The sequence below is a fragment of the Geodermatophilus sp. SYSU D00867 genome (genome assembly GCF_054050315.1).
On record NZ_JBJGZC010000011.1, the window covers coordinates 109,708 to 164,694 of the forward strand.

General features: G+C 76.2%; 58 protein-coding genes, 2 tRNA genes and 1 pseudogene (2 of these 61 cut by a window edge). 34 read left to right on the top strand and 27 right to left on the bottom strand.

Annotated features, from left to right (window positions below; genetic code table 11):
- The 3 genes from ACI8AK_RS12485 to ACI8AK_RS12495 form a co-directional block, all read left to right on the top strand.
- Positions 1-419: the 3' portion of a polysaccharide deacetylase family protein gene (locus ACI8AK_RS12485; protein ID WP_456902815.1), read on the top strand. It extends 364 nt beyond the left edge of the window; only the last 419 of its 783 coding nucleotides appear in the window; its start codon lies off the left edge, out of view; its stop codon occupies positions 417-419.
- A gap of 108 nt (positions 420-527) precedes the next feature.
- Complete coding sequence (locus tag ACI8AK_RS12490) at positions 528-1,301, top strand: SDR family NAD(P)-dependent oxidoreductase (RefSeq protein ID WP_456956456.1); 774 nt, start codon at positions 528-530, stop codon at positions 1,299-1,301.
- Positions 1,298-1,552, top strand: coding sequence for a hypothetical protein (locus ACI8AK_RS12495; RefSeq protein ID WP_387985684.1), 255 nt, complete (start codon positions 1,298-1,300; stop codon positions 1,550-1,552). Before ACI8AK_RS12490 ends, ACI8AK_RS12495 begins: the two co-directional genes overlap by 4 nt.
- 33 nt (positions 1,553-1,585) lie before the next feature.
- Here ACI8AK_RS12495 and ACI8AK_RS12500 read toward each other — a convergent pair whose 3' ends face one another.
- From ACI8AK_RS12500 to ACI8AK_RS12510, 3 genes are all read right to left on the bottom strand, one after another.
- A complete protein-coding gene (locus ACI8AK_RS12500; RefSeq protein ID WP_456956458.1) occupies positions 1,586-3,967 on the bottom strand; it encodes a SpoIIE family protein phosphatase in 2,382 nt (793 codons plus the stop codon).
- Positions 3,964-4,566 (bottom strand): biliverdin-producing heme oxygenase, encoded by a 603-nt coding sequence (locus ACI8AK_RS12505; RefSeq protein WP_456956460.1) that lies wholly within the window; start codon positions 4,564-4,566, stop codon positions 3,964-3,966. The genes ACI8AK_RS12500 and ACI8AK_RS12505 overlap by 4 nt, the downstream gene beginning before the upstream one ends.
- A gap of 101 nt (positions 4,567-4,667) precedes the next feature.
- Complete coding sequence (locus tag ACI8AK_RS12510; protein WP_387985677.1) at positions 4,668-5,234, bottom strand: TetR/AcrR family transcriptional regulator; 567 nt, start codon at positions 5,232-5,234, stop codon at positions 4,668-4,670.
- A 75-nt stretch (positions 5,235-5,309) separates the two neighbouring features.
- Here ACI8AK_RS12510 and ACI8AK_RS12515 point away from each other — a divergent pair, with 75 nt between their 5' ends.
- Positions 5,310-5,885, top strand: coding sequence for a hypothetical protein (locus ACI8AK_RS12515; RefSeq protein WP_456956462.1), 576 nt, complete (start codon positions 5,310-5,312; stop codon positions 5,883-5,885).
- Here ACI8AK_RS12515 and ACI8AK_RS12520 read toward each other — a convergent pair.
- Positions 5,783-6,886 (bottom strand): PucR family transcriptional regulator, encoded by a 1,104-nt coding sequence (locus ACI8AK_RS12520; RefSeq protein ID WP_456956464.1) that lies wholly within the window; start codon positions 6,884-6,886, stop codon positions 5,783-5,785. The genes ACI8AK_RS12515 and ACI8AK_RS12520 overlap by 103 nt on opposite strands.
- Before the next feature lie 127 nt (positions 6,887-7,013).
- Between ACI8AK_RS12520 and ACI8AK_RS12525 the strand changes: the two genes are divergently transcribed.
- The 3 genes from ACI8AK_RS12525 (at position 7,014) to ACI8AK_RS12535 (ending at position 12,164) form a co-directional block, all read left to right on the top strand.
- Positions 7,014-7,943, top strand: a complete 930-nt coding sequence (locus ACI8AK_RS12525) for a proline dehydrogenase family protein (protein WP_387985670.1) — start codon at positions 7,014-7,016, stop codon at positions 7,941-7,943.
- A 19-nt stretch (positions 7,944-7,962) separates the two neighbouring features.
- Positions 7,963-9,588 (top strand): L-glutamate gamma-semialdehyde dehydrogenase, encoded by a 1,626-nt coding sequence (pruA, locus tag ACI8AK_RS12530; protein WP_456956466.1) that lies wholly within the window; start codon positions 7,963-7,965, stop codon positions 9,586-9,588.
- 200 nt (positions 9,589-9,788) lie between these two features.
- The gene (locus ACI8AK_RS12535; protein WP_456956468.1) at positions 9,789-12,164 is read left to right on the top strand and encodes an ATP-binding cassette domain-containing protein; all 2,376 of its coding nucleotides are present in this window, start codon (positions 9,789-9,791) and stop codon (positions 12,162-12,164) included.
- Positions 12,165-12,185: 21 nt separating this feature from the next.
- Here ACI8AK_RS12535 and ACI8AK_RS12540 read toward each other — a convergent pair whose 3' ends face one another.
- Together ACI8AK_RS12540 and ACI8AK_RS12545 are read right to left on the bottom strand one after the other, a co-directional pair.
- A complete protein-coding gene (locus ACI8AK_RS12540) occupies positions 12,186-12,704 on the bottom strand; it encodes a DUF488 domain-containing protein (RefSeq protein WP_387985663.1) in 519 nt (172 codons plus the stop codon).
- A 74-nt stretch (positions 12,705-12,778) separates the two neighbouring features.
- Positions 12,779-13,267 carry a hypothetical protein gene (locus tag ACI8AK_RS12545; RefSeq protein WP_456902805.1) on the bottom strand — a complete coding sequence of 163 codons (489 nt, stop codon included), beginning with the start codon at positions 13,265-13,267 and terminating at the stop codon, positions 12,779-12,781.
- Between the two features lie 169 nt (positions 13,268-13,436).
- On the opposite strand from ACI8AK_RS12545, the gene ACI8AK_RS12550 reads away from it, so the two are divergent.
- The 3 genes from ACI8AK_RS12550 (at position 13,437) to ACI8AK_RS12560 (ending at position 17,259) form a co-directional block, all read left to right on the top strand.
- Entirely contained in the window at positions 13,437-15,392 is a 1,956-nt protein-coding gene (locus tag ACI8AK_RS12550) for a histidine kinase (RefSeq protein WP_456956469.1), read from the top strand.
- Positions 15,389-16,024 (top strand): response regulator, encoded by a 636-nt coding sequence (locus tag ACI8AK_RS12555; protein ID WP_387985656.1) that lies wholly within the window; start codon positions 15,389-15,391, stop codon positions 16,022-16,024. The genes ACI8AK_RS12550 and ACI8AK_RS12555 overlap by 4 nt, the downstream gene beginning before the upstream one ends.
- An 83-nt stretch (positions 16,025-16,107) precedes the next feature.
- Positions 16,108-17,259 (top strand): MFS transporter, encoded by a 1,152-nt coding sequence (locus ACI8AK_RS12560; RefSeq protein ID WP_387985655.1) that lies wholly within the window; start codon positions 16,108-16,110, stop codon positions 17,257-17,259.
- Positions 17,260-17,263: 4 nt separating this feature from the next.
- Here the strand turns inward: ACI8AK_RS12560 and ACI8AK_RS12565 are convergent, their stop codons facing one another.
- Entirely contained in the window at positions 17,264-17,695 is a 432-nt protein-coding gene (locus ACI8AK_RS12565; protein ID WP_456903645.1) for an Lrp/AsnC family transcriptional regulator, read from the bottom strand.
- 103 nt (positions 17,696-17,798) lie between these two features.
- Here ACI8AK_RS12565 and ACI8AK_RS12570 point away from each other — a divergent pair, with 103 nt between their 5' ends.
- Both ACI8AK_RS12570 and ctlX read left to right on the top strand, forming a co-directional pair.
- A complete protein-coding gene (locus ACI8AK_RS12570) occupies positions 17,799-18,836 on the top strand; it encodes an ornithine cyclodeaminase (protein WP_456903646.1) in 1,038 nt (345 codons plus the stop codon).
- Positions 18,833-19,786, top strand: coding sequence for a citrulline utilization hydrolase CtlX (ctlX, locus tag ACI8AK_RS12575; protein ID WP_456956471.1), 954 nt, complete (start codon positions 18,833-18,835; stop codon positions 19,784-19,786). The genes ACI8AK_RS12570 and ctlX overlap by 4 nt, the downstream gene beginning before the upstream one ends.
- Positions 19,787-19,795: 9 nt before the next feature.
- On the opposite strand, the gene ACI8AK_RS12580 is transcribed toward ctlX, so the two are convergent.
- The 5 genes from ACI8AK_RS12580 to ACI8AK_RS12600 form a co-directional block, all read right to left on the bottom strand.
- Positions 19,796-20,140 (bottom strand): hypothetical protein, encoded by a 345-nt coding sequence (locus ACI8AK_RS12580; protein WP_456956473.1) that lies wholly within the window; start codon positions 20,138-20,140, stop codon positions 19,796-19,798.
- Between the two features lie 64 nt (positions 20,141-20,204).
- Positions 20,205-21,026, bottom strand: a complete 822-nt coding sequence (locus tag ACI8AK_RS12585; RefSeq protein ID WP_387985646.1) for an ABC transporter permease subunit — start codon at positions 21,024-21,026, stop codon at positions 20,205-20,207.
- Positions 21,023-21,943 (bottom strand): ABC transporter ATP-binding protein, encoded by a 921-nt coding sequence (locus ACI8AK_RS12590; protein WP_387985644.1) that lies wholly within the window; start codon positions 21,941-21,943, stop codon positions 21,023-21,025. Before ACI8AK_RS12590 ends, ACI8AK_RS12585 begins: the two co-directional genes overlap by 4 nt.
- A gap of 137 nt (positions 21,944-22,080) precedes the next feature.
- A complete protein-coding gene (locus ACI8AK_RS12595) occupies positions 22,081-23,157 on the bottom strand; it encodes an FAD-dependent oxidoreductase (RefSeq protein ID WP_387985642.1) in 1,077 nt (358 codons plus the stop codon).
- 27 nt (positions 23,158-23,184) lie between these two features.
- The gene (locus tag ACI8AK_RS12600) at positions 23,185-23,523 is read right to left on the bottom strand and encodes a hypothetical protein (protein ID WP_456956475.1); all 339 of its coding nucleotides are present in this window, start codon (positions 23,521-23,523) and stop codon (positions 23,185-23,187) included.
- Positions 23,524-23,638: 115 nt separating this feature from the next.
- Between ACI8AK_RS12600 and ACI8AK_RS12605 the strand changes: the two genes are divergently transcribed.
- Genes ACI8AK_RS12605 through ACI8AK_RS12620 form a run of 4 tightly spaced genes read left to right on the top strand, consistent with a single transcriptional unit; the run spans position 23,639 to position 25,925 of the window.
- Complete coding sequence (locus ACI8AK_RS12605; protein ID WP_456948714.1) at positions 23,639-24,778, top strand: zinc-dependent alcohol dehydrogenase; 1,140 nt, start codon at positions 23,639-23,641, stop codon at positions 24,776-24,778.
- 9 nt (positions 24,779-24,787) lie between these two features.
- Positions 24,788-25,369 (top strand): hypothetical protein, encoded by a 582-nt coding sequence (locus ACI8AK_RS12610; RefSeq protein ID WP_456948594.1) that lies wholly within the window; start codon positions 24,788-24,790, stop codon positions 25,367-25,369.
- 33 nt (positions 25,370-25,402) lie between these two features.
- Positions 25,403-25,594 carry a DNA-binding protein gene (locus ACI8AK_RS12615; RefSeq protein WP_456948593.1) on the top strand — a complete coding sequence of 64 codons (192 nt, stop codon included), beginning with the start codon at positions 25,403-25,405 and terminating at the stop codon, positions 25,592-25,594.
- A gap of 19 nt (positions 25,595-25,613) precedes the next feature.
- Positions 25,614-25,925 (top strand): antibiotic biosynthesis monooxygenase family protein, encoded by a 312-nt coding sequence (locus ACI8AK_RS12620; protein WP_456948592.1) that lies wholly within the window; start codon positions 25,614-25,616, stop codon positions 25,923-25,925.
- A gap of 50 nt (positions 25,926-25,975) precedes the next feature.
- Here ACI8AK_RS12620 and ACI8AK_RS12625 read toward each other — a convergent pair.
- Positions 25,976-26,048 (bottom strand) — tRNA-Lys (locus ACI8AK_RS12625).
- Between the two features lie 173 nt (positions 26,049-26,221).
- On the opposite strand from ACI8AK_RS12625, the gene ACI8AK_RS12630 reads away from it, so the two are divergent.
- From ACI8AK_RS12630 to ACI8AK_RS12645, 4 genes are all read left to right on the top strand, one after another.
- A complete protein-coding gene (locus tag ACI8AK_RS12630; RefSeq protein ID WP_456956477.1) occupies positions 26,222-27,418 on the top strand; it encodes an Ig-like domain-containing protein in 1,197 nt (398 codons plus the stop codon).
- A gap of 61 nt (positions 27,419-27,479) precedes the next feature.
- Positions 27,480-27,899 carry a hypothetical protein gene (locus ACI8AK_RS12635; protein WP_456956479.1) on the top strand — a complete coding sequence of 140 codons (420 nt, stop codon included), beginning with the start codon at positions 27,480-27,482 and terminating at the stop codon, positions 27,897-27,899.
- An 87-nt stretch (positions 27,900-27,986) separates the two neighbouring features.
- Positions 27,987-29,084, top strand: coding sequence for a WD40/YVTN/BNR-like repeat-containing protein (locus ACI8AK_RS12640; protein WP_456948589.1), 1,098 nt, complete (start codon positions 27,987-27,989; stop codon positions 29,082-29,084).
- The gene (locus tag ACI8AK_RS12645) at positions 29,081-29,362 is read left to right on the top strand and encodes a MoaD/ThiS family protein (protein WP_456948588.1); all 282 of its coding nucleotides are present in this window, start codon (positions 29,081-29,083) and stop codon (positions 29,360-29,362) included. Before ACI8AK_RS12640 ends, ACI8AK_RS12645 begins: the two co-directional genes overlap by 4 nt.
- Before the next feature lie 7 nt (positions 29,363-29,369).
- Here ACI8AK_RS12645 and ACI8AK_RS12650 read toward each other — a convergent pair whose 3' ends face one another.
- Both ACI8AK_RS12650 and ACI8AK_RS12655 read right to left on the bottom strand, forming a co-directional pair.
- The gene (locus tag ACI8AK_RS12650; RefSeq protein ID WP_456948587.1) at positions 29,370-29,615 is read right to left on the bottom strand and encodes a hypothetical protein; all 246 of its coding nucleotides are present in this window, start codon (positions 29,613-29,615) and stop codon (positions 29,370-29,372) included.
- 84 nt (positions 29,616-29,699) lie between these two features.
- Positions 29,700-29,978, bottom strand: coding sequence for a hypothetical protein (locus ACI8AK_RS12655; protein WP_456948586.1), 279 nt, complete (start codon positions 29,976-29,978; stop codon positions 29,700-29,702).
- A gap of 78 nt (positions 29,979-30,056) precedes the next feature.
- Between ACI8AK_RS12655 and ACI8AK_RS12660 the strand changes: the two genes are divergently transcribed.
- Both ACI8AK_RS12660 and ACI8AK_RS12665 read left to right on the top strand, forming a co-directional pair.
- The gene (locus ACI8AK_RS12660; protein ID WP_456948585.1) at positions 30,057-31,340 is read left to right on the top strand and encodes an MFS transporter; all 1,284 of its coding nucleotides are present in this window, start codon (positions 30,057-30,059) and stop codon (positions 31,338-31,340) included.
- A gap of 95 nt (positions 31,341-31,435) precedes the next feature.
- Positions 31,436-31,780, top strand: a complete 345-nt coding sequence (locus ACI8AK_RS12665; RefSeq protein WP_456948584.1) for an ANTAR domain-containing protein — start codon at positions 31,436-31,438, stop codon at positions 31,778-31,780.
- Positions 31,781-31,795: 15 nt separating this feature from the next.
- Here ACI8AK_RS12665 and ACI8AK_RS12670 read toward each other — a convergent pair whose 3' ends face one another.
- From ACI8AK_RS12670 to ACI8AK_RS12680, 3 genes are all read right to left on the bottom strand, one after another.
- A complete protein-coding gene (locus ACI8AK_RS12670; protein ID WP_456948583.1) occupies positions 31,796-32,176 on the bottom strand; it encodes a hypothetical protein in 381 nt (126 codons plus the stop codon).
- A 245-nt stretch (positions 32,177-32,421) separates the two neighbouring features.
- Positions 32,422-33,504 carry a tartrate dehydrogenase gene (locus ACI8AK_RS12675; RefSeq protein ID WP_456948582.1) on the bottom strand — a complete coding sequence of 361 codons (1,083 nt, stop codon included), beginning with the start codon at positions 33,502-33,504 and terminating at the stop codon, positions 32,422-32,424.
- 101 nt (positions 33,505-33,605) lie between these two features.
- Positions 33,606-34,556 carry a LysR family transcriptional regulator gene (locus ACI8AK_RS12680; protein WP_456948581.1) on the bottom strand — a complete coding sequence of 317 codons (951 nt, stop codon included), beginning with the start codon at positions 34,554-34,556 and terminating at the stop codon, positions 33,606-33,608.
- A gap of 138 nt (positions 34,557-34,694) precedes the next feature.
- On the opposite strand from ACI8AK_RS12680, the gene dctA reads away from it, so the two are divergent.
- From dctA to ACI8AK_RS12705, 5 genes are read left to right on the top strand one after another with little or no spacing between them, the layout of a single operon-like run.
- Positions 34,695-36,116: a C4-dicarboxylate transporter DctA gene (dctA, locus tag ACI8AK_RS12685; protein ID WP_456956481.1), complete on the top strand. Its 1,422-nt coding sequence runs from the start codon at positions 34,695-34,697 to the stop codon at positions 36,114-36,116.
- Position 36,117: 1 nt separating this feature from the next.
- Positions 36,118-37,302: a glycerate kinase gene (locus tag ACI8AK_RS12690; RefSeq protein ID WP_456956483.1), complete on the top strand. Its 1,185-nt coding sequence runs from the start codon at positions 36,118-36,120 to the stop codon at positions 37,300-37,302.
- A gap of 47 nt (positions 37,303-37,349) precedes the next feature.
- A complete protein-coding gene (locus ACI8AK_RS12695; protein ID WP_456956485.1) occupies positions 37,350-37,520 on the top strand; it encodes a hypothetical protein in 171 nt (56 codons plus the stop codon).
- Positions 37,517-38,269 (top strand): glycosyltransferase, encoded by a 753-nt coding sequence (locus ACI8AK_RS12700; RefSeq protein WP_456956487.1) that lies wholly within the window; start codon positions 37,517-37,519, stop codon positions 38,267-38,269. The genes ACI8AK_RS12695 and ACI8AK_RS12700 overlap by 4 nt, the downstream gene beginning before the upstream one ends.
- Before the next feature lie 6 nt (positions 38,270-38,275).
- Positions 38,276-38,554 (top strand): glycosyltransferase, encoded by a 279-nt coding sequence (locus tag ACI8AK_RS12705; protein ID WP_456948576.1) that lies wholly within the window; start codon positions 38,276-38,278, stop codon positions 38,552-38,554.
- Positions 38,555-38,603: 49 nt separating this feature from the next.
- Here the strand turns inward: ACI8AK_RS12705 and ACI8AK_RS12710 are convergent, their stop codons facing one another.
- A complete protein-coding gene (locus ACI8AK_RS12710) occupies positions 38,604-39,566 on the bottom strand; it encodes a hypothetical protein (RefSeq protein WP_456956489.1) in 963 nt (320 codons plus the stop codon).
- An 81-nt stretch (positions 39,567-39,647) separates the two neighbouring features.
- On the opposite strand from ACI8AK_RS12710, the gene ACI8AK_RS12715 reads away from it, so the two are divergent.
- Entirely contained in the window at positions 39,648-40,373 is a 726-nt protein-coding gene (locus tag ACI8AK_RS12715) for an ATP-binding protein (RefSeq protein ID WP_456948574.1), read from the top strand.
- A gap of 783 nt (positions 40,374-41,156) precedes the next feature.
- Here the strand turns inward: ACI8AK_RS12715 and ACI8AK_RS12720 are convergent.
- Positions 41,157-43,802, bottom strand: a complete 2,646-nt coding sequence (locus ACI8AK_RS12720) for a SpoIIE family protein phosphatase (RefSeq protein WP_456956491.1) — start codon at positions 43,800-43,802, stop codon at positions 41,157-41,159.
- Between the two features lie 180 nt (positions 43,803-43,982).
- On the opposite strand from ACI8AK_RS12720, the gene ACI8AK_RS12725 reads away from it, so the two are divergent.
- The gene (locus tag ACI8AK_RS12725; protein ID WP_456956492.1) at positions 43,983-44,261 is read left to right on the top strand and encodes a hypothetical protein; all 279 of its coding nucleotides are present in this window, start codon (positions 43,983-43,985) and stop codon (positions 44,259-44,261) included.
- 411 nt (positions 44,262-44,672) lie between these two features.
- Here ACI8AK_RS12725 and ACI8AK_RS12730 read toward each other — a convergent pair whose 3' ends face one another.
- Both ACI8AK_RS12730 and ACI8AK_RS12735 read right to left on the bottom strand, forming a co-directional pair.
- Positions 44,673-45,641 carry a helix-turn-helix transcriptional regulator gene (locus ACI8AK_RS12730; RefSeq protein WP_456956494.1) on the bottom strand — a complete coding sequence of 323 codons (969 nt, stop codon included), beginning with the start codon at positions 45,639-45,641 and terminating at the stop codon, positions 44,673-44,675.
- Between the two features lie 64 nt (positions 45,642-45,705).
- Entirely contained in the window at positions 45,706-46,668 is a 963-nt protein-coding gene (locus tag ACI8AK_RS12735; protein ID WP_456956496.1) for an AraC family transcriptional regulator, read from the bottom strand.
- A 328-nt stretch (positions 46,669-46,996) separates the two neighbouring features.
- Here ACI8AK_RS12735 and ACI8AK_RS12740 point away from each other — a divergent pair, with 328 nt between their 5' ends.
- Complete coding sequence (locus ACI8AK_RS12740) at positions 46,997-47,635, top strand: LuxR C-terminal-related transcriptional regulator (RefSeq protein ID WP_456948569.1); 639 nt, start codon at positions 46,997-46,999, stop codon at positions 47,633-47,635.
- 81 nt (positions 47,636-47,716) lie between these two features.
- On the opposite strand, the pseudogene ACI8AK_RS12745 reads toward ACI8AK_RS12740, so the two are convergent.
- Positions 47,717-48,154 (bottom strand): annotated as a pseudogene (locus ACI8AK_RS12745) (LuxR C-terminal-related transcriptional regulator); the annotation flags it as partial.
- A gap of 55 nt (positions 48,155-48,209) precedes the next feature.
- On the opposite strand from ACI8AK_RS12745, the gene ACI8AK_RS12750 reads away from it, so the two are divergent.
- Positions 48,210-48,524, top strand: a complete 315-nt coding sequence (locus ACI8AK_RS12750) for a hypothetical protein (RefSeq protein ID WP_456948568.1) — start codon at positions 48,210-48,212, stop codon at positions 48,522-48,524.
- A 774-nt stretch (positions 48,525-49,298) separates the two neighbouring features.
- Here ACI8AK_RS12750 and ACI8AK_RS12755 read toward each other — a convergent pair.
- Positions 49,299-49,496: a hypothetical protein gene (locus tag ACI8AK_RS12755; RefSeq protein ID WP_456956498.1), complete on the bottom strand. Its 198-nt coding sequence runs from the start codon at positions 49,494-49,496 to the stop codon at positions 49,299-49,301.
- 22 nt (positions 49,497-49,518) lie between these two features.
- Here ACI8AK_RS12755 and ACI8AK_RS12760 point away from each other — a divergent pair, with 22 nt between their 5' ends.
- Positions 49,519-50,100, top strand: coding sequence for a hypothetical protein (locus ACI8AK_RS12760; RefSeq protein ID WP_456956500.1), 582 nt, complete (start codon positions 49,519-49,521; stop codon positions 50,098-50,100).
- A 377-nt stretch (positions 50,101-50,477) separates the two neighbouring features.
- On the opposite strand, the gene ACI8AK_RS12765 is transcribed toward ACI8AK_RS12760, so the two are convergent.
- The 3 genes from ACI8AK_RS12765 to orn all read right to left on the bottom strand — a co-directional run bounded on the left by ACI8AK_RS12765 (position 50,478) and on the right by orn (position 52,717).
- Positions 50,478-51,698, bottom strand: a complete 1,221-nt coding sequence (locus ACI8AK_RS12765; protein ID WP_456956501.1) for a hypothetical protein — start codon at positions 51,696-51,698, stop codon at positions 50,478-50,480.
- Between the two features lie 193 nt (positions 51,699-51,891).
- Positions 51,892-51,967, bottom strand: a tRNA-His gene (locus ACI8AK_RS12770).
- Positions 51,968-52,024: 57 nt separating this feature from the next.
- Entirely contained in the window at positions 52,025-52,717 is a 693-nt protein-coding gene (gene orn / locus ACI8AK_RS12775) for an oligoribonuclease (RefSeq protein ID WP_387985600.1), read from the bottom strand.
- 151 nt (positions 52,718-52,868) lie between these two features.
- On the opposite strand from orn, the gene ACI8AK_RS12780 reads away from it, so the two are divergent.
- Positions 52,869-54,080: a hypothetical protein gene (locus tag ACI8AK_RS12780; protein WP_456956503.1), complete on the top strand. Its 1,212-nt coding sequence runs from the start codon at positions 52,869-52,871 to the stop codon at positions 54,078-54,080.
- A 133-nt stretch (positions 54,081-54,213) separates the two neighbouring features.
- Positions 54,214-54,987, top strand: partial view of a hypothetical protein gene (locus tag ACI8AK_RS12785; protein WP_456956505.1) — the 5' portion only. It continues 1,113 nt past the right edge of the window; 774 of the gene's 1,887 nt are visible here — the first part of the coding sequence; it begins with the start codon at positions 54,214-54,216; its stop codon lies beyond the right edge, outside the window.

The following is a 54,987-nucleotide window of genomic DNA, read 5'->3' on the forward strand; positions in this document are numbered from 1 at the left end:
GCGAGGTCGCGTTCGGCAACCACACCTGGTCGCACCCGGACCTCACCACCGTCTCCGACGCCGAGGTGGCCGAGGAGCTGCGGCGCAACCAGGAGTTCATGCGCCGCACCCTCGGCGTCACCGACACCCCGTTCTGGCGGCCGCCGTTCGGGTCGCACGACGAGCGCGTCGACGCGATCGCCGCCGACCTCGGCCACCCGACCACGGTGATGTGGAACGGCACCTTCGACGACGCCCGCGCGATCGGCGCCGAGGAGCTGATGGCCGCCGCGGAGCAGTGGTTCGCCGCCCGGGCGATCATCGTCGGCCACGCCAACCAGCCGGCCGTCACCACCGTGCTCGACCGCCTGCTGGAACTGATCGAGACCCGGCAGCTGCAGACGGTGACCCTCGCCGACGTCTGGTCCTCCCCGGCCTGACCGCCCCGACCTGCGGGCCGCGCGGACCTCGGCGAGAGTGGCGGGGACGCATCGTGATCACGGGTCCGCTGGTCGCGTACCGGTGCGGGCCGGAGGACGGAGGAACGGGTGGCAGGGGAGCTGAAGGGCCGCGTGGCGCTGGTCACCGGCGGGGCCAGCGGGCTGGGCCGGGCGACGTGCGTGTCGCTGGCCGAGGCCGGCGCGCACGTCGTCGTCGCCGACATCGACGCCGACGGCAGCGAGCGCACCCGCGAGCTGGTGACCGACGCCGGCGGCAGCGCCGAGGTCGTCCCGCTGGACGTGACCGACGACGCGAGCCGCCGCGAGGTCGTGGCCCGGCTCTTCGAGCAGCACGGCGACGCCTTCGACGTCCTGGTCAACGTGGCCGGCATCGACCGGCCGGGCTACATCACCGACATCGACCTCGACGACTACCGCCGGGTCATGGCGGTCAACTGCGAGGGTCCGATCTTCCTGACCAGCGAGTTCGTGAAGCGGGTGCAGCACCTGCCCGAGGGCCGCACCGCCGACGTCGTGCACGTCGTGTCGCTGTCGGCGATCACCTCGGGCAGCGGCGCGATCGCTTACAACGGCTCGAAGGCCGGCTTCCTCAACGCCACCCGCTGCATCCAGCGCGAGCTGCGGGAGAAGGCCGTGAGGCAGGAGGACGGCAGCGAGCGGCCCTTCCCGGCGCGGGTCATGAGCGTCATCCCGGCGGCGATGGACACGCCGATGATGGAGCAGTGGGGCATCCCCGAGCACCTGATGATGCCGCCGTCGGCGGTGGCCGACACCGTCCGCACGCTGCTCCTGCTGCACCCGTCGGCGTTCGTGCCGGAGATGCAGGTCGTGCCGCGCCTCGAGCCGAACTTCCCGCGATGACCGACCCCGACCTCCCCGACAGCGGCATGGCCTCCGGCTCGGACGCCGGCGAGCCGGGGGAGCACCTCGGCAGCGGCGACCTGCGCCCCGACGAGGAGCGCCTGCTCGCCGAGCTGACCCGGGGCGTCGACGCCCCGCCCGACTCCACCGAGGCCGAGGTGCGCGCCGCCGAGGACGAGGCGCCGCTGCCCGACGACGGCGGCGCCCAGGACGACGGCCTGGAGGCCGACTTCTCGGACCCCCAGCCGTGAACGCGGCCCCTCCCGGATCCCGGGAGGGGCCGCTCACGCCTCCGGGGACAGGCGGACGGCGACCAGGGCGACGTCGTCCTCGGCGCCGTCGGGGACCATCCGCGCCAGCACCTCGTCGCAGACCTGCTCCACCGGCCGGTCGCGCAGCTCCGCGAGCGCCCGGGCGAGTCGCGTGACGCCGTCGTCGAGGCCCTCGGTCCGGCGCTCCACCAGGCCGTCGGTGAACAGCAGCACCGTGGAGCCGCGGGCGAGGACCACCTCGGCGTCGGCGCGGACCGCCTCCGGGCGCACCCCGAGCAGCAGGCCCGGCCGGCCGCCGTCCAGCGGCGCGCTAGTGCCGTCGGGGGCGGCGACCAGCGGGGGCAGGTGGCCGGCGCTGGCCCACCGCAGGCGGGTGACCCCGGCAGCGCGGTCGTCGCCGGTCTGCTCGAGCCGGCCGACCAGCACGGTGGCCATGGCGCCGAGCTGCAGGCCCTGGATCGCCGCGTCGAGCCGGGCGAGCACCGCCGCGGGGCTGTCCCCGCTGTCGTAGGCGATGCCGCGCAGCAACCCCCGCAGCTGGGCCATGCAGGCGGCGGCCTGGACGTCGTGGCCGACGACGTCGCCGATGACCAGCATCGTCGAGCCGTCGGGCTGGACGAAGACGTCGTACCAGTCGCCGCCGACCTGGGCCTCCCGGGTGGCCGGCACGTAGCGCACCGCCATCTGCAGGTGGTCGGGCTGCGGCGGCTCGGACAGCAGGCTGCGCTGCAGCGTCTCGGCGGCGCGGACGATGCTGCGCGAGCGGGCGTAGAGCGCCTCGAGCAGGTGGCTGCGCAGCTGCAGCACCTCGGCGCGCTCCTGCGGCGTCCACGGGTGCGAGCGCTCGCGGACGGTCTCCCGCCAGCGGTCGAAGCTCTTGCGCGGGCTGAGCCGGACGTCGTCGCCCTCCCGCTCGGCGATCGCCTTGTTGTGCGGGTCGCCGCCCCAGTCGACGTGCCGCACGGCCTCGCGCCGGTGCCACAGCACGTACTGGCCCTCGGGGAGCGGCAGCACGAGCACGCCGCAGGCGACCTCGACCGGGACGCCGAGCCCGGGCGCCTCGCGCTGCAGGGCGTCGGTGGCCACCACGTCCTCGCCGCTCGCGGCCGCCCAGGCCACCACCCGCTCGAGGACGTCGGCCGGCAGCTCCGCGCCCTTGGTGCCGCTGCTGCCCTGGAGGCAGACCGCGACGCCGTCGGCGGGCAGGACGTCGAGCAGGCTGGTGGTGCCGAGCAGCGTGTCGGCCAGCGGGCGGTCCTCGTCGAGGGTGGCCGCGGTCAGCCAGGCCAGGGTGGAGCGGACCTGCAGCGCCCGGTGCACCTCGTCCTCGGCAGTGCGGTCGACCAGCCGCAGCGACAGCGTCGAGCCGAGGAACTCGGCCGCGGCGCGGGTGGCGTAGGGCGGCTGGTGCGGGCCGGAGTAGTGGTGGCAGGCGATGAGGCCCCAGAGCCGGTCGTCCTGCAGCAGCGAGATCGACATAGAGGCGCGCACGCCCATGTTCTGCAGGTACTCGACGTGGATCGGCGAGACGCTGCGCAGCGTCGACAGGGTGAGGTCCAGCGGCCGGCCGGTGGCCGGGTGCGCGGCCGGCTGGATGCGGCTGGGGACGTAGTCGACGTCGCTGATCAGCCGGATCCAGTTCTTCTCGTACAGCGCCCGGGCCTGCGCCGGGATGTCCGAGGCCGGGTAGTGCAGGCCGAGGAAGGAGTTGAGGTCCGCGGCCTTCGCCTCGGCCACGACCTCGCCGTTGTGGTCGGCGTCGTAGCGGTAGACCATCACCCGGTCGAAGCCGGTGAGGGCGCGGATCGCCCGCGCGGTGATGTCGTAGAGCTCCTGCAGCGTGGAGGCCCGGTTGAGCTCGGCGACGGTCCCGCGCACCGCCTGGTAGGTGTTCGGGAAGGAGAACGGCCGCGGCCCGCGCGCGGGCTCGAGCTCCACGACGAGGTTGGTCAGCGGCGGGTCGCCGTCCTCGGGCTGCCCGTGCTCGTCCCGGGCGCCGTCCAGCACCGCCCGGTGCAGGATCGCGTCCACCGGCACGGGGTCGCCGTCGACGTCGAGGGTGACCTCCACCGGGTTGCGCTCGCGCAGGTCGCCGAACGCGCTGGCCGAGCGGACGACGGCCTCGGTCTGCGCGACCCCGAGGACGTCGGCGAGCGGGCGGCCGAGCGCGTCGGACCAGACGACGCCGGTCAGCCCGGCGAGGTTCTCCGACGCCTGGACGACGACCAGGTCGGGCTCGCTGACCGCCAGCAGCACGCCCCGCGGCTGGATGCTGCCCGGGACGTGGATCGGCTCGCGGGCGCAGTTGTCCAGGTCGACCGGCTCACCCGGCGACAGCCACGCGACGTCTGCCCCGGCGGTGTCCGCCCCGGAGGTGGCGTCGACGTCGGTCACGCGGTGGCCCCCTGCGCCGCCGGGGCGCACCAGTGGGCGAGGACGGCGAAGGTCTGCCGGGCCGCGGCGACCACCCGCCCGGCGTCCCCGGCGCCCGCGACGTGCGCCCGGGTGACCCGGCGGAACCCGGCCCACATCGCGCCGGTGTCCTCGCCGTAGGGGCTGAAGCAGCGCAGCCGGGGCAGTCCCGGCAGGCCCGCCAGGTGGCGGTCGATGAAGGTGCCGCCGAGGGTCGAGCCCTCCATCACGTACAGCCGGCCCAGCGCCTCGTCGGTGTCCGGAACGGCGGGCAGGTCGGGCCGGCCGGCGTCGGGGGAGCCGCCCAGCCCGGCCAGGTCGGCGGCGTAGAGACCGGTGCGGCGGCGGCGCTCCCAGTCGAGGGCGGCGGCGTCGGCGGGGTGGCGGGCGGCCCAGTCGTCCAGCCCGGCCTCGGCCGCGGCCCAGAAGGCGTGCAGCCGCGCCAGGACGGTGACCAGGCGGCCGCGGTCCAGTGCGGGGTCCATCAGGTCAAGCGTGGCCTCGACCCGTCCGTGCTCCAGGGCGGTGGCCGTGCGCAGGTCCCGGAGGACGTCGCCGGCGCCGCCCGCGTCTCGAGGCAACGCCTCTCCTCCCGCAGCCATCAGCCCTTCGAGCGTAGGTCACGCCCCGGACAGCGTCGCGGGGGAGAAGGTGCAGTGCGCAACAGTCCTCCTCCGGCGGGTCAGGAGGTCCGCGGCGGGCGGTCCAGCAGCAGGTCGGCGGCGCGGGCGAGGACCTGCGCCCGGGTGCGCCCGCCGTGTCCGGTGACGAGGAAGTGCTCGCCGATCGCCAGGCAGAAGGCGATCAGGGCGCGCGCCTCCACCTCGTCGGGGTCGGCGCAGAACGTGCCGATCAGCTCGCGCAGCAGCCCCATGCGCCGCTCGTCGACCCGGCGCAGGCGCGCGGCGACCGCCTCGTCCCGGCGGGCCCAGTCGCGGACGGCGAGGTCGATCGGGAGCAGGCGGTCGCTGGAGAAGGTGAGGACGCCGGCCCGCGCGATGCGCGTCCGCGGGTCACCGCCCTCCCGCTCGACGCGCTCGAGCACCTCGTCGGTGCTCTCCCGCTCCCAGGTGTCGAGCATCGCCTCGAGCAGGGCCTCCCGGTCGGCGAAGTGCCCGTAGAAGCCGCCCTTGGTGACGCCGAGGTCCTTGGCCAGCGCCTCCACGCGGACGGCGTCGGGACCGCCCGCGGCCAGCGCCCGCAGGCCCTGCTCGACCCACCGCTCCCGCGGCGTCCGCACGACCGCCACGCCCACCTCCTGTACGCCACCGTACACATCCGCTACCGTCGGCTGTACGGCACCGTATACGAGAGGGGACCCGCCATGACCCGGCTCGACGGCACGGGGGTGGTCCGCGGGATCACCGCGTCCGCGCGGGAGGCCTGCCCACTGCCCCGGATCGACTACGCCGACCGCTGCACCCTGGTCACCGACGCGACGGCGACGCCGGAGCGGTGGGCCCGGGCGATGTTCGGCGACGTCCCGAGCCCGGCGGAGCGGTTCGTCTGGCGGGGGCTGCTCGCCTTCCGGCTCGACCCGCGGCGCTCCCCGGACACCGTGGGGGGCTGGCGGGTCGGCGGGCGCGGCGAGGACTGGATCCGGCTGGAGACCGCCTCCCGGTCGCTGCGCGCGGCCATGGTCGTGCAGACCGCCGGGCGCCGGGTCACCTGGACGACGTGCCTGTCCTACGAGCGGTCGTGGGGCCGGCTGCTGTGGCCGCCGCTGTCGGCCGTGCACCGCCGGCTGGTGCCGCGGGTGCTCGCCGCCGCCGGGCAGCGGCTCCGGGAGACGGGCGGTCAGGACAGCCGGGCGCGGCGCAGCGAGGCGTGCACCAGCAGCCGGGTGTCGCCGTCGGCCAGGTCCAGGCCGGTCAGCGCGGTGATCCGGCCCAGCCGGTAGTACAGCGTCTGCCGGTGGATCGACAGCGCCGCCGACGTCCGGACCACGCTGCCGCCCGTGTCGAGGTAGGCCTCGGCCGTGGCGGCCAGCACCGGGTCGGCGAGCAGCGGCGCGACGGCCGGGTCCGGCGCGGGCAGCGCCGCGGCGACCCGCCAGCCGCCGAGCTCCGACCAGCGGGCCACCGGCGCGAGCCCCGGCGCCACGGCCGCGACCCGGGCCGCGGTGCGGGCCTGCGCCCAGCACGCGGGCAGGCCGGCGGGACCCGCGGCGGGGTCGGACACCCCCGCGGCCGCGCCGCCGGGCAGCCGGGCGAGGGCCGCGGACGCGGTGGTCGCGGCCGGGCGCAGGTCGCCGGGGCGGGCCAGCCGGACGAGGACGGCGACCTCGCGGCGGTCCTCGCCCGGCACCGCCGCGGCCGGCGGGAGCCGCCACCCCTCGGGGAGCGCGCCCCGCAGCGCCACCAGGGCCAGCGGCGTGTCCTCGCCGAGCCGGGCGGTCAGGGTGCGCGTCGCCCGCTCGCGCGCCGGCGGGGTGCCGGTGAGCGCCGCGGCCAGGGCCTCGCCGAGGTCGCCGTCGTCGTCCCCGCCGGCCAGCAGCCGTCCCGCGCGGGCGGCGAGGGCGACCGCCGCGGCCAGGGCCGGGTCGGCGTCGTCGTCGGGGTCGGTGCGGCCGCCGTCGAGCAGCCAGAGGTAGCCGAGGGTGCGGCCGCCGTGCCGGACCGGCAGCAGCAGGCGGGTGAGGATCCCCGCGTCCGGGTCGGCGGGGGTGCGCACCGGCCGCTGCGCGGTGGCGATGCCGAGGTCCTCGAACCAGCGGCGGGTGTCGGGGGTGGAGCCGCGGCCGAGGATGGAGCGGGTGCGGACGGCGTCCATCGCGGTGTCGCCGCCGTCGAGGGGGTGCGCGGCGAAGGCCAGCAGCGTGAAGTCGACGTCCTCGAGCGTGGCCGGGGCGCGCAGCAGCCGGGCGACCTCGTCCACCACGTCCTGCAGGTCGTCGCGCACCGTACGACTGTATGAAACCGGACGTCCGGAGTCCGTACGTCCGTCCCTGGTGGACCCGATCGGGCGCTCCTAGCGTTCGGGCCAGGCGTGCACTCCCGCGGGAGCGCACCGACGACGGAGGTGGCCGGTGCTGTCCACGAAGACCCTGCTGCTGGGGGCCTCCCGCCGCCCGGCGCTGCGCCGCGCGCTCGTGGGCACCCCGGTGACCCGGCGCGTGGTCGAGCGGTTCGTGGCCGGCGAGACGCTGCCCGACGCGCTGGTCGTCGTCGGCCGGCTCACCGGCGAGGGCATCGAGGTGACCCTCGACCACCTCGGCGAGCACGTCACCGACCCCGCCGAGGCGCGCGCCTCCCGCGACGCCTACCTCGCCCTGCTCGAGGCGCTGGCGCCGCTGGACCTCGGCCCGCGCGCGGAGGTGTCGGTGAAGCTGTCCGCCTTCGGCCAGGCGCTGCCGGGCGGGGAGGACCTCTCGCTGGAGCTGGTCCGGCCGGTGGTCGAGTGCGCGGCGCGGATCGGCACCACGGTCACCCTCGACATGGAGGACTCCTCGACCGTCGACGCCACCCTCGCCGTCCTCGCCGAGCTCCGCCGCGACCACCCGCAGACCGGCGCCGTGCTGCAGGCCGCGTTGCACCGCACCGAGGACGACGTGCAGGCGCTGGCCACCCCGGGCTCCCGGGTGCGGCTGGTCAAGGGCGCCTACGACGAGCCGCCGTCGGTCGCCCACCAGGGCCGCCGCGACGTCGACGCCGCCTACGCCCGCTGCCTCGGCGTGCTCATGCGCGGTCCCGGCTACCCGATGGTCGGCAGCCACGACCCGGCGATGATCGCGCTGGCCCAGCGGCTGGCCGGCGAGCACGGGCGCGCCGCCGACTCGTGGGAGGTGCAGATGCTGCACGGCATCCGGGTCGACGAGCAGCGCCGGCTGGCCGCCTCCGGCACCCGCGTGCGCGCCTACGTGCCCTACGGCCGCGACTGGTACGGCTACTTCGTCCGCCGGCTGGCCGAGCGCCCGGCGAACCTGCGCTTCTTCCTCCGCGCCCTCGTCTCCCGCTGACACACCCTGGAGGTCCCCCGTGGACGGCACCACCCGCGTCCCCCCGCCGCGCAACGAGCCGGTGCTCACCTACGCGCCCGGCTCGTCCGAGCGCGCCGAGCTCGAGACCCGCCTGGCCGAGCTGGCGGCCGAGCCGCTGGAGCTGACGGCCACCATCGGCGACAAGCAGCGCATGGCCGGCGGTGAGCGCTTCGACGTCGTCCAGCCGCACCGGCACGCCGCGGTCCTCGGCACCTCGGCGCACGCCACGCACGCCGACGCCGAGGAGGCCGTGGCCACCGCCAAGGCCGCCGCCCCGGCCTGGCGCGACCTGTCGCTGGACGACCGCGCCGCGGTGTTCCTCAAGGCCGCCGAGCTGCTGGCCGGCCCGTGGCGGCAGACGCTCAACGCCGCCACGATGCTGGGCCAGTCGAAGACCGCCCACCAGGCCGAGATCGACAGCGCCTGCGAGATGATCGACTTCTGGCGCTGGAACGTGCACTTCGCGCGCGAGGTCGTGTCCGCGCAGCCGGTGTCCTCACCGGGCGTGTGGAACCGCAGCGACCACCGGCCGCTGGAGGGCTTCGTCTACGCGGTGACGCCGTTCAACTTCACCGCGATCGCCGGCAACCTGCCCACCGCGCCGGCGCTCATGGGCAACACCGTCGTCTGGAAGCCCGCGCCCACCCAGCAGTTCGCCGCGCACTTCCTCATGCGGCTGCTGGAGGAGGCCGGCCTCCCCCCGGGCGTGATCAGCATGCTGCCCGGCGACGGCATCCCGGTGTCGGAGGTCGTGCTCGCCGACCGCGACCTCGCCGGCATCCACTTCACCGGCTCGACGCCGGTCTTCCAGCACCTGTGGCGCACGGTGGGGGACAACATCTCCGGCTACCGCGGTTACCCGCGGATCGTCGGCGAGACCGGCGGCAAGGACTTCGTCGTCGCCCACCCCTCGGCCGACCTCGACGTGCTGCGCACCGCGCTGGTCCGCGGCGCCTTCGAGTACCAGGGGCAGAAGTGCTCGGCCGCCTCGCGCGCCTACGTGCCGCGCTCGGTCTGGCGGCGGCTGCGCGACGACCTGGTGGCGACGACGGAGTCCCTGACGATGGGCGACGTCACCGACCTGTCGAACTTCATGGGCGCGGTCATCGACCGAAAGTCGTTCTCGAAGCTGTCCGGCGTCATCGACCGGGTCGACGACGACCCCGCGCTGTCGATCGTCGCCGGCGGGCAGGCCGACGACAGCGAGGGCTTCTTCGTCCGCCCGACGGTCATCGAGGGCACCGACCCCGAGCACGAGGTCTTCACCACGGAGTACTTCGGCCCGATCCTCGCCGTCCACGTCTACGACGACGCCGACTACGACACCGTGCTCACGCAGCTCGAGTCGGTGGCCCCGTACGCGCTCACCGGCGCGGTGATCGCCCAGGACCGGGCGGCCATCGCGCACGCGCAGCGGGTCCTGCGCTTCGCGGCCGGCAACTTCTACGTCAACGACAAGCCCACCGGCGCCGTCGTCGGGCAGCAGCCCTTCGGCGGCGGGCGCGCGAGCGGTACCAACGACAAGGCCGGCGCCGCGCAGAACCTGCAGCGCTGGACCTCGACCCGGTCGATCAAGGAGACGTTCGTCCCGCCGACCGACCACCGCTACCCGCACATGGGGTAGCCGCCCGCCTCCGGCCCGGGACGCCGGGGAGCGGAGCGCGGGCGCAGCGTGACGACGGGCACGCCGGGGACCCGGCCGCCCGGGTCCCCGGCGCCCGGCGACCGCGAGGCGGTTGACGGGCGCCGGGCGGACCGGGACGGTGCCGTCGTCCCGGTCCGCACCGACGGCCCCGGCTGCACGGGGGCAGGAGGGGCTCCGTCATGGCCGGTCGCCGTCTCGACCAGCCGCCCCCGCCCGGGCGGCCCGGCGCCCGGACGGTCGCGGCCCGGCCGCGGGACGGCACGGTCGTGCAGCTGTCCGCCTCCGGCCGCGTGTGGACCTTCGACGGCTCCCGCGCGGTGGTGGTGGGCCGGGACCCCCGCAGCGACGTGCACCTGCCGGACGAGCGGGTCAGCCGCGCCCACCTGGCCGTGCGGCACGAGGCGCGCGGCTGGGTGCTGCAGGACCTCGGCAGCCGCAACGGCACCTCCCTCGACGGGACGGCCGTGCCGCCCGGCACGGTGGGCGGGTCACCCGGCCCGGCGGTGCCGCTGGAGCCCGGCCGGGAGCACCGGGTGCAGGTGGGCGGGCACGGCGGGCCGGAGCTGCTGGTCCGGTCCGTGTCCGGGGGGCAGCGCCCGGGGGCGGACGCCGGCCCGGCCGCGGAGCGGGTGGTCGTCATCGGCCGCGACCCCGCCTGCGACGTCGTCGTCGCCGACGACCCGATGGTGTCCCGCCGCCACGCCGCCATCGAGCTCGGCGCACCTGGCACCGCCGTCGTGCGGGACCTGGGCAGCTCGAACGGGACCTACCTGAACGGCACGCGCCTGGCCGGGACGGCGGTCCTCACCGCCGGGGACACCATCGGCATGGGCGGCACGATGGTCACCTGGGACGGCCGGGAGGCCGTCCTCCCCGGCCGCCGCGCGGCGACCCTCAGCGCCCGGCACCTGGGCGTGTCCACCCGCGGCGGCAAGCGCCTGCTCGACGACGTCTCGCTCACCGTCCGGGCGGGCCAGCTCGTGGCGGTGATCGGCCCCTCCGGCGCCGGCAAGTCCACCCTCCTCGGCGCCCTCACCGGCCTGCGCCCCGCCGGCACGGGCCGGGTCACCTGGGACGGGCGGGACCTGTACGAGGGCTACGGCCACCTGCGCCACCTCATCGGGCTCGTGCCCCAGGACGACGTGCTGCACCGCCAGCTCACCGTGCGGCGGGCGCTCGGCTTCGCCGCCCGCCTGCGGCTGCCCCGCGACACCACCGCCGCCGAGCGCGACGAGCGGGTGCGCCGGGTCCTCGCCGAGGTCGGGCTGTCCGAGCAGGCCGACCAGCGGATCGACTCCCTCTCCGGCGGCCAGCGCAAGCGCACCTCCATCGCCCTCGAGCTGCTCACCGCGCCGCAGCTGCTCTTCCTCGACGAGCCCACCTCCGGCCTGGACCCGGGGCTGGACCGGCAGGTCATGGAGGGCCTGCGGGCGCTGGCCGACGGCGGCCGGGTGGTCCTCGTCGTCACCCACAGCGTGCTCGCCCTCGACCAGTGCGACCTGGTCCTGCTGCTCGCCACCGGCGGCCGGGTCGCCTTCTTCGGCCCGCCCGGGCAGCTGCTGTCGTTCTTCGGGGTACCCGACCACGCGGCGGTCTTCCGGGCGCTGGACGACCCCGCCTGGGTCGCCCGGTTCGCCGCGTCCCCGGTCCGCCGGGCCTACGTCGGGGCGACGTCGGTGGAGGCGCGGCCCCCGCCGCCGGCCGGTGAGGCCCCGGCGCCGCCGCGGCCGGCGCCGGTCCGCCAGCTGGTCACCCTGGTCCGGCGCAACCTCGCCGTCGTGGCCGCCGACCGGCTGTTCCTGGCCCTGCTGGTCGGGATGCCGGTGGTGCTCGCGGTCATGGCGCACGCCTTCCCCGGCGAGGCCGGCCTGTCGCTGCGCGCGGCCGACGGGGACCCCGCCGAGGCGCAGCAGCGGATCATCGTGCTGGTGGTGGGCGCGGCCCTGATGGGCGCCGCGCTCGCGGTCCGGGAGTTCGTCGCCGAGCGCCCGATCTACCGCCGCGAGCACGCCGTGGGCCTGTCGCCGACCGCCTACCTCACCAGCAAGGTCCTCGTCGTGGGCGGGGCCGTCGCGGTCCAGTCGGTGGCCTTCACACTGCTGGCGCTGATCGGGCTGCCCGGCCCCGACGACCCGCGGCTGCTGCCCTGGGGGCAGGCGGAGGTCGCCGTCGCGGCGGCCGCGGTGGGCGTGACGATGTGCATCGCCGCGCTGGCCGTCTCCGCGCTGGCCCGGTCCACCGACCAGACCATGCCCGCCCTGGTCGCGCTGGTGATGGGGCAGCTGGTGCTGTGCGGCGGGCTGTTCCCGCTGGCCGACCGCGCGGGCCTCGAGCAGTTCTCCTGGGCGCTGCCGGCCCGCGCCGGCTACGCGGCGATGGCCGCGACGGTGCAGCTGCAGCCCCTGTCCGGCCCCCAGCCGGACCCGCTGTTCACCCCCACCACCTCCCGCTGGGCGCTGGACCTGGGGCTGCTCGCCGCACAGGCGGCGGTCTTCCTGGCCCTGACCGCCTGGGCGCTGGCGCGGTCGGTGGCGCGCCACGGTGCCCCGCGCTGACCGGTCCGCACCGCGCCGCGGTCACGGCCAGTGCACGAGGCCGTCGTCGCCGAGGACGGCACCCCCGGACGGGCGGTGCGGGGCGAGCCGCCCGTCGGGCATCAGGTGCGTGACCGGCACGCCGCGGGCCAGGACGGCGACATCGGCGACCAGCCGCCGGTGGCAGCGCCACCACACGCCCTCGCTGCACATCACCGCGACCGTGGCGTGCGCCGCCTCGGCCAGCACGCCGTCGAGGGCGGCCGCGAACCCCGCGGTCCGGGTGTGCGCGGCGTAGGCGGCGAACTGGGCGACGGTCCACCAGCCGTCGGCCACCGGCTCGCCCGGGGGCAGCCGGCGCCGTCCGCCGAGCCGCTCCTCCCACCGGTAGCCGACGCCGGCGGCCGGCAGCCACTCCTCGAGCGCCTCCCGCCGGACGTCGGGGTTGCCGCGGCTGCCGGGGAAGCGGCGGACGTCGACCACGAGCTCCACCCCGGCACCGGACAGCCGGGCGGCGAGGGCGGTCCGGTCGTCGGCCCCGTGGCCCACGGTGAGCAGCACGGGCACCCCCTACCCGCGCGGCGCGCGCCGCCGGGACCGCCTGCGGCTGCGGACGGTCCCGGGACGGGTGCGGGTCAGCCGGTGAACGCCAGCCAGACGGCGGCGGCGACGGTCAGGACGGCCAGGGTCAGGCCCGCGGCGGCTGCGGCGGGGAGCCGCCCGAGGCGGCGGCGGGCGTCCAGCGCGAGGCCCGTGGCGGCTCCGGCGAGGACGGCCGGCACCCCGGTCCAGAAGACCAGGACCGAGACGGCGCCGAGCGCGGCGAGCACGAGGGCGACCCGGGCGGTGCGTGCAGGCGGGGCGGTCCGGGCGCGCACGGCCACGAACCCCGCGACGAGCGCCGCCACCGCGACGAAGGCGACCAGCAGCACCAGGCCGCCCCAGCCGCCGTTGCCGTGGAAGTCCGTCCCCCACGCGTCGGACCCGGACCTCCACGGCGTCTCCACGAACTGGCCCACGAGCGTGCAGCCCAGGCCCACACCGGCGCCGGCGGTGGTCCAGCCGTCGGGGAGCGGCGTGGGCCGGCGCGCGGCGACGGGCGGGCGGGCGGGACTGGCGGTCATGACGGTCCTCCTCCATCGGGCCGGCCCTCGCGGCCGGACGGGACGACCGTGGCCGCCCACGGCGACCCGCCGGACGGGGCACGCGACCCGGCCGACCCGGGAGGACCTCCCGGCCCGGCCGGGACGCCGGAGGCCCCACCCGGGACGCCGCCGGAGCCACACTGACGCCGTGCGCGGGCGCGCTCTCCCCACCACCGTCGCCGTCGCGGCGGTCCTGCTCTGCGCCGCCGCCGGTGCACTGGCCGCGTGGGTCGCCCCGCGACTGCCCGAACCCGAGCCGACCGCGATCGGCGCCCTGTACGCCGTGGCCAGTGCCGCCACCGGGGCCCTGCTCGTGCGCCTGCGGCCGCGCAACGTCATCGGCTGGCTGCTCGTGCTGTGCGGGCTGCTGCAGGCGGTCAGCGTCGGCACGGGCGCCTACGGCGGCTACGGGGTGGACGTGGCCGACCCGCCCTGGCCGGGGGCGCGGTGGGTGGCGCAGGCCGGGTCGATGACGTGGTTGCCGTCCCTGGTGCTGCCCGCCACCGTCCTCGTGGCGTTCTACCCCTCGGGCCGGCTGCCGGCCCGGCGGTGGCGGTGGCCGGTGCTGGCCACCGCCGCGGGGCTGTGCGTCGTCACGGTCGGGGCGAGTCTCTCGCAGGACACCTACAACGACATCGCCTCGGGCCCGGCACCCCTCCAGCTGCCGCGGACCTGGTGGACGACGGCCCTGCTGGTCGCGGCGGTCGTCGCACTCGGCGCCGGGGTCCTCACCATTTGGGTGGCGACGGTGGTGCGGATGGTCCGCGCCCGTCCTCCGGAGCGGCAGGAGCTGGCCTGGCTGGTCTGCGTCGTCCTGCCGCTGATGGTGGTGGTGTTCGTGGTACCGGCACCCGGGTGGGTGGTGGTGCCCGTCGCCCTCATGGTCCCGGGCGCGATCCTCGTCGGGGTCGTGCGCTACCGGCTGCTGGGCATCGTCGTCAGCCGGGCGCTGGTGTACGGGGCGCTGACGGCCGTCGTCGTCGGGCTGTACCTGGCCGTGGCGGCGGTCGCCGCGGCCGGCCTCGGCCGCACGCTGTCGCCCGTGACCGGCGCCGTGCTCGCCGCGCTGCTCGCGGTCGCCCTCGGTCCGGCCCGTTCCCGGTTGCAGGCGGCGGCCGACCGGTTCGTGTACGGACGGCGCCGCGACCCGGTGACGGCGGTGACCGAGCTCGGCGACCGCGTGGCCCGGGCCGACGAGGCCGGCCTGCTGCCCGCCGTCCTCGGGACGGTCGCCACGGCGCTGCGCGCCCCGGACGCCCGGGTCCTGCAGCCGGGGGAGCCGGGGCCCGGCGACGGGGTGGTCGCCGTCCCCCTGCGGGTCGGCGGCCGGGACGTCGGCACCCTGTGCGTGGCCGAGCGCGCCCCCGGGGAGCCGTTCACCGCCGGGGACCGGAGGCTGCTCGCGGCCCTGGCGCCGCAGGTGGCCGCCGTCGTCCGGGCGCTGGAGCTGACCCGCTCGCTGGAGCGCGAGCGCGACCGGGTGCTCACCGCGACGCACGCGGAGCGGGACCGCATCCGCCGCGACCTGCACGACGGGCTCGGGCCCTCGCTGGCCGGCGTCGGCCTCGGGGTCCAGGCGGTGCAGGCCATGCTCGGGGAGCGGGCCGACCCGGCCACCCGTGCGCTGCTGGCGCGGATGCGGGAGGAGGTCGACGGCGCGGTCGGCGAGGTGCGCCGGATCCTCGACGGGCTGCGGCCCGCCCCGCTGGACGACGTCGGCTTCGTGGCCGCGGTCCAGCGGCACGCCGAGGCGCTGGCCCCGTCGGTGCCGGTGCGGGTGACCGCCGAGCCGCTGCCGCCCCTCCCGCCCGACGTCGAGACGGCGGCCTACCGGATCGCTCAGGAGGCGCTGACCAACGTGGCCCGGCACTCCGGCGCCCGCCGCGCCGAGGTGGGGCTGCGCGCCCGCGACGGCCGGCTCGAGGTGGCGGTGGTCGACGACGGCGCGGGCTTCCCGGCGGAGGACGGCGACGCCCGGCCCGCGGGCGTCGGGCTGTCCTCGATGCGGACGCGCGCCCGGGCGGTGGGCGGGGAGCTCACCGTGACCAGCGGTCCCGGCGGCACGCGCGTCGTCGCCGGCCTGCCCCTGGGGGCGGAGCGGTGACCGTCCGCGTGGTGCTGGCCGACGACCACCCGATGTACCGGTACGGGCTCCGCTCGGTGCTCGACGCCGCGCCGGAGGTCGAGGTGGTGGGCGAGGCCGCCGACGGCGCCGAGCTGCTCGCCCTCGTCGCGCGGACCGCGCCGGACGTCGTCCTCACCGACCTGGCGATGCCGCGGCTGCCGGGCATCGCCGCGATCGACGAGCTGACCCGCCGCCGGCCGGGCCTCGGGGTCCTCGTCCTGACCATGCACGAGGACGACGCCTCCCTCTTCGGCGCGCTGCGCGCCGGTGCCCGCGGCTACCTGCTCAAGGGCGCCGACGCCGGGGAGATCGTGCGTGCCGTGCTCGCCGTCGCCGACGGGGACGCCGTCTACGGGGGAGCGGTGGCCCGCCGGGTCGCGGACGCCCTGACCGGGACGGCTCCCCGCGCGCCGGCCTTCCCGGAGCTCACCGGCCGGGAGCGGGAGGTGCTCGAGCTGCTGGCCGCCGGGCTCCCCACCGGCCAGATCGCCCGCCGGCTGGCGCTGTCGGACAAGACGGTGCGCAACCACGTCTCCGCGGTGCTCACCAAGCTCCAGGTCCCAGACCGCGCCGCCGCCGTCGCCCGCGCGCGGGACGCCGGGCTGGGCTGAGCCGGTTCCACCCGCCGCCGGGCCGCCCCGGCCCCCCGGTCATGCTGGACGGCCGGGCGACGACGCCCGCGGAGGGGAGCGGTGTGAGCAGGGGGACGACGGACCGGGTGTCGCTGTGGCGGCTGCCGGCGATGCGGGCGCTGGTGGGGGCGACGACGCTCGGCTTCGCCAGCTACTGCCTGACCCTCGCCTCGCTGCCGGCGTACGCGGTGGCGGGCGGGGCGTCGGCCGACACCGCCGGCGTGGTGACCGCGGTCTTCCTGGCGGTGACCATCGCGGTGCAGTCGGTCGTCCCGGCGCTGACCGCGCGGTTCGGCCTGGGCCCGGTCCTCGCCGCCGGCCTCCTCGCGCTGGGTGCGCCCTCGCCGCTGTACGCCCTCGGCGACGGCGTCCCCTGGCTGTCGGCGGTGTCGGCGGTGCGTGGCGCGGGCTTCGCGGTGCTCACCGTGCTCGGCGCGGTGCTCGCCGCGCAGGCCGCCCCGCCCGAGCGCCGCGGCGAGTCCATCGGTCTCTACGGGCTGGCGATCGCGGTGCCCAACCTGGTGGCGGTGCCGGCCGGGGTGGCGCTGGTGCTCGACGGCCACCCCGGCTGGCTGGCGTGGCTGGCCGCCTCGCCGGTGCTCGCGCTGCCGCTGGTGCCCGGGCTGGCCCGCTCGGTGCACTGGGAGGGCGGCGCCGGCACGTCCTCGCGCGCCGCCGCCCGCGCCGCGCTGGCGCCGTCGGCGGTGCTGCTGCTGGTCACCCTCGCCGGCGGCGGCGTGGTCACCTTCCTGCCCATCGAGCGCCCCGACGGCGTCCTCGCGACGGCCGCACTCCTCGTGTTCGGCGTCACCGGCGCGCTCACCCGCTGGCGCGCCGGCCTGCTGGCCGACCGGGTCGGCACCGGCCGGCTGCTGCCCGCCGCCCTGGTCGCGGGCGCACTCGGGCTGGCCGCCGTCGCGCTGGGCCTGGTCACCGGCGACGCCGTCGTGCTGGCCGGGGCGGCGCTCTTCGGCGCCGGCTACGGCGCGGTGCAGAACCTGACGCTCGTCACCGCCTTCGCCCGCGCGGGGGAGGGCGGCTCGACCGCGGCCAGCGCGCTGTGGAACGCCTCCTTCGACGCGGGGACGGCGATCGGCGCGCTGGTCCTCGGGCTGGTCGCGGCCGGCGTCGGGCTGCCATGGACCTACGTGCTGGTCGCCGGCGTCCTGCTGGCCGGGCTGCCGGTGGCCCGGACGGCGACCCGCGCGGCCTGAGCGCTCAGCGCAGCACCGAGGTCAGCAGCAGGCTCGTCTGGCTGTTGATCACCCCGGGCACCGACCGGATGCGGTTGAGCAGCCGGTCGAACTCCACGAGGTCGGCGGTGCGGTGCTCGGCGACGAGGTCCCACGCGCCGTTGGTCGAGTGCATCGACTCGATCTCCGGGAAGCCGCGCAGCCGCCGGATGACGTCGTCGGTGGAGCGGCCCTCCACCTCGACCAGCGACACCGCCCGGACCCCGCCCGCGGCGGCCTCGTCGCGCACCCGGACGGTGAACCCGACGATGACGTCCTCGGCCACGAGCCGGTCGAGGTGGCTGGTCACCGTCGCCCGGGTGACCCCGAGCCGGCGGGCCAGCCCGGCCACCGGCGCGCGGCCGTCCTCCCGCAGCGCCGCGAGCAGGCGGCGGTCGAGGTCGCTCAGATCGGCCATGCGCAGAACGTACAGCTGATCTCGGTGAAGTGATCGGTGTCTGGTCACAACGCGCGCCGTTCGCTCATTGTGTGTGCAGATCGCCCAGCAATACCGTTCCGTCATGACCGCGTTCGTCGACGTGCGCAACATGGTCCGCTGGACGGCCGAGACCGGGCCCGAGCGGATCATCGCCGGGATGTCCCGCTACGTGGAGGACGACTTCCGCCGGTGGGAGTCCTTCGACAAGATCGCCCGCGTCGGCAGCCACACGCCCTGGGGCGTGATCGAGCTGATGCCGACCAGCGACGGCGAGACCTACGCCTTCAAGTACGTCAACGGGCACCCGAGCAACCCGGCGCGCGGCTTCCAGACGGTGAGCGCCTTCGGGGCGCTGGCCGACGTCTCCAACGGCTACCCGGTCTTCCTCGCCGAGATGACCCTGCTGACCGCGCTGCGGACGGCAGCGACGTCGGCGATGGTCGCCCGCCTCCTCGCCCGGCCGGACTCCCGGCGCCTGGCGCTCATCGGCGCCGGCAGCCAGGCGGAGTTCCAGGCGCTGGGCATGCGCGGGGCGCTGGGCGTCAACGACGTCGTGGTCTGGGACACCGACCCGGCCGCGATGGCCAAGCTGGTCCGCAACCTGGAGCCGCTGGGCTTCGACGTGACGGTGGCGTCCTCCGGCCGGGAGGCCGTGCGCGGCGCGGACGTCGTCACCACCTGCACGGCCGACAAGGCCCGGGCCACCGTGCTGCAGGCCGACTGGATCGAGCCGGGGATGCACCTCAACGCCATCGGCGGCGACTGCCCCGGCAAGACCGAGCTGGACCCCACGATCCTGCTGCGGGAGGACGTCGAGGTCTTCGTCGAGTTCCCGCCCCAGACCCGCATCGAGGGCGAGATCCAGGCGATGCCGGCCGACTTCCCGGTCACCGAGCTGTGGCAGGTGCTCACCGGCCGGGCGGCCGGGCGCACCTCGGCGGCCCAGGTGACGCTGTTCGACTCCGTCGGGTTCGCGGTCGAGGACCTCTCGGCGCTGCGCTACGTCCGCGACGCGGTCGCCGGCACGCCGTGGGTCGACGACATCGACCTGGTCGCCGAGCCGGACGACCCCAAGGACCTGTTCGGGATGGTCGCGGCGTTCACGCCGATCCCCTCGTGACGGCCGGGGCCGCCGCCCAGGCCCCCTCGGCCGTCGTCCTCGTCCGCCCGCACGCCTTCTCGCCCAACCCGCTGACGCTCGGGGACAACGCCTTCCAGGTGCGCGTCGTCCGCGAGGACCCGGGCGTGCTGGCGCGGCGCGCGTACGACGAGGTCACCGCGCTGGCCGGGGCGCTCACCGCCGCGGGCGTCACGGTGCACCTGTTCGACGACCCCGGGCCCGGCCGGCCCGACAGCGTCTTCCCGAACAACTGGCTGTCCACCCACGCCGACGGCCGCGTCGCGCTGTTCCCGATGTACGCGGCCAACCGGCGCGGGGAGCGGCGCGGCGACGTCGTCGAGTTCCTCGAGGCGGCCTACCGGGTGCACGAGGTCGTCGACCTCTCGGGCCTGGAGCACGACGGCCGCTACCTCGAGGGCACCGGCGCGATGGTGCTCGACCACGTGGCGCGCACGGCCTACGTCGCGCGGTCGCTGCGGGTCGACCCCTGGGCGCTGGACCGCTTCTGCCGCGGCTTCGGGTACGAGCCGGTGGTCTTCGACGCCGTCGACGCGGCCGGCCGGGCCGTCCACCACACCAACGTGGTGATGAGCGTGGCCGGCGAGTACGCGCTGGTCGGGCTGGAGCTGCTGCCGTCGGCGGCCGAGCGGGCGGGGCTCGTCGCCCGGCTGGAGGCGACCGGGCGCACCGTCGTCCCGCTCACCGCGTGGCAGGTCGGGGAGTTCGCCGGCAACGCCATCGAGGTGCAGGGCGCCGACGGCCCGGTGCTCGCGCTGTCCGCACGGGCCGCGGCGAGCCTGGACGCCGGCCAGCGCCGGGTGATCGAGGCGTCGGCCCGGCTGCTGCCGGTCGCCGTCCCGACGGTCGAGCTCGCCGGCGGCTCGGTGCGCTGCACGATCGCCGGGGTGCACCTCGAGCCGCGCACCGCGGCCGTCCCGGCCGCGGTCTGACCCCCCTGCTCAGGAGACGCGGTCGGCCGCGGCCTGCAGCGAGCGGATGAGCAGCAGCTCCTCGCCGGAGCGGCGCAGCCACTGCCGCAGCGCGGCCGGGTCCGTGCGGGCGGCGTCCCGGACCGCCCCGAGCCGCAGCTGCCGGGTGTTGGCCTGCGCCCGCTGCGCCGGCGGCAGTGCGCGCCCCTCGGCCCGGGCCTGCGCGGTGAGCGCCGCGCCGACGTAGACGAGGTCGCGCACCTCGTCGACTCCGGCGAGCAGCGCGTCGGCCCCGGCGTCGTCGCCGGCCTCGAGGCGGGTCAGCAGCAGGTCGGCGCGCTCGCGGCCCAGGGCGGCGGGATCGGGGGAGGTCACCCCTCCACGGTGCCAGCCCGCCCCCTCCGTGCGGACGGAGGGGGCGGGCCGGGGCCCGGGCGGCCTAGGCGTCGCGGCGGGTGAAGGCGACCGCGGCGACGGCGAGGACGACGGCGACCTCGGCGGCGAAGACGGCGAACCCGACCCACGGCTCGAGCAGCAGCGGGTTGAACGATTCCGGCATCGCGATCCGCGAGCCCGCGTTGCCCGGCATGAGCTTGGTCAGCCACTCGCCCAGGGCGCCGGGCAGCAGCATCACCAGGTTGCCGACGAGGAACACCAGCGCGAGCACCACCGACACCGCGGCGGCGGTGGAGCGCACCAGCAGCCCGACGGCCATCGCGAACAGCCCGAGACCGGCCATGTAGAGGCCGCTGCCGAGCAGCGAGCGCAGCACCCCGTCGTCGCCGAGGGACAGGCCGATGCCCTCCGCGGACAGGAACGCGTTGCCGCCGAGCCAGCCGAGGACGGCGGTGACCACGCCGGCGACGAACAGCACCGCGGCGAGCACCAGCGCCTTGGCGGTGAGCACGGTCCCGCGGCGCGGGGTGGCGGCGAGGGTCGCCCGGATCATCCCGGTGCCGTACTCGGCGGTGACCGTGAGCGCGCCGAGGACGACGGCGGTGACCTGGGCGAACAGCAGCCCCCAGGTGATGAACGCGCCGACCGGCTCGCCGGTCTCCCCGGCGGCCAGGTCGGGAGCGACGAGCGCGCACACCAGCGTGGTGAGCCCGGCGCCGAGGCCGACCATCGCGGCCACCGACCAGCCGGTGGAGCGCACCGACCACAGCTTGATCCACTCGGCGTGCAGGGCGCGGGGCAGCCCGGCGGTCGCGGCCGGGGCGGGGGAGGACGCGCGGGGCGCGGCCAGGGTGGAGGCGGTCACCGGGTCACCTCGGCGGGGCGGGCGGCGGCGTACTCGACGCTGCCGGCGGTCAGGGTCATGAAGGCGTCCTCGAGGGAGGACCGGACGAGGCCGAGCTCGTGCAGCACCAGGCCGGCGCCGGCGGCGAGCTCGCCGGTGGCGGCGGCGTCGACGCCCTGGACGCGCAGCTCGTCGCCGTCGCGGGTGACGTCGGCGCCCGAGCGCCGCAGCAGCTCGGCGAGGTCGGCCGGCCGGGGCGTGCGGACGCGCACGTAGGAGGCGGCGTGCTCGGCGATGAAGTCCGCCGTCGGGCAGTCGGCGAGCACCCGGCCGCGGCCGATGACGACCAGGTGGTCGGCGGTCAGCGCCATCTCGGCCATGAGGTGGCTGGACACCAGCACCGTGCGGCCCTCGGCGGCGAGGTCGCGGGCCAGGGTCCGCACCCAGCGGATGCCCTCGGGGTCCAGCCCGTTGACCGGCTCGTCGAGGACGACGACCGGCGGGTCCCCGAGCAGCGCGGCCGCGATGCCCAGCCGCTGCCCCATGCCGAGGGAGAACCGGCCCACCCGCTGCCCGGCCACCGCCTCCAGCCCGACCAGGCCGAGGACCTCGTCGACGCGGGCGGCGGGGATGCCGTTGGACGCGGCCATCCAGCGCAGGTGCGCCCAGGCGGTGCGGCCCGGGTGCAGGGCGCGGGCCTCCAGCAGCGCGCCGACCGCGCGCAGCGGGGCGGGGCAGTCGAGGTAGCGGATGCCGTCGACGGTGACCGTGCCCTCGGTGGGCCGGTCCAGGCCGATGACCATCCGCATCGTCGTCGACTTGCCGGCGCCGTTGGGGCCGAGGAAGCCGGTCACCCGGCCCGGCCGGACGGTGAAGGAGACGCGGTCGACGGCGACCCGGTCGCCGTAGCGCTTGGTGAGTCCGCTGGCGACGATCACGGGGTCACCGCCGGGGTGGGGGAGGGCTGCGAGGTCATGCCGGGAAGGCTCTCGGCAGCGGGGTGCCCGGCACATCGGGGAGGACCCCCGGCCCGACCCTGGACCGTCCCCCACCCGGTGCTGGGGGACGCCCCCGGTCAGGCGGTGCGAGGCAGGTCGGCGGCGAGCAGCCGGCGCAGGGTCACCGCCGCCGTCCGGCCGGCCCGGTTGGCGCCGATCGTGCTCGCGCTGGGCCCGTAGCCGACCAGCTGGAGGCGCGGCTCGTCGACGGCGGAGGTGCCGTCGAGCCGGATGACGCCGTCGCGGGTGCGCAGCCGCAGCGGGGCCAGGTGGCCGACCGCGGCGCGGAAGCCGGTGGCCCACAGGATCACGTCGGCGGCGACGGACCGGCCGTCGTCCCAGGCGACGCCGCCGGGGGTGATCCGGTCGAACACCGGCAGCCGGGTGAGGACGCCGTCGTCCAGGGCGCGGCGCACCCACGGGGTGACCACCAGCCCGGTCGCGCCGACGACGCTGCCGGGCATCCGGCCGGCGCGGACGGCGGCCTCGACGCGGGCCACCGCCTCCCGGCCCTGCTCCTCGCCGAAGGGACCCTCGCGCCAGACCGGCGGGCGGCGGGTCACCCAGGTCGTGCGGGCGACCGGCGCGATCTCCCCGAGCAGCTGGACCGCCGAGGCGCCGCCCCCGACGACCACGACCGACAGCCCGGCGAACTCCTCCGCACCGCGGTAGCCGACGGTGTGCAGCTGCCGGCCGCGGAAGGTCTCCTGGCCCGGGTAGTGCGGCACGAACGGCCGCGTCCAGGTGCCGGTGGCGTTCACCAGGCCCCGCGCCCGCCACGTCCCGCGGTCGGACTCGACGACGAAGCGGCCGTCGTCGCCGCGGCGGACGGCCGACACCCGCACCGGCCGCCGGACCGGCAGGGCGAAGCGCCGCTCGAAGCCGGCGAAGTAGGCCGGCACCGCCTCGGCGGCGGGCAGGTCCTCCGACGCCGGCGCGAACGGCAGGCCCGGCAGCTCGTGCACCCGGTGCGTCGTCGCGAGGGTCAGCGAGGGCCAGCGGTGCTGCCAGGCCCCGCCGGGCGCGGCGTCGGCGTCGAGGACGACGAAGCCGCTGCCGGGCGCGAAGCCCTGGCGGGCCAGGTGGTACGCGGCGCTCAGGCCGGCCTGGCCCGCGCCGATCACCACGACGTCGACGTCCCGCGGGCTGCTCACGCCCGCGGAACGCTCCCCGACCCGCCGCTATGCCGGGGTGAGCCGGCGGAGGTCCGCGCCCGCCAGCGGCACCGACGCCGGGTCGTACCCGAACCGGACGACGACCGCCCCCGGCCGGGCCTCGACCAGCCACGCGGTGCGCGGCTCGCCGGTCTCGGGCGTGTAGGTCCAGCGGTCGGCGAGCAGCGCCAGCCCGCGCTCGCGCAGGAAGGCGACCGCCTGCTCGCGGGTGGGGAACCGCCGCAGCGGCATGCCGGGGACGGCGTGCGCCGTCCACCCGTCCCGGCCGTCGTCGGCGGTCAGGTGGCCGACGAGCTCGCCGTCCTCCGGACGGTGCACCGGCTCGAGCCCGGGGGTGGTCGTCATGCCCTCCATGCTGGGGACCGGATCAACCGGTTTCCGGGCGGCGGGCGCCGGGCACGGCTGCGGCAGCGCCGGTGTGCAGGGCCCGGCACGAGGAGAGGGGCGCTGCGTGCGCGCGATGGTCTACCGCGGGCCGTACAAGGTCCGCGTCGAGGACAAGGACGTCCCGTCGATCGAGCACCCGAACGACGCGATCGTCCGGGTCACCCTGGCGGCGATCTGCGGCTCGGACCTGCACCTCTACCACGGCCTGATGCCGGACACCCGGATCGGCCACACGTTCGGCCACGAGTTCATCGGCGTCGTCGAGCAGGTCGGCCCCTCCGTGCGGAACCTGCAGGTGGGCGACCGGGTGATGGTGCCGTTCAACGTCTTCTGCGGGTCGTGCTGGTTCTGCGCCCGCGGCCTGTACTCCAACTGCCACAACGTCAACCCGAACGCCACCGCCGTCGGCGGCATCTACGGCTACTCGCACACCACCGGCGGCTACGACGGCGGCCAGTCGCAGTACGTCCGCGTCCCGTTCGCCGACGTCGGGCCGGTGCGGATCCCCGAGTGGATGCACGACGAGGACGCCGTCGTGATGACCGACGCCGCGGCCACCGGCTACTTCGGTGCCCAGCTGGGCGAGATCGCCGAGGGGGACACCGTGGTCGTGCTCGGCGCGGGGCCGGTCGGGCTGGTCGCCGCGCAGTCGGCCTGGCTGATGGGCGCCGGCCGGGTGATCGTGGTCGACCACCTGCAGGAGCGGCTGGAGAAGGCGCGGACCATGGCCCACGCCGAGACGCTGGACTACGACGAGCACGACGACGTCGTGGTCGAGATGAAGAAGCAGACCGACTACCTGGGAGCCGACGTCGTCATCGAGGCGGTCGGCGCGGAGGCCGACGGCAACTTCCTGCAGCACGTCACGGGGACCAAGCTCAAGCTGCAGGGCGGGTCACCGGTCGCGCTCAACTGGGCGATCGACGGCGTGCGCAAGGGCGGCACGGTGTCGGTCGTCGGCGCCTACGGACCGATCCCCAACGCGGTGAAGTTCGGCGACGCGCTCAACAAGGGGCTCACGCTGCGGATGAACCAGACGCCGGTGAAGCGGCAGTGGCCGCGGATGTTCGAGCACGTCCGCAACGGCCACCTGACCCCGCGCGAGGTGGTCACGCACCGCTTCCCGCTGGAGCACATCGCGGAGGCGTACCACGTGTTCTCCAGCAAGCTCGACGGCTGCATCAAGCCGGTGATCCTGCCCGACGCGGCCTGAGGGGCGACCATGACCGAGTCCGACATCCCGAGCGCGTACGTCCGCGACAAGCGCACCCCGACGCCGAGCCGCGAGGAGCTGCGGGCCCGCATCCCCGGGTGGGGCGCCGACCTCGACCCGGCCGACCGGCCGTCCCACCCGAAGCTGCAGTACCCGGCCGACACCGGCGCCCACTGGGACTTCCCCGAGCGCCAGCCGGGCAGCGAGGGCCGGGAGCACTCGATCGAGCACGCCTTCGTGACGCCGGTGTTCGGCACCGCGCAGCCGCTGCGCGGCCTGCCCGGGGCGATCCGCCGGTTCGCCTACGCCCGTTTCAGCGAGGGCCGGCTCGCGCACTGGTTGCTGCTGGTCGTCGGCGACCGCGTGGACGCCTGGGAGCACCACCTGCGGTCGTTCGCCTCCGGCCGGCCCGACGTGCCCGCCACCGGCCTGCGGACCGAGTTCACCCGCGGCGGCCTGCGCTCGCGCCGCGGGCGCTCGGACGTCCGGCACCAGCTGCTCGACCCGGTGGTCGTCGCCGGGCCGTGGCTCGCCGGCGCCGGGGCCACGGTGCTCGGCGTCCGCCGGGTGGTGCGCGCCGTCCGCGGCTGACCCGGCCCGCCCGGGGCCGCTACGGTCCCGGGCGTGACGCCGCTCGACGAGCTGCCCCGGATCGGTGCCCCGGCGACCGGGGCCCTGCGGCTGGCCGGCTACACGCGACTCGACCAGCTGGCCGGCGTGCCGCGGGCGAGCCTGGCCGCGCTGCACGGCGTGGGCCCGAAGGCACTGCGCATCCTGGACGGGGCGCTGGCCGAGCACGGGCTGCGGCTGGGCTGAGCCGGAGGTCCGGACCGGCGTGTTCGTGCGGATCTGGGAGTACGAGGTCGCCCCCGCGGCCGTGCAGCGGTTCGTCGCGGCCTACGGGGCGGACGGGGACTGGGCGCGGCTGTTCCGCCGGCGCGACGGGTACGCCGGCACGGAGCTGTTCCGCGGCGCGGAGGGTGGGAGCCGCTTCCTCACCGTCGACCGCTGGCGGGACCGGGGCGCCTGGACCGCCTTCCTCGACCGGGAGCGGGAGGCGTACCGGGCCCTCGACGCGGAGCTCGCCCCGCTGACGACGCGCCAGCGGCCGCTGCTCGAGGGGACGGTCCCCGACGACGGCCCGTGAGACGACGGGAGCGGCCCCTCCCGCCGGGGAGGAGCCGCTCCCGTGTGCTGTGCGCCATCAGGGACTCGAACCCCGAACCCGCTGATTAAGAGTCAGCTGCTCTGCCAATTGAGCTAATGGCGCGTGTCTCCCGGCTGCCCGGGTCACGAGGGAGAACGATACCAGCGGTCGACGGCGTCCCGCTCGGGGGCCCCGGGTGGCGGACGCCACGGTTCCGTGATCCAGCGTGGACACTGGAGCGGGTACGCCCGTGCCCACGTGCACGGGCGACCACGCCGAGACGAGGGGGCAACACGGTGCGACGGACGGCTGCGCTGGTCACGGCGGGGGCGCTGGTCCTGCTCAGCGGGTGCCAGGGCGGCGACGACGGGGCGTCGGCGTCGGCGTCGTCGTCGGCGTCGTCCCCGGCCCCGACGTCCGCCGACGCGGCCCCCGCGCAGCTGCAGCTCGCCCCGGCCGACGGCGCGGTCGACGTCGCCCCGGCCGACCCGGTGGAGATCTCCGTCACCGACGGCGACCTCGCCGACGTCACCGTCACCGACCGCGCCGGCGCGGACGTGCCCGGCCAGGTGGCCGACGGCGAGACCGAGGGCACCGAGGTCTGGACGCCGGACCAGGACCTCACCTACGGCAGCACCTACACGCTCACCGCCACCGCGACCAACGCCGACGGCGAGCGGGCCGAGGCGAGGAGCACCTTCACCACCGTGGACCCGGAGACGGTCACCACCCCCTCGATCGGCCCGCTGGACGGCCAGACGGTGGGCGTCGGCATGCCGATCCGCGTGTACTTCGAGCAGCCGGTCGCCGACAAGGCCGCCGCCGAGAGCCACCTGCTGGTCACCAGCTCGAACCCCACCGACGGCGTCTGGAGCTGGCTCAGCGACACCGAGGTGCACTTCCGCCCGTCGCAGTACTGGCCGGCGCAGACCGACGTGACGCTCGAGGCCGACCTCTACGGCGTCGACCTCGGCGACGGCATCTGGGGCGAGAAGGACCGCACGGTCTCCTTCCGCATCGGCGACCGGCACGTGTCCGTCGCCGACGCCGCGACCCACCGCATGCAGGTCTACGACGGCGACCGGCTGGTGCAGGACTGGCCGATGAGCGCCGGCAGCCCGGACAACCCGAGCTACAACGGCCCGCACGTGGTCACCGAGCTCAACGCCGACCGGGTCATGGACTCCAGCACCTACGGCGTGCCGGTCGACAGCCCCGAGGGTTACCGCACGCCGGTGAAGTGGGCCGTGCGGCTGTCCGACAGCGGCGAGTTCGTGCACGGTGCCCCGTGGTCGGTGGCGCAGCAGGGCCGGGAGAACGTCTCCCACGGCTGCATCAACCTCTCGGACGAGAACGCCCGCTGGTTCTACGAGTTCTCCCAGCCCGGGGACGTCGTCGAGATCGTCAACTCCGACGCCGGCCCGCTCACCTCGCCGATCGCGGACTGGACCATCCCGTGGGACCAGTGGCAGGCGGGTTCCGCGCTGAAGTGATCTCCGTTTCCCGGGCCGCTCACCAGGGCACTCCCGAGTCGATCTCGGGAGGGAGAGCGTCGTGGACACCTGGTTGATCGTGCTCATCGCCGTCGTGGCCGTCGTCGTGCTGGCGCTGATCGGGCTCGCCCTGGCCAAGCGCAGCCGGGTGGCCGGTGCACGCCGCCGCGAGCAGCAGCGCGCCCAGGCGCGCGAGCACCTCGAGGAGGCCCGGCTGCGCGGCGTGCAGGCGGAGAAGGAGCAGGCGCTGGCCGAGGAGCAGGCCGCCCGCGCCCGCCGGGAGCGCGCCGAGGTCGAGGAGCGCACCCGCCTGGCCGAGCAGGAGGCCCGGCAGCGGGCCGCGGCGGCCCAGGAGCACGCCTCGGCGGCGGACAAGCTGCGGGCGGAGGCCGAACGGCTGGCCCCGGGCCTGTCCGACCGGCACGCCGACGGGCACCCCGGCCGGACCGCCGAGGGCTCGGAGGGCTCCACGCGCCTCTGAGCGGGCCTCCCGCTCAGTTCCGGCGCCGGCCGCGGTCTGCAGTGCCGGGAGGGACCCGCGGGGTCCCGCCGACGCAGCGGAGGCACCGTGACCGACCTGCTCGCCATCGGCACGCGCAAGGGGCTGTGGCTGGCCCGCAGCGACGACGGGCGCCGCACCTGGGCCGTGGACGGGCCGCACCTGCTCGCGCAGGAGGTGGCGGCGGTCGGCATCGACACCCGGGGCAGTGACACCCACGGCGGGGCGCCGCGGGTGCTGGCCGGGGTCCAGTACGGCCACTGGGGCCCGACCGTCACCTGGTCCGACGACCTGGGCCGCACCTGGGCCGAGACCGAGCAGGGCGCGATCCGCTTCCCGGCCGACACCGGGGCCGCGCTGGCCCGCGTCTGGCAGATCCGCCCGGACACCGCGGACCGTCCCGGCGTCGTGTGGGCCGGGTGCGAGCCGCACTCGCTGTGGCGCAGCGACGACGGCGGCCGCACCTTCGCGCTGGTCCGCGGTCTGTGGGACCACCCGCACCGGCCGACCTGGGAGCCGGGCGCCGGCGGGGGCGCGGTGCACACCGTCCTGCCGCACCCCACGACCGACCGGGTGCTGGTGGCGATGAGCACCGGCGGCGTCTACGCCAGCGACGACGGCGGGGCGACCTGGGCGCCGCGCAACGCCGGCATCACCGCGCCGTTCCTGCCCGACCCGCCGCCGGAGTACGGGCAGTGCGTGCACAAGGTCGCCGCCGACGCGGGCGACCCCGACCGCTTCTACGCGCAGAACCACTTCGGCGTCTTCCGCACCGACGACGGCGGCGCGTCCTGGACCTCGATCGCCGCCGGGCTGCCGGTCGACTTCGGCTTCCCGGTGGCCGCCTCGCCGCGCACCCCGGGCACCGCGTGGGTGGTGCCGCTGGTGGCCGACGCCGAGCGGGTGCCGCCCGGCGGGCGGCTGCGGGTGCACCGGACCCGCGACGCCGGGGCCACGTGGACCGAGCTGGGCGCGGGGCTGCCCGACGGGTCCTGGACCGCCGTGCTGCGCGACGCCGTCTGCGTCGACGAGGGCGACCCGACCGGCGTCTACGTGGGCACCCGGGACGGCTGCGTCTACGCCAGCGCCGACGAGGGCGACACCTTCACCACGGTCGCCGAGCACCTGCCCGACGTCCTGTGCGTCCGCGCGGCGGTGCTGCCGTGACGGTCGAGGTGGTGCTGCCGGGCGTGCTGGCCGACCTGGCCGGCGGCGTCCGGCGGCTGCGGGTGGACCCGGGCGACGCGACGCTGGCCGGCCTGCTCGACGCGCTGGCGGTCACCCACCCGGTGCTGGAGCGGAGGATCCGCGACGAGGCAGGGGAGGTGCGCCGCTTCGTCAACGTCTACGTCGACGGCGACGACGTCCGCTTCTCGGCGGGCCTGGCGACGCCGGTGACCGCCGGGTCGGTGGTGCAGGTGCTGCCCTCGGTGGCGGGCGGCTGAGGACCCCTCAGAGGCGGGCCAGCTCCGCGCACTCCCGGCAGAGCTGGTGCTCCGCGTACTCCTCCGGCGGCCACTCCGTCTGCTCGTCCACCGCCACGTACGCGCCGCACAGCGACTTGCGGCTGCGGCCGGTGACCCGGCCGATCGTCGCGTGCGCCGGACCGATCTGCCGGGGCTGCAGGCCCTCGGGGCTGTCGACCGAGCCGACCATCACGACCGAGTGCGCGGTCCCGTAGGAGAAGGCAGTGGTCATGCCGCCAGGGTCCGAGGCGGCGCGGCGGTGGGCCAGCACCGCCCGGTGCGTGTCCGGATCGGAGCGGCGCACCCGCCCCTGCCGTCACAGGCGGCACAGCGGGGTCAGGCGCCGGGGGCCCCGTCCGGGGTCGCTGATCCGCGCGGCGGCCGCGTCGATCCACGGCAGGCCGGTGTCCGGGCCCTCCGTCGTCGCGACGGCCCGCACCGCGGCCGTCGTGACCTCCAGCGGCTGCCCGGGCACGCGGTCGGAGGCCAGCTCGTACGGGAGCAGGGCCTTGAGCCGGCTCTCCAGGGACATGCCGTCCAGCTGCTCCCGCCAGTCCCCCACGGGGGAGCGGTGCCTGGGGGAGGGCCGGTCCATGCGTGTCTCCGGAACTCCGACGCCGTGGTCCCCGCGGGCGGCCGGGAGGCGGTCCGGGTCGCGGGGGACCATGGCCCGGTGACCGCCTCCCCGCGGGCGCTGGCGCCGCTGCGCTCGGCGGCCTACCGCCGGCTGGCGCTCTCCCTGGCCCTGTCGCTCGTGGCCAACGGCGCCTGGGCGGTGACCGCCGTCTGGCAGGTGGTGGCCCTCGGCGGCGGGCCGGCGGAGCTGTCGCTGGTGACCGGCGCCTCCGCGGTCGGGACGCTGGCGACGGCGCTGCCCGGCGGGGTGCTCGCCGACCGGGTGCCGCAGCGCCACCTGCTGGTCGCGGTCACCCTGCTGGCGGCGGTGCCGGTGGGCCTCGCCGGGGCGCTGTCGGTGGCCGGCGCGCTGCCGCTGCCGCTGCTCGCCGTCGCCGGGCTGCTCGGCGGAGCCGGGCTCGGCCTGCACTACCCGGCCTACTCCGCACTGGTCCCCGCGCTGCTGCCGGAGGACCAGCTGCTGGCCGCCAACGGCCTCGAGGGTGCGATGCGGCCGCTGCTGTACCAGGTCACCGGGCCCGCGCTGGCCGCGCTGCTGGTGGCGGCGGCCTCTCCGGGCGCGGCACTGCTGGCCACGGCGGCCACCTCGCTCGCGGCCACCGTCTGCGTCCTCGGGCTGCCGCTGCTGCCCGCGCACCGCGCCGCGGACGGGCCGGCGCACCCGGCGCGGGCGCTGGTCGCCGACCTGCGCGAGGGCCTGGCCTTCCTCGTGCGCACCCGCTGGCTGCTGGCCACGCTGCTGTTCGGTTCGCTGATGCTGCTGGTTACCACCGGGCCGCTGCAGGTCCTGACGCCGTTCGCCGTGCGCGAGCACGCCGGCGGCGGTCCCGTCGAGCACTCCCTGGTGCTCGCCGGCTCCGGCGTCGGCGGCGCGCTGAGCTCGCTCGTCGTCGCCTCGCGGCCCCTGCCGCGCCGCTACCTCACGACGACGACGCTGCTGTGGGCCGCCGGCTGCCTGCCGCTGGTCGCCTTCGGCACCGCGACGTCGGTGCCGGTCATGGTCGGCGCCGCCGTCCTCGTCGGCGCCGGGGTGCACGGCGGGATGACCATCTGGGGCACCCTGCTGCAGCGCCGCGTCCCGCCGGCACTGCTCGGCCGCGTGTCCAGCCTCGACTTCGTCGTCTCGGGCGCGCTGGTGCCGGTGTCGGTGGCCCTGGCCGGGCCGGTGGGCGAGGGCGCCGGTCTGCGGGCGGCGTTCCTCGTGGCGGGCCTGGCGCCGCCGGTGCTGGCCGCGATCACCCTCCTGGTCGCCCGGCTGCCCGCCGACGAGCGCGCCCACCCCTTGGACCGGCCGGTACCGGAACCGGACGCCGGCCTGTGAGGGGCGCGGCATCGGCTACGGTCAGGGGAGCACCAGGTGTCCAACCTCGGGCACCCGGTACCTCGGCCCCCCGGCCCACGCCACGGAGACCACCTGTGGTCGACCACCTCCCCGCGGAGCGCCCGCGCGCCGGCGCCGACGGCCGGTCGCGTCCCTCGCGCGGCGACACCTCGGCGGCCGTCGCCGCCGCCCTGCAGCGGGCCGCCGACCAGGTCGCCCGCATGGAGAAGAACCTGCTCGTCGCCGACGAGCAGATGGCCCACCTGCACACCGCCCTGGAGTCGAACCGGCGCATCGGCATGGCGATCGGCATCCTCATGGCGCTGCGCAAGGTCGACGAGGAGGCCGCGTTCGGCCTGCTCAGGACCGCCAGCAGCCACCGCAACGTCAAGCTGCGCCAGGTGGCCGAGGAGGTCATCCGCACGGGGACGGTGGACTGACCGCCCCGCGCGCACTCAGCGGTCCTGGGCCCGGTCGACCGCGGCCTGCTCCCGGTCCGCCCGGGCGACGACCCGGTCGCGGGCCGCCGCGTCCCGGTCGGCGGCGGCCGCCGACCGGTCACGGGCCGCGGCCTTGCGGTCGGCCTCCTGGGCGTCGCGGTCGGCGCGGGCGGCGTCCCGGTCGGCCGCCCTGTCCCCGCCGGCGGTCGCGTGCCGGTGCCCGGCGGCCGTCATGCGCTCGACGGCGCGCGCGTCGCGGTCCTCGGCGTCGCGGTCACGCTCGCGGGCGTCGGCGTCCCGCTCGGCGGCCGCGTCGTCGCGGTCCCAGCCGCCGGTGACGGGGTCGCGCGCGCCGGGGTGGCGGCGTCCCGTCCCGGGGGGAGTGGTGTCCGGCACGCGTCCCTCCTCGGCTCGACGGGGCGCTGGGACCCATCCTGGCCCGTCCGCGGCACCTCCGCACCCCCCAGAACGGCGGAGGCCCCGGCCTGGGAACCCGGGCGGAGCCGCTGCGCGCAGGGTGGGTCACGGGGCCGGAACCCGCGGGTGGGGCCGGTGTGCGGGCCCGGTGACCCGGCAGGTGCGGAGCACGTGGAGCAGCCCCGGACCCGCGCGCGGGCCGGGGGCTGCTCCGGGTGGGACGGTCAGAGGGACAGGTGGTCGATGACGGCCGCGGTGACGTCCTCCGTGCCGGCGGTCCCGCCGACGTCGCGGGTGCGGATGCCCTTGCCCGAGGTGACCTCGATGGCGTGCTGGACGGCCTTGGCCTCGTCGTGCAGGCCGAGGTGCTCGAGCATCAGCGCCGCGCTGCCGATGGCGCCGACGGGGTTGCAGATCCCCTGGCCGGCGATGTCGGGCGCGGAGCCGTGGACCGGCTCGAACATCGAGGGGAAGCGCCGCTCCGGGTTGAGGTTGGCGCTGGCCGCCAGGCCGAGGCTGCCGGCGAGGGCGCTGCCGAGGTCGGAGAGGATGTCGGCGTTGAGGTTGGACGCGACGACGACGGAGAGGTCCTCGGGGCGCAGGACGAACTTGGCGGCCATCGCGTCGACCAGCACGCTCTCGGTCTCCACGTCCGGGTACTCGGTGGCGACGCGCTTGAACACGTCGTCCCAGAGCACCATGCCGTACTGCTGGGCGTTGCTCTTGGTGACGCTGGAGACCTTCTTGCGGGGCCGGGTGCGGGCCAGGTCGAAGGCGAACCGGATGATCCGCTCGCAGCCCACCTCGGTGAACACCGCGGACTGGACGGCGACCTCCCCGCGGTCGTCGCGGCCGGCGAAGTTGCGGCCGCCGAAGCCGGCGTACTCGCCCTCGGAGTTCTCCCGGACGACGACCCAGCTCAGGTCGGTCGTGTCGGCCTTGCGGAGCGGGCTCTGGATGCCGGGGAGGAACTCGACGGGGCGGACGTTGGCCCACTGGTCGAAGTTCTGACAGATCCTGAGGCGCAGGCCCCACAGGCTGACGTGGTCGGGGACGGTCGGCCAGCCGACGGCGCCGAAGTAGATGGCGTCGAAGTCCTCGAGCTGGTCGAGGCCGTCCTCGTCCATCATCCGGCCGTGCCGGGCGTAGTAGTCCGCGCCCCAGGGGAACTCCTGCCAGTTGAAGGTGAAGCGGCCGTTCGAGGCCCCGGCGAGGGCGTCGAGGACGGCGCGGCCGGCCGCGACGACCTCGACACCGACTCCGTCGGCGGGGATGGCGGCGATGCGGAACGTGCGCTGGGCGGTCATGACGGTCTCCGTGGGGACGACTGCTGCGGTCGCTCCCGAGTGAACGGGGTCACGTCGCTGCCCGTCCAAGACGCGTTGTCGATCCTTCGGATAGCCCGGGCCTATCGATCCGCGGGGCCCATGCCCGCCTCCGCGTCGGACACGTACTGCTCGACGCACGTGACGAAGGCCTGGGCGGCCGGCGTGAGGGTGCCCGTCCGGGAGACGAGCGCGATCCGCAGCAGGACGGCGGGCTCGATCCGCCGGACCAGTGCGCCCGACCGCTGCGCCAGCGGCGTCCAGGACGACGGCAGGACCGCGTGTCCCACACCGGCGAGCACCAGAGGCATGATCGAGGTCCGGTGCTCGACCTCGACGACGATGCGCGCATCGACGCCGCCGGCCAGGACGTCGTCCACCAGCCCCCGCACGAGGCTGCCGTGCCTGCTGACGATCAGTCGCGTCCCGGCGAGGGCCGCACGGTCCACCGTGCGCACGGCCGGTTCCCCCATCGGCCCGCGGTCCCCGTGCTCCGGCGGCGCACCGTCCTCCGGCGGGGAGACCAGGACCAGGGGCTGGTCCTCGATCAGCAGGACACGCAGGCCACCGGGGTGCGGAGGCGAGGCCGCGCCGAGCAGCCCGAGCTCGGCCCGGCCGGTCCTGACCGCCTGGACCACCTCCTCGGGGGTGAACGCCGCGTCGGCCGTGACCGTCATCGCCGGATGGGCGGCGGTGAAGTCGCGGATCAGGGTCGACAACGGCTCCATGCCGGGACTAGGCATCGCGACGAGCTCGACCCGGCCGCGCTGCAACCCACGGACGGACTGCGCCGCGGCCCGGGCGGCCTCCAGGTCACGGACCACCTGGCGAGCCGGTTCGACCAGCTGGGCTCCGGCGTCGCTGAGCACGATGCCGCGGCCCACCCGGTGGAACAGCGGCACGCCGAGCTCCCGCTCGAGCGTCCCGATCGCCTGGGACAGCGAGGGCTGCGCGATGTACAGCTGCTCCGCGGCGCGGCCGAAGTTCATGGTCTCGACGACGGCGAGGAAGTAGGTCAGCTGCCGGACGTCCACCGCGTCACCTCCTGCGGACCGATAGGCCGAACCTACCGGTGCGGTAGCGAACGCGTCTTGGACCGGTGTGGCCGGAGTCACCCACCGTGGCGGCTACCCCGTCCACCCCTCCGGCAGTGAAGGACCGAGGTGTCCCCAATGGACCTGTCCCACGCGCACACGCCACCGGCCGAGAAGAAGCGCTGGTACCGGCAGCTGTACTTCTACGTCCTCGTCGCCATCGTGCTCGGCGTCGTCGTCGGCGCCGCCTGGCCCGGCGTCGGGGTCGCGATGGAGCCCATCGGCACCGCGTTCGTGGGGCTGATGAAGATGCTGATCGGCCCCATCGTCTTCCTCACCATCGTCGGCGGCATCGCCAGCGTCGCGGACCTGAAGAAGGTCGGCCTGACCGGGATCAAGGCGCTGACCTACTTCCAGATCGGCACCATCCTGGCGATGGTCGCCGGACTGGTCGCCATCAACTTCTTCCGCCTGGGTGACGGCGTGAACGCCGACGTCAGCACGCTGCAACCGACCGAGGACGTCGGCTCGCTCGTGGAGGCCGGGCAGGAGCAGCACTGGTGGGACTTCCTGCTGCGCGTGCTGCCGGAGAGCGCCGTCGCCCCCTTCGTCGAGGGCGAGATCCTGCAGATCATCTTCATGGCCGTGGTCTTCGGCGTGGCGCTCAACGCGGTCGGCGCGGTCGGCGCCCCGGTGCTGTCCGGCGTCCAGCGGCTGACCGCGGTGGTGTTCAAGGTGCTCGCGTTCATCATGAAGGCGGCCCCGCTGGGCGCGTTCGGGGCGATGGCCTACGCCATCGGCGAGTACGGCCTGGAGACGCTGACCAGCCTCGGCTCGCTCATCGCGCTGTTCTACGTCACCTCGGCGCTGTTCGTCTTCGTCGTGCTGGGCGGGGTGATGGCCTACCTGCGGCTGAACCTCTTCCATCTGCTGCGGTACCTGCGGGAGGAGCTCCTGCTCATCCTCGGCACCTCCACCGCCGAGCCGGCCCTGCCCGGGCTGATGAAGAAGATGGAGCACGCCGGCGTGGAGAAGTCCACCGTCGGCCTGGTGGTGCCGACCGGCTACTCCTTCAACCTCGACGGCGCCGCCATCTACCTGTCCCTGGCCGCCCTGTACATCGCCCAGGCCACCAACACCGACCTGTCGATCACCGAGCAGCTGGGCCTGCTCGCGGTCATGCTGCTGACGTCGAAGGGCGCGGCCGGCGTCGCCGGCGGCGGCTTCATCGCGCTGACCGCGACCCTGTCCACCGTCGGCACCATCCCGGCGGCGGGCATCATGCTCGTCTTCGGCATCGACAAGTTCATGTCCGAGTGCCGGGCGCTGGTGAACTTCTGCGGCAACGCCGTGGCCACCCTCTTCATCGCCGCCTGGGACAGGACGCTGGACCGCGACCGCGCCCGCCGGGTCCTGCGCGGTGACGACGTTCCGCCGCTGCACGAGATCGACGAGGTACCGGCAGAGACCGTGGACACCGACGACGCCGCCGCATCAGCCGAGCCGCCGCCGGTTCCCGGCGTCGTCGCCGTCCCCGTTCCTGTGGTGGCGAGGGCCTGACATGCGCGTGCTCGTGGCTCCGGACAAGTTCAAGGGTTCCCTCACCGCCCTTGAGGTGGCGACGGCCATCGGGCAGGGCCTGGAGGCGGCCGGTGTCGCCTCGAGGCTCCTGCCGCTGGCCGACGGCGGTGACGGCAGCGTGGCCGCCGCTCTGTACGCCGGCTCCGCTCCCCGCCCGGTGTCCGTGCGCGGCGCCGACGGACGCCGGCACACCACCGAGTTCGCGTTCGACGGCAGCACCGCGGTCGTCGAGGTCGCCAACACCTGCGGACTGACCACGCTTGCGCCCGGGGAACCGGCCCCGATGACCGCGTCCAGCTACGGATTCGGGCAGGCGGTGCTCGCGGCGCTCGAGGCGGGAGCACGACGCATCGTCCTCTGCCTGGGCGGCAGCGCCAGCACCGACGGCGGCGCGGGACTGCTCGCCGCTCTCGGCGTCCGGTTCCGGGACGACGCAGGACGTGACGTCGAGCCGACGGGGGGATCGCTGACGCAGATCGCCGAGATCGACCCGTCGGGAATCTGCGACCTGGAGGCCGTCGAGCTCGTCGTAGCCACCGACGTGACCAACCCGCTGCTCGGCGCCGAGGGTGCCGCGGCCGTGTTCGGCCCGCAGAAGGGTGCCACCCCGGACCAGGTCCGCGAGCTCGAGGTCGGCCTGCGGCACCTCGTCGGTCTGCTGGACACCTCCCGGTTTCGAGCGGCCGACGGCGGAGGGGACCTCGCGGACGAACCCGGTGCTGGTGCGGCGGGCGGTCTCGGCTTCGCCTGCCGGTGGCTCGGCGCCCGGCGCGTCGCCGGCGCGGAGTTCTTCCTGGACCTCCTCGGCTTCGACGCCGCGGTCGCCGACTGCGCCGCCGTCGTCACCGGCGAGGGCCGCATGGACGGGCAGACCCTGGCCGGAAAGCTGCCCGCCGTCGTCGCGACACGATCGGCGCCGCGCCCCGTTTCCGCCGTCGTCGGGCAGTCGCTGCTGACCCCCGACGAGCGACGGCGACTCGGGCTCGACCAGGTGGTGGCGCTCGGCGAGCTGACCGACGGGGACCCGAGGCGGGACGCCGAGCTCTCGAGGCGCCTGGCCGCGGTCGCGGGTGAACTCATCGGCCGGCAGGTCCGTTCCCGTGCCGCCGCCGGGCGTCGGGGTGCCAGCCGCGCCCACCCGCCGGCGTCCACCGTCGGCGCCTGACCGGGCCGACCGGTCCCGGGCCGGAACTGGTCCGCCGCCGCCACGATGTGGTCACCTACACCGGCGTCAAGTACGCGCCGCGGTTCACCGCCGTCGGCGCGAGCTGGGAGCCGTGGCGGCAGGCGCCGGACCACGACGACGCTGACCCGGCCGCCACCTTCCCCAGGTCGGCGACGGCAGAGGCGCTCGGGCTGGCCGGGCCAACGGTGAGCACGTGATCCTGCGCAGCGGCGTTGGGCAGACCCGGGACCTGCTCGCCCTGCACGGGCGGGAGAGGTTCGACGCGATCGTCAGCGACCAGATGTCGGTCGGCGGGTCGCTGATCGCCGAGAAGCTGGGTCTCCCGCTGGCCACGGTCGCCGTCCTCCCGCTGGTGCTCACCAGTCGGCACCTGCCCCCACCGGGCACTCGGCTGCTTCCGGCCCGCACCGCCGCCGGACGTGCGCGCGACGCCGTCCTCCGGCCGCTGGTCGGCACCGTCCTCCGCCGTGTCCTGGACCCGATCATCACCGACGTCCGCGCCCAGGTCGGGCTCGGCCGTGCCGCGGTGTCGGGCCTCGATGGGCTGTTCTCCACCCGCCTGGTGCTCGCCCAGGGCGTCCCGGGCTTCGACTACCCGCGGCCGGACCTGCCGCCCTACGTCCACTACTTGGGCCGTCTGGCGCCCGAGCCCGCGCCGGGGACCGACGCCGATCTCCCGCCGTGGTGGAACGAGGTGGCATGCGCGCGAGTCGAGGGCCGCCCGGTCGTCCACGTCGCTCAGGGCACTCTCCACGTCGATCCCGACGATCTCATCCGGCCCACCATCGCCGCTCTGGCCGGCAGCGATGCGCTGGTCGTGGCCACCACCGGCCGGGACGCCGCCGGGTCACTCCGCTCGCTGCCGCCCAACGTCCGCGTCGCACCCTTCATCCCGTACCACCTCTTGCTGCCGCACGTCGACGTGATGGTCAGCAACGGTGGCTGAAGCAGCGTGCTGGCCGCCGTCGCCGCCAGCGTGCCGCTGGTGGTGACCGGTGCCGACCTGGACAAGCCCGAGGTCGCCAGGCGGGTTGGCTGGAGCGGGGTCGGTGTGGACCTGCGCACCGGCCACCCCCGGCCCGCGCGGATCCGGGCAGCGGTCGACCGGGTCCTGGCCGATCCGAGGATGCGGCAGACCGCGCAGCGGCTGGCGAAGAAGTTCGACGCGGCCGGCGGTGCCCGTAGGGCCGGCGACCTCATCGAGACCATGGCCACTTCGTCCACGCCCTGAGCTGCCTTGCGCAGTCCTGCTCGGATCCGCGCAGGACAGGTTCTGGCCGTTATCTGCCGTCTCTCCGTTCGCGGTCCGCCGTGGCTGCCGCCTGGTCCCGGCTGTCCTGCTCGCGGTCGGCGCGGGCGGCCTCGCGGTCCTGTTGCGCCGCGAGCCGGTCCTGCTCGGCCGCGCGGCGGTCGGCCGTGTCGGCCGCTCGGTCGCCCGCGGCCCGTGCCCGGTCGTCCTCGATCCATCCGCGGTAGCTCGCCTCGACCTCGATGTCGATGGCCCGCTGCTCCTCGCCCTCCCCAGGAGGCCTACCGCCGGCCGACGCGGTCGGCGGGCCCGTCCACCGCCTGTGTTCGGCACGGCGCTCGTCAGCGGCCGCCTCCCGGCGCTCGGCGGCCACGGCCCGTTCCGCGGCCTGCCGGTCTCGCTCGGCGGCCACCTCGTCGCGCAGCTGGGCCGCCGTCTCGCGGCGCAGGGCCGCTTCATGCCGGTGGTGGGCGGCTCGCTCCCGCCGCCGGGCCGCATCGTCCAGGGCGCGGTCGGCCGCGGTCCGCCGCTGCCCGGCGCCCGCTGCGGCCGTGGGATCGGGCGTCGGGTCGCCCGGCCAGCGCTCCGCCCGCAGGCGTTCGTGCTCGACGGCTCGCAGCGCCGCCGCGGCCTCGCTCAGCAGGCCTTGCGCGTCCTGGAGGCGGGCCTCCCGCAGAGCCCGTTCGGCCAGGGTGAGCTGGGTGGCGGCTACACCGCTCTCGGTGCCGGCGATCGCCTCGGCGCCCCGGCCCATTCGCTCCTGCAGCCGCCGGACGTCCTGCCGGAGCCGCTCGGCGGCCCGCTCGGCGCGACGGCGCCGCTGCTCCCGGCGGTCCTGCCCGTCCGGCCCGCGCTGGTCGGCGGCCCGCTCGTCGGACCCGTCCACGCACCGAGCCTGCCCCCGGCACAGACCCGCGGACAAGGGCCAGTGCGGCGCCGCATGGAGGCATGGCGCGGCGGGTAGGCCGAGGTGCGGACGGAACTCTGACAGCACGGGTCCGGCCGGTCCGACGGGCAGGTGCCCAGCTCACCTCCCCGGATCGAGCGGGAGCGTGCCGCTCTCCGGGTGGAGCAGATGGACCAGCCTTCGTGGGCGCAGCGACCGCCGCCGGCGCCGGGACCTCGCCTGACCGCGGTGTGGCAGGGCCGCCCGGGCACCGCCGCCGAGCTGACCGGCATGCGGCGCCGGCTGCGCACCGCACTCACCGACGGTGTCCTGCCCGCCGGGGCCGACGACGGCGGGCGGCTGCTGCTCGCGGTCGAGGAGCTGGCCTCCAACGGCCTGCGCCACGGCCGGCCGCCGGTGGACGTGACCGTTACCGCGGCGGGAGTCGGCTGGCTGCTGGAGGTCAGCGACAGTGCGGCCGCGCGGCCGCCGACCCCGGCGATCGACCGCGACGCCGCGCTCGGCGGCATGGGCCTGGGCCTGGTCGCCCGGCTCAGCCGCGCGCACGGCTGGACCGTGGACGGGGACCGCAAGACCGTGTGGGCGGACATCGCCTACCGGCCGCCGCCCCAGCCGCCGCCACCGCAGCGCATCCGGGCGGCCACCGTACGCGCCCGGGACCTGGTCGCCTGCCTAGCCGCCACCGAGGCCCGGATCGCGGCAACCCGGCAGCGGCTGGCGGCGGACGCCGCCGTCGCGGGCAGACTGGAGCAGGCCCACGCCTACCGCGCCGCCGCCGGGAGCGCCCGGACGACGGCCGTGCAGGCCCGCTCGACGAGTCTCGTCACGCCCCACGCCTCCGGTCCGAGGAGCCGCCGACCGGCCGCCCCGGTGGGCCGGTACTCCGCCCGCTGAACCGGGCCGGAAGACGCGAAGCTGTCGACGGTCCGGCCCGCTGAGGCGGGCTGGTTCATCGGGACCGCGGCCGGGACACCTCCCAGTACCTTGCCGCGATCCCCACGGCGGGGTGTCCGGGTCGGGGCGGCATGGGGTAGTGCGCGCATACCGGTCCGCTCATCGAGCCGGCGACGTCGGTGACAAGCCGATGGAGGCGTGCCCCGCAGTTGCGCCTGGCACTGAGCCGCCCGAGCACGCCTGGGTGCTGCGGGCTCAGGGTCGTTGCGGCCGGCTGACGTCGGCGCGCGGTAGCGGGCGTAGAGGCTGCTCCAGGTCATGAGGTCGTGGATGCCTCCAGCAGCGTGCCGTCGGGGACGCGGAAGGCCGTGGCCTCGGTGATCCGCTCGCTGAGCTGTCGGTCAGATGGTGGCCGCGACGATGCCGACGTGCTCACGGCCGAGGTTGCGGCCGTTCGCGCCGGGGCACGACCTGCAGGGAGGGTGGGACCGGGTGGTCGTCCGGGCCTGCAGGGCGGCATGCCGCCGTTGCGGCAGTGCGGCACTGCGGCGGGCACACCGAGGCCCTGCCATCCGGTCCACTTGGCAGGGCCTCGTGGGTCTGCGGCCGGGACCTGTCCCACAACTGTGGGACAAGTCCAGCGACCTGTTGGACGACCTCAGCGGGCGCGGCGCCGCTGCGACTTCGCGGCGGGCGGCAGGAGGCCGGGAACAGGTCGGCCTCGGCCGCGCGGCGGCCGCGGCGGGGTGATCGGCCTGCTCCCGGGTCGCCGCATCGTGCTGCTCACCGGTCGCGGGCCGCCGGCCCGAACGCTGCTGGACGCTGCGGAGGAGGTGCGTCGCGCTGGCTGAGCTGCCGGACGGCGAGGATCGCGATGTCGTCGCGGGCGCCGCCGACGTCGACCAGGTCGGCGAGCACCCCGTCGACGAGCGTGGCCAGCGGTGCCCCGCGGCGGGCGGTCGCGGCCGTGGCGAGCCGAGTCAGGCCGGCGTCGAGGTCGTCGGCGCGCCGCTCGATGAGGCCGTCGGTGTAGAGCAACAGGACCGCGTCGCTGGGCAGGGTGGTGACCGCCTCCGGACGCCGCCGAGCGCCGGGCACGGCGAGTGCCGGGCCGTGCCCGGCGTCGAGGTAGGTGACCGACCCGTCGGGGGTGGCCAGCAGCGGCGGCGGATGGCCGGCGCTGCTGCAGGTCAGCCGGCCGGCGGCGGAGTCGAGCAGCAGGCACACGACGGTGGCCAGCGCGGCACCGTCGACCTCCTCGGCGAGGCCGTCGAGGAGCTCCAGGGCCCGGGCCGGGCTGCGACCGGCCAGCAGCATGCCGTGCAGCGCGCTGGACAGCCGGCCCATCGCGGCGGCGGCCGCCCCGTGCCCGACCACGTCGCCGACGACGAGCGCGACGGAGCCGTCCTCGACGGCCAGCACGTCGTACCAGTCGCCGCCGGCGGCGGTGCCGCGCACCGCCGGCAGGTAGCGGGTGACCACCTGCAGCCCGGCGACGTCGGGCACGCGGGCGGGCAGCAGGCTGCGCTGCAGGGTCTCGGCCATCTCCCGGCGGACGTCGGCCAGCGTGGCGCGTTCCAGGGCCACGGCGAGCTGGTCGGCGACGGCGCGCAGGAACGCGCGCTCCGCGGCGTCGAAGCGCCGTCGGGTCGTGAACGCCACGCCGAGCGTGCCGATCACCCGGTCGGCAGCCGTCAGTGGCAGCGCCGCCGCCGCCTGGGTGGCGGCCTGCAGGTGCCGCTCGATGCCCGGATAGCGCGCCAGCAGCGCGGCGCGGTCACCCAGCCATACCGGCCGGCGGGTGCGCGCGGGCTCGGCGATCGGGAACGGCGCGGTCAGCCGCATGGCGGCGTACCGGGCCAGCTGCTCGGGCGGACAGCCGCGGGCCTCGACGGTGTGCAGCAGCCCGTCGGCGTCGAGCGTGCACACCGAGACGACCGACGCGCCCAGCGCGGCGCGCAGCCCGTCGGCCAGCGCCGCGGCGGCCTCGGCGACGGTGCCGGCCGCCGAGAGCGCGGCGGTGAGCTCGTGCAGCTGCCGCGCCCGGGCGGTGACGCGTTCGGCGGCGACCGTCGCCGCGATCCGCTGGCCCAGCTCGTCGGCCAGCGCCAGGTCCTCCTCGTCGTAGCGGCGGGCGAGGTCGGTGGTGAGGAAGGTCAGCAGTCCCACCCGCTCCCCGCCGTGCTGCAGCGGAACCACCAGCTGGCGGCGCGGAGTCGGGTCGGCGGCGGCCAGCCGCTCCAGGACGGGGTCGCCGGCCAGCGCTTCCCGGCGCATCGCCTCGGGGAGTGGACCGACGTCGAACGGCCGGCCGGCGGCGATCAGCGGCCGCAGCTCCTCCGGTGCCAGCACCGCGGGCATGCCGTGTACCTGGGTGGCCAGCTCGGCCGGGGCGGCGGCGACCAGCCGGTAGCGGTCGTCGTCGGCCAGCCACACCACCGCGCGCTCGCCGAGCACCCCCAGGGTCCGCCCGGCCACCGCGCCCAGCCGCTGCTCGATCGGCCCGCCGGCGGACAGCGCTCGCCCGGCCGCGGCCAGCATCACTGCCGCCTGCTCCCGGCGCCGGGCGGCGGTGACGTCGGTGAGGACGACGTGCAGGCTGCGGGCCCGGCCGTGCTCGTCGCGGGCCACGTGCCCGAGGTGCTGCAGCCACAGCCACCGCCCGTCGCGGGTCCGCGCCCGGTAGGTCAGGGAGAAGTCGACCTCGCCGTCGGCGACCGCGCGGTGCACCCGCCGCACCGCTGTGGCGCGGTCGTCGGGGTGCAGGAGGCGCTCCCACAGCCCGGGCTCGGCCAGCCACCGGGCGGCCGGGTAGCCGAGCAGGTCCTCCACCCGGTCGTTGAGGAAGGTGAACCGCAGCGTGTGCGGGTCGCGCTGCCACACCACCGCGTTCAGCCCGGCGACCAGCGCCTCCAGCCGGGCGGCGCCGGCCTCGGCGGCCTGGCGCGCGGCCTGCTCGGCGACCGCCGCGGCGCGGGCGTCCTCGGCGGCGCGCCGCTCGGTGATGTCCAGGATGCTGCCGCGGACCAGCCGCCGGTCGGCTGCCGGCAGCCGCAGCAGGGTGATCTCGCACGGCACCGGCGTGCCGTCGGCCCGCCGGTGCGTCCACTCGAACCGCGGCCGGCCACCGGCCAGCGCCTGTTCGACGTAGGCCTCCGCCGCCTGGTCCGACGGGCGGCCGTCGGGTTGCCGCGGCGGGCTGACCTGGACCGGCCCGACGCGCAGCAGCTCGGCGCGGTCCATGCCGAACAGCTCCTCGGCGGCGGCGTTGACCGAGATGAAGCGGCCGGTGTCGACGTCGAGGATCACGATCGCGTCCGGCGCGTGCTCGATCAGTGCCCGGGCCTGGGCCAGCTCCTCGGTCCCGGCGCCGGCCGCGGCGGCCGGCTCGGCGGGCACCTGACGCAGCGAATCCGCGGGGATGCTCACCTGCGCACCTCCGGAGGACCGACCGGAGCCCCGCGGGTCCGAGGGCGACGCCCAGTGTCCCGCGAAGATCGTCTCGGCGGGAGGGGGCCGAGGGGACGCTTCGCCTGCGGGCAAATCCGCGGGCGCACCCCTTCGCCTGCGGTGCTAGCCGGCCAGCGGACCCCCGTTCAGGGTCAGGCCATGACGGTGGTGCCGGAGCACTCGCCGCCCACGCTGCGACAGGCCGCAGCCGTGCGCCAGTCCGCCGAGGCGATCCGGGGGGCCGCCGCGACGGTCGCAGCCGTGGCGTTGAGCTACGGCGCCGTCGCGGCCGCCGCGGACGCGGTCGCCGGCACAACCAACTCGGCCGGGCCGCACCGGGATCGGGCGGCGTGGGCGCGCACGCGGGCCGACGCGCAACGCCGCCTGGCGCTGCGGATGTGGGCGCGGGCCGACGCGCTCGAGTCCACCGCGCACTGACCGGCAGGTCCCCGGACACGCGAACCGACACCCCCGCGGTGCGCATCGGCGTGCCCGCTCATTCGGCGCCGCCAGCGGCCGATGCGTTCGCTGACCGCAGGTGGCCGCGTGCGGCCGGTTTCTCGGACAAGCAGCGCCCCGCTGAGCCCAGGCGGTGGCCCTCCGCACGCGGCGCCCTACGAGCAGGCAGCGAGGGCACCGGTGGGCGCGATGGCCGACAGCTGGGGGCACGCGCAGCGTGTGACGCCGATCGACCTGTCGGAGGTAGCTGCGCGTCGCGCCGCTGCGGCCGAGCGGGCCCGGCGCTGCGCGGTGGAGCTCGTCGCCGAGGCCGGCGCCAGCCGGCAGCGCGCGGAGCAGCTGCGCCGGGGGCTGGAGGCCCGGCGGCTGCGGGCTGCCGCGGGCGGCGGGTCAGGTGCGCAGGGTGGCGCTGGGCAGCACGCCGTAGGCGGCGCGGTAGCGCTCGGTGAACCGGCTGGGCGTGAAGCCCCAGCGGGCGGCGACGGCGGTCACGGTGACCCCGTCGCCGGGGGTGGCGTCGCGTAGCTGCCGGTGCGCCTCAGCCAGGCGGACCTGGCGGAGGTAGGTGGTCGGAGTGCAGCCGAGATGGCGGCGGAAGGCCAGTTGCACCGCCCGCGGGGTGACGAAGGCGGCGCGGGCGATGTCGGCGACGGAGATGTCGCGGTCACAGTGGGAGTCGATGAAGTCGAGCGCGCGCCGCAGCGTGCCGGGGTGCGCGTCGATGCGGTCCGTAGCCACCGCCGGTGCGACGGCGGTGTTCGGCAAGATCGTCAGCGCGGTGGCGGCCAGCAGCCGTGCGGCCGGCCCGAGCAGCAGCGGCGAGGCGGCGGCCTCGGGGTCGGCGAGCAGGTCGTCGACGAACCAGGTGGTCGCCCGCCATCGAGCGGCTCCGCCGGGAGTGGCCTGCGAGGCGGTGAACCGCCACGGCTCGTTCGTGGCGGGAGTGCCCCGGGCGACGTCCGTGAGCAGTGACTGGGGGAGGGCGACGCTGAGGGTCCGAGCTTCATGACTGTCGGCGACGGCTCGGGTGTCGGGGTGATTGGCGATGAACACGTCCCCGGGCACGTACCGCTCGAGGTCGTGCCCGCGGTCGTACCCGATGGCACCGGCGACGGCTACGGAGATGAGGACGTCGTCCTGGCCGGCCAAGTCGAACGTGAGGTCGGCGGGCACCATGACATCGCTGATGCTGAATGCACCCGCGTCCAGCATCCTGACGCTGGCCTCCCATCTGGTGTCCGGGGAGGCCTTCAGCTGCAGCCGGCCGCCGAAGAGGTTGTCGATGAGCTCTCGCGCCTCGCCCGGGTCAGACGTGGCGTACTCATGCCGCCGTAGTGCTCCCGGTGTGGCGGTTCCCATGCCGCCCTCCTCTCCCGCTCGTGAGGCGATGTCAACTCGCAGGGCGATATCAGTCCCAGGACCATCACGTGCGCAGGGTGTGGGCGGGGGTCACCCCGTAGGCGGCGCGGTAGGCGGCGGCGAACCGGTCGGGCTTGGCGAACCCCCAGCGCAGCGCGATCGCCGCCACCGTGTCCCCGGCGGTCGGGTCGGCGGCCTGCAGCTCCCGGTGCGCACCCTCCAGCCGCACCCGCCGCGCGTAGCCCATCGGGGACAGCCCGACGTGGCGGGCGAAGGCCAGCTGCAACGCCCGCGGGCCGACCCCGGCGGCGTGGGCGACGTCGGTGACGGTGATCGGCAGGCTGGCGTGCGCGTCGATGAAGGCCACCGCCCGGCGCACCACCGCCGGCGCCACCGTGCCGGCGCCGGGCAGGTGGCCCGAGGTCATGGTGGTGTTCGGGAACGCCGCCAGCGCGGCCGCCGCCATCAGCTCGGCCAGGTGCGCGGCGATCAGCGGCTCGGCCAGCCCGCTGCCGGGATCGGCCATCTGCTGGTGCACGAACCGCATCAGCCCCAACCAGGTCCGGCGCATCGGCTCGGACAGCGGGCCCATCCCGTCGAACCGCACGTCGGCGGGTGGCACGCCCAGCCGCTCCTCGGCCACCCGCTCGACCACCGCCAGCGGCAGCCGCACGATGCCCACGTCCACGTCGTCCCACTCGTTCACGAACGGCGCGCCGGTCGGGCACCGGAACACCACGCCCGGTCGCGTGGTGACCTGCTCCCGGCCCGCCCCGTACCGGCACCCACCGCTCACCGGACTGGCCACCACCAGGTCGCTCAGCGGAGCGACCGCGCAGCGCATGCCCGCGGTGAACCGCAGCCGGTCCGCGGTCAGGTGACCGGCCGTTGCCGACCGGAGCTCGCAGGTGAACGACCCGCGGACGCCGGAGAACGCGAGCGGGCGCTCCGAGCGGTAGAGGTCGGCGAGCACGGCCTGGGCGACGTCCGGCTCCCGGATGGACAACTCGACGACCTCGACCGGCACGACGCGCCTCCAGCGTGCGCGTTCCCGAGGCCGTGGCTGAGCCGCCGCCGGCAGCGCCGGCCCCGCCGACGCTAGCCGCCGACATCCGCTGTGCGAAGCCCCTCGCCCCCCAGCGCAGCGCGGCGTCCAGCGCCGGTGCATGTCGACGGCGCCCCGTCGACCCGGCTGGACTCCTGACGCGATCGCCTGGCGTCACGTCGGCCGGGCATGCGGAGGTGTTCCACCCGCTGCACCGCGGTACTGCTGGTCGACGCGTCGGGGGTAGCGATACGTTGCGGCTCCCTAACGACAGCAGCCGCCCTCTCCCCGGGGCCACGGGAGGGCGGGCGTGCGATCGGACCTGCCGGCGATCCGCATCTTCCTGGTCGACGCGCACGAGGTCACCCGGCGCGGTGTGGCCGTTGTGCTGGCGGCCGACCCGCAGATCCGGGTGGTCGGCGAGGCCGCGTCGGTGGACCAGGCACGGCGCCGCGCACTGGCGGTGCGGCCGGACGTCGCGGTCGTTGCCGGCGCGCCGCTGTGCGCGGATCCGTGTGCGGTGCTGCCCGGCTTGCGCTGCCTGGTGCTGGGGCAGGACGGCGGTCCCGACTCGGTGGCCGCCGCCGTGCGGGCCGGCGCGTCCGGGTGCTTGGTCAAGGACGTGCGCGGCGCGGAGTTGGTGGCCGCGGTGCGCCGTGTGGCCGCCGGCCAGATCCTGTTCGACGCGGCCACGATCGCCCGGGCCGGGCCGAACTCCGACGGTCACCGGGAGCGGCTGGCGCTGCTCACCGGCCGGGAGCGCCAGGTGCTGCAGCTGCTCGGCGAGGGCCTCAGCAACCGGGAGATCGCTGAGCGCCTCCGTCCGGAGGTCAAGTCGGTGAAGAACTACGTCACCGCGCTGTTGGCGAAGCTGGACCTGGCCAACCGCACCCAGGCGGCGATCCTCGCCACCGAGGTGCGCGGCGGCGATGGGGTCGCCGGCCTGTGACGGGACAGGCCCCGTGCACGTGTCGAGCCCGCGGTGCGCGGAGCCCGGCCACAGCAGCCCTCGCTCCCGGGCGCGGCGCACCGCATCGCCCCGACCGGTCGCCGCGAGCTTGCGGATCAGCGTGCGCACGTGGCCGCGGACGGTGTTGGTCGACAGCACGAGACCGGCCGCGATCTGCCTGGTCGACTGCGCGTCACCCAGCCGTTGGAGCACCTCGAGCTCGCGGGGACTCGACCGCGGCGGCGCCGGGTCCGCTGTCGACTCGACCATCGGGCTCTCCTCGCCCAGCGTCGCGGCCACCGGCGGTGCCCAACGCCCGCGAGCCTGGACCGGCCCGGGGAGAACCCTGCCCGCCCGTCGAGTTGTGCGCCACAGCTTTCGGCGCGCAGGGGCGCCGCGCCGCCGGCCGCTGCTGACCCATGACCGCGGCCCAAGCCGTCGCTGTGCCGCCCCTTGTTCGGGAACCAGGCTGTCGCCGTCCGGTGCCACCGGCACCGCCCGGCTGCTGCCCTGCGTCATCGGCGACCGGACCGGCGGCCCGCTGTTCCTCGCCGTCCGCCGGCCAACGAAGCCGATGCCCGCGGCCGACGTCGATCCGGCCACCGGCCGGGCGCGGCTGTCCTACCGGCAGGCCGAGCGGGTGTTCGCCGCGCCCGGGCGGCGGCTGGACCCGGGCGGGCCGCCGTTCACCCTGCACCGGCTGCGGCACGCCGGGATCTCGCACGCCGTCGAGGACGGGTACTCCGTGGCCGCCATCCGCGCGAAGAGCCGGCACTCCTCGCTGCGGTCGCTGGAGGTCTACACCAACCCCAGCGCCGAGGCGATCCGCGCGATGACCGACGACCTGGACGGCACCGCCCGCCGGCGCCGGGCCGGCGGTGCCCGCTGACGGCGACGCCGATGAGCGGACCCGCGGCGGCGCTGGCGGCGCTCCTGGCCCCCTACCCCGATCCGGAGTTCGCGCCGATCGGCCGGGTCATCGGCGTGTCGGCGTAGGTCGGCGCGGGTGCTGCGGCTGCTGCTCCGCGAGCAGGTCAGCGTCCGGTGCAACGGCGTGCAGCCGCCCATGTCCTGGTTGGTCGAGCAGGCCGGCCTGCTCGACGGCCGGCTGGTCGGCGGGCTGGCCCGGGGCCGGGCCTACGTCCGCTTCGACGGGCTGCAACTGGCGCCGACCGCGGCCCGCGTCCTGGCCGACCGTTGGCCACCGCCTGGCCGGCGAACCCGCAGGCCCCCGGCGCCCTGGAGGGTGCGGTGGTCGAGGCCTGGACGTCGTGGAAGGCCCGCAAGCCCGTCTGGACCGGGGCGGGTGCCGAGCTGCTGACCGGGCCGCTGCCGCCCGGCGTCGCCTGCGTGGGGTTCTGGTGGGACTGACCGGCGCGGGCGAGGTCACCATCCGGGCCCACCGCACGTAGCGGGGACCTCGCCGGCGTCCTCGGCCTGTGAGGCGCCGGGCGGCGGGCCAGGTACAGCGCCGCACCGGCGAACTGGAAACCGGGTACACCGGCCGCCCGTCCCGGTTGCCGAGCTGTAGCAGGCCCGGGACACGCCGCACCGCCCCCTGGGGGGTGGTTGGGCTGCAGGGCGGCGTGCTGTGCGCCGATGGTGCTTCCGACGAACCGCCGGCCGAGTGCGACACCGCCGAGGACGAGCACGCTCCCGGCGATCACCGCCGATCGTCGGCGACCCGCACCCGCACGAGAAGAGACGCAATGTCCAGCCACACCGCCCGCCGCCTCCGTGGAGGCGCGGTCCTGATCGCCGGAGCGCTCGCGCTCACCGCCTGCGGCAGCGACTCCGCCGATCGCGCTTCGTCGCCCACGAGCTCGGCGGTTCCGTCATCGGCCGCGGCGCCGAGCAGCACCGCGCCCGCCGCTCCGCCCCGCGTGGCGCCGGCCACCGTCGCCCCCGCGTCGTTCACCGGCCCGGCGGTCGACCGGTTCGGTACCGACCAGGTGCAGGCCGCCTACGCCGAGATGGCCGAGTACCTGAACCAGGCGTCGTTCAACGAGGCCGCCATGCCGACGGATCCGGCGCCGACCGCGGAAGTGTTCGAGGGCCTCACGGCGTACATGACGCCGAGCATGGCGGCGGACTTCCGGGAGACGGTGCGCAAGGCGGTGTCCGGGGACGAGGACGCGGCGACCGACCTCAACAGCATGGTCTTCAACCAGATGGAGGGGCCCGGCAACGGCGGCCTCGAGTTCGGTGACGGGCCATGGGTCACCGATCACACCCTCGGCGACCCGCGAGCCGAGGTGAGCGATCAGGGCAACCTCGAGCTCATCGTGGTCGAGCACGCCACCGTGCACATCAACCAGGGCGGCGCCCCGGTGCTGGTCCCGATCACCAAGACGTCGACCTTCCACCTGGTGCCGGGCACCGCCGGCACCCACCCCTGGCTGATCGACGGCATCACCGGCCAGTGGGACACCGGCACCATCACACCGGACACCACGGCGGGCTGAGACGGCGGCCCGGCGCAGCGGGTGCGCGGTGACCTCCGCGGAGGAACCGCCCGGCGCGCGGTGCGACGAACCGCAGCGCGGATGCCGTGGGCGGCCGCCAGGTCCATCAGCTGTGCCCGGTGGGCCCGGATGGAGGCCCCGTCCAGCGACGCGGTGTTGACCATGCCCACGTCTTGCCGGATTTGGGCCACGCCCGGCCGCTGGGAGGCCGGAGACTCCGTGGGAGCGCCGACGCTCACGCGGCGGTGCGGCAGGCGGCAATGCGGCCCTCGCTGATCTGGGTGAACGTGATGCGGGCTGCCGGTGGCGGCTGCGCCGCCGGTCAGTGCCGCAGGTCCGCGGCGGTTTGCCGGGCCAGGGACAGCACCGGCGCGACCTCACCGCGGCGCAGCACGTCGATCGGTCGCGTGTGGCGCAGGTCGTGGATCCGAGCCTCTTGGGGACCGCCCCACCGGCGGCCTTGACCGCCTCCTGCCTGTAGCATCGGTGGAAGTTGCCGTGGTGCAGCGGGCCGTCCTCGAGCATGGTGAACATGAAGTCCTCGGGGCCCTTGCCGGCGACCAGCGGCCGCAGCGCCTCGACCAGCCGCGGCAGCAGCAGGATGCGGCGGATCGACGAGCGGGTCTTCGGCCGGCCGCGCTTGCGCGCCTTGCCGCGCCACTTGAGCGCCGCCCGGATGTCGACGTAGGGCCGCTTGGCGTCCAGGTGCAGGTGCTGCACCCACAGGCCGGCGGCCTCGCCGTAGCGGGCGCCGGTGCCGACCAGGAAGTCCAGCAGCGGCTGGAAGTGGACGTGCATCGCGCCGCGGAGCGCGGCGTAGGCGGCGGCGTCGTCGAGGAAGAACGTCTCCCGGCGTTCGTGCTTGGGCAGCCGGATCTCCTTCGCCGGTTGATCTCCAGCCGCGCCGGGCGCTCGACCACGGCCAGGTCGAAGCACTGGCCCAGGACGGTCAGCACGTTGTCGACGACCTTCTTCGACAGCAGCGACCCGGCGATCGGCCGGCCGGCGTTGTTGCGCTGCTCCTTCTTGAGGATGCCGGTCATCCAGTCGTCGTCGACGTAGAGCGCGCCGGCCGGCGCGTCGGCCGCGTGCAGCGGCCGGGTGCGCAGGATCAGCCCGATGCCGGTGCCGCCGAAGAACGGCAGCAGGTGGTTGCGGCCGTAGCCCTCGTAGAGCTTGTGGGTGCCCTCGTCGACGTAGCGGATCCTGGTCAGGAAGCGGGCCCAGAGCTCGTCGAAGGTCACTCCGGTCAGCCGGGGGTCGGCCGGCGCGGCGAGTAGCGGCGGCGGCCCGGCCGGCACCGCCGGCGGCACCTGGGGTGCCGGCCGCGGCACCGGGTCGGCCGGCACCAGGCCGCGTTCGGCCAGGGCCGCGTCCAGCAGCGCCCACCGGGCCACCTTGTCCTCGGTGGCCATCACCTGGCGGGCGGTGTCGAGGCCGAAGTAGGCGGCCATGTCGATGAACTGCTGGGCGTCGGCGGGCGAGTGGCAGCGCTGGTAGGAGCGGGCGGGCAGGCCGCGGCCGGGCGTGTGGCGCCAGTACACGCGGTGCTGGCGGCCGCGCTTCTCGATCCAGGGGCTGGCGGGCTTGAGGGACATGGGGATGTGCTCCGTGCGGTCGGTCGGGAAGGACCGGCCGCACCGTCGGGAGCTGTCTGCGGTGCGCAATCGCCCCGCCACTGCCCCCCCGATCTGCCCGCAGCGAGGGGGTAGCGGGCGTGATCTTGCCCCCCCAGCCGAGGCCGAGGAACGGGAGAGGCCCTGGTCAGCGAACCGACCAGGGCCTCTCACGTGGGGTGAGTGACGGGGCTCGAACCCGCGACACCCAGGATCACAACCTGGTGCTCTACCAGCTGAGCTACACCCACCGCGTGCACCCGGCAGCGGACCCGCGCCGGAGGCAGGGACGAGGATACCGGAGCCGGTCAGCTCCCCGACGCAGCCGGGGGTGCGTCGTCCTCCGCGGGGGCGGCCGGCGGCGTGGCGTCGGCCGCGGAGAGCACGTCGGCGAAGCCGGCGACGACCTCCCCGGCGGCCCGCTGCGCCTGCGACGTCGACGGGCCGGGGGCGTCGACGAACAGCGTCCGGCGGTAGTAGGCCAGCTCGCGGATCGACTCGACGATGTCGGCCAGGGCGCGGTGGGCGAGGCCCTTGGGCGGCTGGGCGAAGTAGACCCGCGGGAACCAGCGGCGGGCCAGCTCCTTGATCGAGCTGACGTCGACCATCCGGTAGTGCAGGTGGTCGTCGAGCTCGGGCATGTCGCGGGCGAGGAAGCCGCGGTCGGTGCCGATCGAGTTGCCGCACAGCGGAGCGGTGCGCCGCTCGGGCACCCACCGCTTCACGTAGGCGAGCAGCTGCTGCTCGGCCTCGGCCACGGTGAGGGTCGAGGCGCGCACCGCCTCGGTCAGGCCCGACTTCGCGTGCATCTCGGTGACGACGTCGGCCATGTCCTCCAGGTCGGCGTCGTCGGCGGAGATCACCAGGTCCAGGCCGGGGTCGAGGACCCGCAGCTCCGAGTCGGTCACGACGACGGCGACCTCGATGAGCTTGTCCCGGGTGAGGTCCAGCCCGGTCATCTCGCAGTCGATCCAGACCAGGTGCCCGCCGTTGTCCGCCACGTCGGCCGACCCTACGTCCCGTCCGTCCCGCATGCCTCGCGTGTCGGCCCACTACTCCATGCGCCACACCGGCGCCACTCGAGGGGTCGGCATCGGCGACCTGCGCCGTTACGGTGGGGCCATCCCGTCAGCGAGACCAGGGAGTCCTCCCGTGCCCCACCCCGTCCCCGCCGCTCCCGCCGGAGCGGTCCCCCCGGCACCGGGCTCGCTGGCCGCCGGGCTGCGGCACCCCGTCGCGCTGCTGCGCTGGCTGTGGCTGGCGTACATGACGCCGGGCCGGCCCGGGCGCCCGACGGGGGAGACCGAGCTGCGCTGGATCTACACCGCCTGGCTCGGGGCCTTCCTGCTCAAGATGCTCGGCTCGTCCTGGGACGTCTCCTGGCACTTCAAGTGGCTGCGCGACGACCTGGCGCCCCCGCACCTGCTCAACTCCGCCGGCACCGCGGTGGTCGTCGCGCTGGTGGTCTTCCACAGCTACAGCGGCTACGGCGTCGACCGCCGGGCGCTGCGGCTCATGCAGTGGGGGATCGGCACCTTCCTCGTCGCCATCCCGGTCGACATCGTCAACCACCGCGTCAACGGGCTGGACATCACCAGCTGGAGCCCCAGCCACGCGCTGCTCTACATCGGGACGGCGATCATGCTGGCCGGCGGGATCCGCGGCTGGTGGCTGTACGCCGCGCCCGGCCGGGTCCGCACGCTGGTGTCGCTGGGCCTGTGGCTGTTCTTCGTCGAGAACGTCGTCTTCCCCAACCAGCACCAGGAGTACGGCGTCCTGTCGCTGCGCGCCTACGAGGCCGGGCGGACGACGGCCGAGCCGCAGCTGCTCGACTTCGCCGCCTCGCAGGGCCAGACCCCCACGATGTTCATGCTGCCGGTGCCCTCCTGGGTGCACCCGGCCTGGCTGGTCTGCGCCGGCCTGCTCTCGCTGGTCGTGGCGCGCAGGGTCGTCGGCCTGCGCTGGACCGCGACCGTCGTCGCCGGCACCTACCTGGCCTACCGCGCGGTGATGTGGGCCGGGCTGGTGGCGATGGGCTTCCCGCCGTCGGTGCTGCCGCTGGCGCTGCTGGCCGGCGCGGTCTGCGTCGACCTCGCGGTCACCCGCGGACTGCCCGGCTGGAGCGCCGCGCCGGCCACCGCCGTCGTCGTCTACGCCGCCGGCCGGCTGCAGGACGCCGCCGGGGTCCTGCCGCCGTGGAACTGGTCCTGGTGGTCGGTCGCGCTCGTGGTCGCGGCGTTCACCGTCCTGTGGTCGGCGGTCGACGTCGTCGGCCGCAGCGCCCGGTTCGCCGACTGGCGCCGTCCCGTCGAGCCGGGCCTCCCGGCCGCCGCCGCCCCGGCCGGCGGCGCGCCGTCCCGCTGAGGTGGGGGACGGGCCCGTCACCTGACGTAACGTCGGACGTGGCCGCCCGCCCGGACCCCGCTGCCGGGCCGCGCCCCGCGCCCTCGCGCGCGCCCGGCCTCCCCCCGACCCCCACCCGCCCCCGGAGGACGACGTGCTGGCCCTGACGCCCGTGCCGCCGCAGACGGCGGGGGAGCGTGCGCTCTTCGCCGAGCTGACCCGCTGGGACCGCGGCGGAGCCGTCCGGGGCGCCGTCGTGGCGTCGGTCCCGGTCGTCGACGGCCCCATGGAGCGTCGCCTGTCCGACGCCGTGGTCTTCGTCCCCGAGGGCCTGGCCGTCGTGCGCGTGGTCGAGGTGGTCCGCCAGTCCGGCGTCGTCACCGCGACCCCGGAGGGCTCCTGGACCATCGGCCCGGGCGCCGGCCCCGGCGAGGTGCTGCAGCTGGCCGGCGGCGGCTCGACGCCGCTGGACGGCCTCATGCGGGCCGGCATGGACGCCGCGGTCCGGCTCCGCCGGGCCGGGCTCGAGCCCGGCCGCATCGCCCGGCTCACCGTCCTCGCCGGCGACCTCACCGGCCTGGTCCCGGCCGACGGCGACCTCGGCGACGGCGACCAGGTCGCGCTGCTGGAACCCCGCTCGCTGCTGCTCGGCATCTCGCGGGCCGCCCGCTACGCCGGGGTGGACAACCCGCGGCTGTGGACCACCGCCGACGTCCGCGCCGCGCTGACCGCGCTCGGCCTCGAGGGCCGCGGGCCCACGGTCGAGGAGCTCAACGGCGAGGGTTTCCCGTACTCGCCCTACGTCCTGCGCCGGCGGGAGCTGCTCGCGCCCGCGGCGATGGCCGCCTCGGCCGCCTCGGCGGCCCCCGTGGCGCCGCCCGCCCCGCCGGTCCCGGCGCCGGCCCCCGTGGCGGTCCCGCCGCCGGCC

Bases quoted from the DNA above. Each gene is read 5' to 3' on its own strand.
- ACI8AK_RS12495 (WP_387985684.1), top strand. From the start codon at position 1,298: ATGACCGACCCCGACCTCCCCGACAGCGGCATGGCCTCCGGCTCGGAC.
- ACI8AK_RS12515 (WP_456956462.1), top strand. From the start codon at position 5,310: ATGACCCGGCTCGACGGCACGGGGGTGGTCCGCGGGATCACCGCGTCC.
- ACI8AK_RS12535 (WP_456956468.1), top strand. From the start codon at position 9,789: ATGGCCGGTCGCCGTCTCGACCAGCCGCCCCCGCCCGGGCGGCCCGGC.
- ACI8AK_RS12545 (WP_456902805.1), bottom strand. From the start codon at position 13,267: ATGACCGCCAGTCCCGCCCGCCCGCCCGTCGCCGCGCGCCGGCCCACG.
- ACI8AK_RS12565 (WP_456903645.1), bottom strand. From the start codon at position 17,695: ATGGCCGATCTGAGCGACCTCGACCGCCGCCTGCTCGCGGCGCTGCGG.
- ACI8AK_RS12570 (WP_456903646.1), top strand. From the start codon at position 17,799: ATGACCGCGTTCGTCGACGTGCGCAACATGGTCCGCTGGACGGCCGAG.
- ACI8AK_RS12600 (WP_456956475.1), bottom strand. From the start codon at position 23,523: ATGACGACCACCCCCGGGCTCGAGCCGGTGCACCGTCCGGAGGACGGC.
- ACI8AK_RS12605 (WP_456948714.1), top strand. From the start codon at position 23,639: ATGGTCTACCGCGGGCCGTACAAGGTCCGCGTCGAGGACAAGGACGTC.
- ACI8AK_RS12610 (WP_456948594.1), top strand. From the start codon at position 24,788: ATGACCGAGTCCGACATCCCGAGCGCGTACGTCCGCGACAAGCGCACC.
- ACI8AK_RS12650 (WP_456948587.1), bottom strand. From the start codon at position 29,615: ATGACCACTGCCTTCTCCTACGGGACCGCGCACTCGGTCGTGATGGTC.
- ACI8AK_RS12655 (WP_456948586.1), bottom strand. From the start codon at position 29,978: ATGGACCGGCCCTCCCCCAGGCACCGCTCCCCCGTGGGGGACTGGCGG.
- ACI8AK_RS12675 (WP_456948582.1), bottom strand. From the start codon at position 33,504: ATGACCGCCCAGCGCACGTTCCGCATCGCCGCCATCCCCGCCGACGGA.
- dctA (WP_456956481.1), top strand. From the start codon at position 34,695: ATGGACCTGTCCCACGCGCACACGCCACCGGCCGAGAAGAAGCGCTGG.
- ACI8AK_RS12690 (WP_456956483.1), top strand. From the start codon at position 36,118: ATGCGCGTGCTCGTGGCTCCGGACAAGTTCAAGGGTTCCCTCACCGCC.
- ACI8AK_RS12715 (WP_456948574.1), top strand. From the start codon at position 39,648: ATGGACCAGCCTTCGTGGGCGCAGCGACCGCCGCCGGCGCCGGGACCT.
- ACI8AK_RS12725 (WP_456956492.1), top strand. From the start codon at position 43,983: ATGACGGTGGTGCCGGAGCACTCGCCGCCCACGCTGCGACAGGCCGCA.
- ACI8AK_RS12730 (WP_456956494.1), bottom strand. From the start codon at position 45,641: ATGGGAACCGCCACACCGGGAGCACTACGGCGGCATGAGTACGCCACG.
- ACI8AK_RS12750 (WP_456948568.1), top strand. From the start codon at position 48,210: ATGCCCGCGGCCGACGTCGATCCGGCCACCGGCCGGGCGCGGCTGTCC.
- ACI8AK_RS12765 (WP_456956501.1), bottom strand. From the start codon at position 51,698: ATGTCCCTCAAGCCCGCCAGCCCCTGGATCGAGAAGCGCGGCCGCCAG.